Annotated in this window: 31 protein-coding genes and 3 tRNA genes; 13 read left to right on the top strand and 21 right to left on the bottom strand. The window is 72.1% G+C overall.

The genetic code is table 11. The features are described 5' to 3' along the window. Positions 1-69: 69 nt before the first annotated feature. From ACFW9D_RS03095 to htpX, 3 genes are all read right to left on the bottom strand, one after another. The gene (locus tag ACFW9D_RS03095) at positions 70-951 is read right to left on the bottom strand and encodes a calcium-binding protein (RefSeq protein ID WP_384617065.1); all 882 of its coding nucleotides are present in this window, start codon (positions 949-951) and stop codon (positions 70-72) included. 168 nt (positions 952-1,119) lie between these two features. Beyond that, positions 1,120-1,689, bottom strand: coding sequence for a hypothetical protein (locus tag ACFW9D_RS03090; RefSeq protein ID WP_384617062.1), 570 nt, complete (start codon positions 1,687-1,689; stop codon positions 1,120-1,122). 24 nt (positions 1,690-1,713) lie between these two features. After that, complete coding sequence (htpX, locus tag ACFW9D_RS03085) at positions 1,714-2,613, bottom strand: zinc metalloprotease HtpX (protein WP_384617059.1); 900 nt, start codon at positions 2,611-2,613, stop codon at positions 1,714-1,716. A 250-nt stretch (positions 2,614-2,863) separates the two neighbouring features. Here htpX and ACFW9D_RS03080 point away from each other — a divergent pair, with 250 nt between their 5' ends. Further along, positions 2,864-5,542: a SpoIIE family protein phosphatase gene (locus ACFW9D_RS03080; protein ID WP_384617082.1), complete on the top strand. Its 2,679-nt coding sequence runs from the start codon at positions 2,864-2,866 to the stop codon at positions 5,540-5,542. A 136-nt stretch (positions 5,543-5,678) separates the two neighbouring features. On the opposite strand, the gene ACFW9D_RS03075 is transcribed toward ACFW9D_RS03080, so the two are convergent. The 3 genes from ACFW9D_RS03075 to ACFW9D_RS03065 all read right to left on the bottom strand — a co-directional run bounded on the left by ACFW9D_RS03075 (position 5,679) and on the right by ACFW9D_RS03065 (position 6,083). Next, positions 5,679-5,755: transfer RNA gene (locus ACFW9D_RS03075), tRNA-Ile, on the bottom strand. 177 nt (positions 5,756-5,932) lie between these two features. Further along, positions 5,933-6,005 (bottom strand) — tRNA-Asn (locus ACFW9D_RS03070). Positions 6,006-6,010: 5 nt separating this feature from the next. After that, a tRNA-Asn gene (locus tag ACFW9D_RS03065) sits at positions 6,011-6,083 on the bottom strand. Between the two features lie 145 nt (positions 6,084-6,228). On the opposite strand from ACFW9D_RS03065, the gene ACFW9D_RS03060 reads away from it, so the two are divergent. The 4 genes from ACFW9D_RS03060 (at position 6,229) to ACFW9D_RS03045 (ending at position 11,846) form a co-directional block, all read left to right on the top strand. After that, positions 6,229-6,531 carry a YtxH domain-containing protein gene (locus ACFW9D_RS03060; RefSeq protein ID WP_188339082.1) on the top strand — a complete coding sequence of 101 codons (303 nt, stop codon included), beginning with the start codon at positions 6,229-6,231 and terminating at the stop codon, positions 6,529-6,531. A 45-nt stretch (positions 6,532-6,576) separates the two neighbouring features. After that, positions 6,577-8,007: an FGGY family carbohydrate kinase gene (locus tag ACFW9D_RS03055; protein ID WP_384617056.1), complete on the top strand. Its 1,431-nt coding sequence runs from the start codon at positions 6,577-6,579 to the stop codon at positions 8,005-8,007. 171 nt (positions 8,008-8,178) lie between these two features. Then, positions 8,179-9,918 (top strand): ABC transporter ATP-binding protein, encoded by a 1,740-nt coding sequence (locus ACFW9D_RS03050; RefSeq protein WP_384617053.1) that lies wholly within the window; start codon positions 8,179-8,181, stop codon positions 9,916-9,918. Continuing rightward, complete coding sequence (locus ACFW9D_RS03045) at positions 9,918-11,846, top strand: ABC transporter ATP-binding protein (RefSeq protein WP_384617050.1); 1,929 nt, start codon at positions 9,918-9,920, stop codon at positions 11,844-11,846. Before ACFW9D_RS03050 ends, ACFW9D_RS03045 begins: the two co-directional genes overlap by 1 nt. Before the next feature lie 166 nt (positions 11,847-12,012). Here the strand turns inward: ACFW9D_RS03045 and ACFW9D_RS03040 are convergent, their stop codons facing one another. From ACFW9D_RS03040 to ACFW9D_RS03025, 4 genes are all read right to left on the bottom strand, one after another. After that, a complete protein-coding gene (locus tag ACFW9D_RS03040) occupies positions 12,013-13,224 on the bottom strand; it encodes an RNA polymerase sigma factor (protein WP_384617048.1) in 1,212 nt (403 codons plus the stop codon). Positions 13,225-13,377: 153 nt separating this feature from the next. Continuing rightward, positions 13,378-15,282 carry a DNA primase gene (gene dnaG / locus ACFW9D_RS03035; protein WP_384617047.1) on the bottom strand — a complete coding sequence of 635 codons (1,905 nt, stop codon included), beginning with the start codon at positions 15,280-15,282 and terminating at the stop codon, positions 13,378-13,380. Positions 15,283-15,327: 45 nt separating this feature from the next. Beyond that, positions 15,328-16,593 (bottom strand): NAD(P)/FAD-dependent oxidoreductase, encoded by a 1,266-nt coding sequence (locus tag ACFW9D_RS03030; protein WP_188339076.1) that lies wholly within the window; start codon positions 16,591-16,593, stop codon positions 15,328-15,330. A 181-nt stretch (positions 16,594-16,774) separates the two neighbouring features. Beyond that, on the bottom strand, positions 16,775-17,554 hold the full coding sequence (locus ACFW9D_RS03025) for a sulfite exporter TauE/SafE family protein (protein ID WP_384617043.1): 780 nt from the start codon (positions 17,552-17,554) through the stop codon (positions 16,775-16,777). Between the two features lie 112 nt (positions 17,555-17,666). On the opposite strand from ACFW9D_RS03025, the gene ACFW9D_RS03020 reads away from it, so the two are divergent. Continuing rightward, positions 17,667-18,686, top strand: a complete 1,020-nt coding sequence (locus tag ACFW9D_RS03020) for an ArsR/SmtB family transcription factor (protein WP_384617040.1) — start codon at positions 17,667-17,669, stop codon at positions 18,684-18,686. A gap of 10 nt (positions 18,687-18,696) precedes the next feature. Here ACFW9D_RS03020 and ACFW9D_RS03015 read toward each other — a convergent pair whose 3' ends face one another. Both ACFW9D_RS03015 and ACFW9D_RS03010 read right to left on the bottom strand, forming a co-directional pair. Beyond that, positions 18,697-20,004 carry a deoxyguanosinetriphosphate triphosphohydrolase gene (locus tag ACFW9D_RS03015; protein ID WP_384617038.1) on the bottom strand — a complete coding sequence of 436 codons (1,308 nt, stop codon included), beginning with the start codon at positions 20,002-20,004 and terminating at the stop codon, positions 18,697-18,699. Between the two features lie 25 nt (positions 20,005-20,029). Next, the gene (locus tag ACFW9D_RS03010; protein ID WP_384617036.1) at positions 20,030-20,911 is read right to left on the bottom strand and encodes a sirohydrochlorin chelatase; all 882 of its coding nucleotides are present in this window, start codon (positions 20,909-20,911) and stop codon (positions 20,030-20,032) included. A gap of 625 nt (positions 20,912-21,536) precedes the next feature. Between ACFW9D_RS03010 and ACFW9D_RS03005 the strand changes: the two genes are divergently transcribed. Together ACFW9D_RS03005 and ACFW9D_RS03000 are read left to right on the top strand one after the other, a co-directional pair. Further along, positions 21,537-22,142: a vancomycin high temperature exclusion protein gene (locus ACFW9D_RS03005; RefSeq protein ID WP_384617079.1), complete on the top strand. Its 606-nt coding sequence runs from the start codon at positions 21,537-21,539 to the stop codon at positions 22,140-22,142. A 97-nt stretch (positions 22,143-22,239) separates the two neighbouring features. Continuing rightward, positions 22,240-24,327, top strand: a complete 2,088-nt coding sequence (locus ACFW9D_RS03000) for a molybdopterin oxidoreductase family protein (RefSeq protein WP_384617033.1) — start codon at positions 22,240-22,242, stop codon at positions 24,325-24,327. A 142-nt stretch (positions 24,328-24,469) separates the two neighbouring features. Here ACFW9D_RS03000 and cutA read toward each other — a convergent pair whose 3' ends face one another. Beyond that, complete coding sequence (cutA, locus tag ACFW9D_RS02995) at positions 24,470-24,793, bottom strand: divalent-cation tolerance protein CutA (RefSeq protein WP_384617077.1); 324 nt, start codon at positions 24,791-24,793, stop codon at positions 24,470-24,472. A gap of 256 nt (positions 24,794-25,049) precedes the next feature. On the opposite strand from cutA, the gene ACFW9D_RS02990 reads away from it, so the two are divergent. The 5 genes from ACFW9D_RS02990 to nirD all read left to right on the top strand — a co-directional run bounded on the left by ACFW9D_RS02990 (position 25,050) and on the right by nirD (position 30,776). Continuing rightward, on the top strand, positions 25,050-25,568 hold the full coding sequence (locus ACFW9D_RS02990; RefSeq protein WP_384617030.1) for a hypothetical protein: 519 nt from the start codon (positions 25,050-25,052) through the stop codon (positions 25,566-25,568). A gap of 153 nt (positions 25,569-25,721) precedes the next feature. Further along, positions 25,722-26,351 (top strand): class F sortase, encoded by a 630-nt coding sequence (locus tag ACFW9D_RS02985; protein ID WP_384617027.1) that lies wholly within the window; start codon positions 25,722-25,724, stop codon positions 26,349-26,351. Positions 26,352-26,672: 321 nt separating this feature from the next. Beyond that, positions 26,673-27,896, top strand: a complete 1,224-nt coding sequence (locus ACFW9D_RS02980) for an NAD(P)/FAD-dependent oxidoreductase (protein ID WP_384617025.1) — start codon at positions 26,673-26,675, stop codon at positions 27,894-27,896. A 1-nt stretch (position 27,897) separates the two neighbouring features. Further along, entirely contained in the window at positions 27,898-30,429 is a 2,532-nt protein-coding gene (nirB, locus tag ACFW9D_RS02975) for a nitrite reductase large subunit NirB (protein WP_384617022.1), read from the top strand. After that, positions 30,426-30,776, top strand: coding sequence for a nitrite reductase small subunit NirD (nirD, locus tag ACFW9D_RS02970; protein WP_188339066.1), 351 nt, complete (start codon positions 30,426-30,428; stop codon positions 30,774-30,776). The genes nirB and nirD overlap by 4 nt, the downstream gene beginning before the upstream one ends. Positions 30,777-30,813: 37 nt before the next feature. Here nirD and ACFW9D_RS02965 read toward each other — a convergent pair whose 3' ends face one another. The 8 genes from ACFW9D_RS02965 to ppdK all read right to left on the bottom strand — a co-directional run bounded on the left by ACFW9D_RS02965 (position 30,814) and on the right by ppdK (position 41,487). Further along, a complete protein-coding gene (locus ACFW9D_RS02965; RefSeq protein ID WP_188339065.1) occupies positions 30,814-31,677 on the bottom strand; it encodes a carbohydrate ABC transporter permease in 864 nt (287 codons plus the stop codon). Further along, complete coding sequence (locus ACFW9D_RS02960; RefSeq protein ID WP_223206146.1) at positions 31,674-32,546, bottom strand: carbohydrate ABC transporter permease; 873 nt, start codon at positions 32,544-32,546, stop codon at positions 31,674-31,676. The genes ACFW9D_RS02965 and ACFW9D_RS02960 overlap by 4 nt, the downstream gene beginning before the upstream one ends. A gap of 95 nt (positions 32,547-32,641) precedes the next feature. Then, complete coding sequence (locus ACFW9D_RS02955) at positions 32,642-33,901, bottom strand: ABC transporter substrate-binding protein (RefSeq protein ID WP_384617018.1); 1,260 nt, start codon at positions 33,899-33,901, stop codon at positions 32,642-32,644. Positions 33,902-34,036: 135 nt separating this feature from the next. Further along, the gene (locus tag ACFW9D_RS02950) at positions 34,037-34,969 is read right to left on the bottom strand and encodes an oxidoreductase (protein ID WP_384617015.1); all 933 of its coding nucleotides are present in this window, start codon (positions 34,967-34,969) and stop codon (positions 34,037-34,039) included. 61 nt (positions 34,970-35,030) lie between these two features. Further along, positions 35,031-37,322 carry an ABC transporter permease gene (locus ACFW9D_RS02945; protein ID WP_384617013.1) on the bottom strand — a complete coding sequence of 764 codons (2,292 nt, stop codon included), beginning with the start codon at positions 37,320-37,322 and terminating at the stop codon, positions 35,031-35,033. After that, positions 37,319-38,005 carry an ABC transporter ATP-binding protein gene (locus ACFW9D_RS02940; RefSeq protein ID WP_188339060.1) on the bottom strand — a complete coding sequence of 229 codons (687 nt, stop codon included), beginning with the start codon at positions 38,003-38,005 and terminating at the stop codon, positions 37,319-37,321. Before ACFW9D_RS02940 ends, ACFW9D_RS02945 begins: the two co-directional genes overlap by 4 nt. Positions 38,006-38,069: 64 nt before the next feature. Continuing rightward, a complete protein-coding gene (locus tag ACFW9D_RS02935; protein WP_384617010.1) occupies positions 38,070-38,402 on the bottom strand; it encodes a hypothetical protein in 333 nt (110 codons plus the stop codon). Positions 38,403-38,766: 364 nt separating this feature from the next. Then, entirely contained in the window at positions 38,767-41,487 is a 2,721-nt protein-coding gene (ppdK, locus tag ACFW9D_RS02930) for a pyruvate, phosphate dikinase (protein ID WP_188339059.1), read from the bottom strand. Positions 41,488-41,983 lie beyond the last annotated feature (496 nt).

The raw sequence follows: 41,983 nt of genomic DNA, 5'->3' as shown, positions 1-41,983 counted from the left end.
CCCCCCCCCCCCGCGCGCCCCCCCCCCCCCCCGGGGGGGCGCGGCCCCCCTTCGCGTCGGATCGGGCGATCAGCGGACGTCGACGTAGTCGGCGGACGACGTCGCCGTGGACGTCGCGCTGTTGCCCGGGTAGTACAGGCGCCACGTGCCGTCGGTGGAAGCCGTGATGGTGGTCTTCACCTGGCCGGTGGAGGAGCTGTTCACGGTCTTGACCGTGGTGTAGCTGCTGCTGCCGGCCTTCTTGAACTGCACCTGGACCGGCTGGGCGGCGTAGCCGTAGTACTTGAGGTAGGTCCAGCTGATGCGGCTCAGGCCACCGGAGAGCGTGATCGGCTTGCCCTTGGCGACCGGCTCGGGCGAGGCGTTGAACGACGCGAAGTGCGAGGCGCGCTTGACCCAGTGGTTCTTGTAGACGTCGCTCTCGGCGACGTCGAGGTCCTTGCCCACGGCGCCCGCGTACACGTTCCACTTGCCGTTGAGCGAGCTCTTGTAGAGGTCCACGCCCGGCGTGGCGGTCAGGGTCACCTTGCAGGTGGCCGTCGTCTCGCTCCAGTACTCGCAGTCGCGCGAGATGTCCTCGGGCTGGTCCGGGATGATGGCGCCGTCGATGCCGTCCTCGCTCGTGAGGTCGGTGCCGTGCCACAGGAAGGCCTGGACGCCTTCGATGCCCTCGGGGTTGGTGGCGGTGACGTAGATGTTGAACGACTTGGCCAGGGTGCCGCCGACGACGACGTCCTTGTTGCCGTTGACGGTGACCTTGGTGATCTTGATGTCGCCGGCGTCCGCCGTCGAGAAGGTGCTCTTCTGCTCGCCGACCACCAGCGGCGCCACGGCGTCCGCGGCGGACGGGGCGGAGGGGGCGTCGTCCGCCTGTGCGGCGGGAACGACGAAGGCGGTCAGAGCCGCGGCGCCGGACATCGTCGCGGCGACCAGACTGGCACGAATGCGCATGAATGCTTCTCCAGTTGAGAAGTACGGTCCTCGCGCCCCGCAGGCCCTTGTGACCCGCGAGGGTGAAGAAACCGTGTGATTCGAGTGAGCCTTCGGTTGACTCGCGGTGTAGACCCGCGGCAGACCCAAACGGTTGTGCGCATCGAGGCTTTTGTTCGGACGTATTGCTCAGGCCAGTCCGGGGGCGTCCCAGACCGGGAACCAGCGGCCCAGATCGGGCTCCACGCGCAGGTCGTCGCCGAGCGCGGACCGCACCTCCAGCTCCAGCGTGTTGTCCCGCTTCCGCGCCTGGCCGGGCCGGGGCGCGAAGGGGTAGAAGGTGCCGCGCTTGTAGAGGTAGACGAGCGCCACGGAGCGCGCCTCGCGCGGGTCCCGGAAGGCGATCAGGGAGCACAGCAGGTGCGGCCCGAAGCCGCCTTCCTCCAAGGAGGTGTTGACGGCGTGGAGGTCGTTGACCAAGCCGGCCACGTCGTCCGGGGCGTGGCGCACGCGCAGCCAGGTGTAGCCGAGCCCGTCCTCGGTGAACTCGACGGGCCCGTCGAGCAGTTCGGCGAGCTCGTCCCGGATCCGGTCGAAGGCGCCGCCCTCCACGCTCGCGAAGCAGACCGAGCCCTCCCCGGTGGGGAGCAGCCCGGCGGCGGCCTGGAGGGTGACGGCGGCCGAGGGCAGCGCGAAGAGCTGGTCGAGGTCGGGCCGGACGGGCTTGCTCCGGCCGAGGAGGGCGTCGAGGAATCCCATGCGGCGTCCTGTTCTTCCGGAGGGTCACGGGCGGCCGAGCTGGGCCGAGATCCGGCTCAGCTGGTCGAGGCGCTGTTCGAGGGTGGGGTGCGAGGCGAGCAGCCGGGCGGCGCTCTCCTTGCTGAAGGCGGGCGCGAAGAAGAACGCGTTGAACGGCTCGGCCTTGCGCAGGTCCCGGGTCGGGATACGGGCGATCTGCCCGGTGACCTTGGTGAGCGCGGAGGCGAGGGCGGAGGGGCGGCCGGTGAGCAGGGCCGCGGCCCGGTCGGCGGACAGCTCGCGGTAGCGGGACAGCAGCCGGGTGAGCAGGAAGCTGATGGCGTAGACGACAGCGCTGACGGCGGTGACGATCAGGACGGCGACCGCCGTGTTGCTGTCGCGGTTGCTGCGGCCGAAGCCGCTCCAGATCGCCGAGCGGGTGATGAGGCCGGCCAGCACGCCGAGGAAGGAGGCGATGGTCATCACGGCGACGTCGCGGTGCGCGACGTGCGACATCTCGTGCGCGAGCACCCCCTCCAGCTCCTCCGGTTCCAGGCGGCGCAGGAGTCCGGTGGTGGCGCACACCATCGCGTTCTTCCGGTTGCGCCCGGTCGCGAACGCGTTGGGTACGTCCGAGTCGGCGACGGCGACGCGCGGCTTGGGCATGTCGGCGAGCGCGCAGAGCCGGTCGACCGCGGCGTGCAGTTCGGGGGCCTGCTCCGGGGTGACCTCGCGCGCGCCCATGCTGAAGGCGGCGATGCGGTCGCTGAACCAGAACTGGCCGATGAACAGCGCGCCCGAGAACAGGAGCACGAACGCCCACGCCCCCTTGAGGAGCACGACGAGCACGCCGACCACGACCACGTACAGCAGGCCGATGATGAACATCGTGGCGACCATGCGTGAGGTGAGCCCGCGGTCGGGCGCGAACCGGGTCTGTGCCATCGAGGCCTCCCGAGAACGGCGGGGCGGTCCTCCACGGAGTGATCCCCCGCGGAGTGATCCCTCTCCTCTTGGGAACAATTGTCCCTCTGCCGTCCCACTGGCGGGCGGGCGCCGAGGCGGGGCCGGGGAACATGGAGGAACATATGGATATGCATCGGCGTGAGGTTCCGCATCCGGGAACCGGGCCGTGACTCGGGCCGGAGACCGGCGGAAGACGCCGCACCGGTCGCCGGGGCGACGCCTGGGCTCCCTGCTGAGCGCCCGCACCGTCGCCGGCCAGGTGTTCCTCCTCCAGGTCGCGACCGTGCTGCTGCTGGTGGCCGCCGCGGTGGTGGCGATGGTGGTGCAGGTGCGGCACGACACCGAGCAGGACGCCCGCCACCGGTCGCTCGCCGCCGCCGAGTCCTTCGCGCACGCCCCCGGGATCGTGCAGGCGCTCGACAGCCCGCACCCGACGGCGGTGCTGCAGCCGCTCACGGAGGCGGCCCGCAAGGGCGCCGGAGTCGACGCCATCGTCGTGTCGAACAAGGCCGGGACCCGCCTCACCCACCCCGACCCGGCCCTGATCGGCAAGCACGTCATCGGGCCGAAGGACGTCATAGAGGACGTGCTGGCCGGGCAGACCGTCACGGAGACCTTCTCCGGCAGCCAGGGCCCCTCCGTGGTCTCCGCCGTCCCCATCACCCGTGCCGACGGCACCGTCGTCGGCATCGTGTCCGGCGGGGTCAAGATCGAGACGCTGAACGACGCCCTGGGCCGGCATCTGCCGGTTCTGTTCGGCTCCGCCGCCGCCGCGCTGGTCATCGCCACGGTCGGGGCGGGCCTCGTGGGCCGCCGGCTGCGCCGCCAGACCCACGGTCTGGGCCCGGCGGAGATGACACGGATGTACGAGCATCACGCCGCGGTGCTGCACGCGGTGCGGGAGGGCGTCCTGATCGTCGGCGGCGACGGGCTGCTGGTGCTCGCCAACGACGAGGCGCGGCGCCTGCTCGGCCTGCCGGCGGACGCGGAGGGGCGCCGGATCGACGAGCTGGGCCTGGAGCCGGAGACGGCCGAGCTGCTGGGCTCGGGGCGCACGGCCACCGACGAGGTCCACCCGGCCGGGGACCGGCTGCTCGCGGTGAACATCCGGCCCACCGAGCCGCACGGCGGCGGCCCCGGGACCGTGGCGACCCTGCGCGACACCACCGAGCTGCGGGCGCTCGCGGGCCGGGCCGAGGTGGCCCGGGAGCGGCTGCGGCTGCTCTACGACGCCGGGGTGCGGATCGGCACGACGCTGGACGTCACCCGCACCGCCGAGGAGCTGGCGGAGGTGGCGGTCCCCAGGTTCGCGGACTTCGTCACCGTCGAGCTGCTCGACCCGGTGCTGCGGGGCGAGGAGCCGGCCGGGGCGCCCCTGCAGATGCGCCGCGCCGCCTTCCGCGGCATCAGCGAGGACGCGCCGCTCTACCCCGTCGGGGAGCTGATCCACTTCCTGTCCCCCGACCACCCGATCGCGGAGGACGGCGCGGTCCTGGAGGCGGATCTGGCGGCCTCCGAGTGCTGGCGCTCCCAGGATCCGGAGCGCGCGCGGCAGGTCCTCGACTACGGCATCCGTTCCCTGATCTCGGTGCCGCTGCGGGCCCGCGGCGTGGTCCTCGGCATGGCGGACTTCTGGCGTTCGGAGCACGAGCCGTTCGAGCGCGACGACCTGTCGGCCGCGGAGGAGCTGGCGGCGCGGGCGGCGCTGGCGATCGACAACGCCCGCCGCTACACGCGCGAGCACGGCATGGCCGTCACCCTCCAGCGCAGCCTGCTGCCCCGCGCCCTGCCCGAGCAGTCGGCCCTGGAGGTGGCCCACCGCTATCTGCCGGCCCGCGACGGGGTGGGCGGCGACTGGTTCGACATCATTCCGCTGCCGGGCGCGCGGGTGGCGCTGGTCGTCGGCGACGTGGTCGGGCACGGCCTGCACGCCGCCGCCACCATGGGCCGGCTGCGCACGGCGGTGCACAACTTCTCGGCCCTGGACCTGTCCCCCGACGAGCTGCTCGGGCACCTGGACGAGCTGGTCGCCCACATCGACAGCGATCGCACGGTCGCCGACCAGGACGGACCGGCGGTCACCGGCGCCACCTGCCTGTACGCCATCTACGACCCGAGCACCGGGCGCGCCGCCGTCGCGACGGCCGGGCACCTGGGCCCGGCCCTGGTCCACCCGGACGGCACCGTCACGTTCCCGGAGCTGCCCGTCTCGCCGCCGCTGGGTCTGGGCGCCACCACGCCGGTCGAGACGGCCGAGCTGCAACTGCCCGCCGACTCCCGACTGGTGCTGTACACGGACGGCCTCGTCGAGGACCGGGGCCGCGATCTCGACACCGGCCTCGAGCTGCTGCGCACGACGCTGGAGGGGCACCCGGACCGGGGACCGGAGGAGATCTGCCGGGCCGTGGTCGACGCGCTGCTGTCGGAGCGCCCGCGCGACGACGTGGCGCTGCTCGTCGCCCGCACCCGCCTCCTCGACCCGATGCGGGTCGCCGAGTGGGACGTCCCGTCCGACCCGGCGGCGGTCGCCACGGTCCGGGGCGAGGCGGCCCGTCAGCTGGAGGCCTGGGGCCTGGACGAGATCGGCTTCACCACCGAACTGATCATCAGCGAGCTGGTCACCAACTCGATCCGGTACGGCAGCCAGCCCATCCGGCTGCGTCTGCTGCACGACCGGAACCATCTGATCTGCGAGGTCGCGGACGGCTCCAGCACCTCGCCGCACCTGCGGCGCGCGAAGACCACCGACGAGGGCGGCCGCGGACTGTTCCTGGTCGCCCAGTTCGCCCGCCGCTGGGGCACCCGCTACACGACCCGCGGAAAGATCATCTGGACCGAACAGGCCCTCGGCACCACGGAACCCGACACCGACCTGGCGGACGCGCTGCTCGACCAATGGGACGAATGAGAGCGCCTTCGGTGTGATGTGGGGCGCGTCACATGTGAGAGCCGCGGGGTCGCCGTGGAAGCATCTTCACGGCGTCACACCCCTGGGCCCGAACACGCCCGAGCCGCGCGTTCACGCAGCTCAGAACGTTTTTCTTTGGTGGGGCGGGTGGGACTCGAACCCACGGCCGACGGATTATGAGTCCGCTGCTCTAACCGGCTGAGCTACCGCCCCTACACGGCGTGGCGCGTACATGTGTACGCGCCGTCTGCCGCAGCATAGCCGCTCATACGATCTCCTGCCTCGGATGGTTCGGCTCTGCACGACCATGAGGACTCCGGTGCGGCGCACGCGGTTCCACCAGGCACGAAAAAGCCCTCCGAAGTGAACTCCGAAGGGCTTGTCCGACAGCTCTCCCGACTGGACTCGAACCAGTAACCTGCCGGTTAACAGCCGGCTGCTCTGCCAATTGAGCTACAGGAGATCGAGCTCCCCCGACTGGACTCGAACCAGTAACCTGCCGGTTAACAGCCGGCTGCTCTGCCAATTGAGCTACAGGGGAATGTCTCGTCGCCTCGAACGCGTCCCCCTGGGCTAGTGCCAGGCGGCGTGCGCTCGCTGCGACACATACATTAGCGCAAGCAGGGGGGTGCTCCGCCAATCGGTTCCCCCCGGTGATCACCGAGCTACGGAAAGGGTGGCCCCTCATGCGCTACCGGCTCACATTCTTCGCCGGTCTGGCCCTGGGTTACGTACTGGGGACGCGGGCCGGACGCGACCAGTACGAGAAGCTGAAGAAGGCGGCCCGCTCGGTCGCCCAGAACCCGGCCGTGCGGAACACGGCGGAGGCGGGCGCCCAGCAGACCCGCCAGTACGCGGGCAAGGCCCTGCACTCCGTCACCGAGAAGGTCGGCGGCAAGGTGCCCGACTCCGTGGCCGGCCGGGTGCGTTCGCTGCGCGAGCGCGGCGCGGGCGCCGAGGACGACGACTGGGGCACCAGCAACACCTGACGGGCGCGGTCCCGGACGGCCGCGCGGTACGGCAGAATTTCCGTCATGGGGATAGTCGCCGGGCTGGACAGTTCGCCCGATTTCACGCGCATTGTGGTCTGTGACTCCGACACCGGGGCCGTACTGCGGCAGGGGTACGCCCCCCATCCGCTGGAACCGGTGGAGGGCGGCGGACGCCCCACGGACGTCGACCCCCAGGCCTGGCTGCTCTCGCTCGGCGAGGCGGCCGGCGGAGGGCTCCTCGAAGGCGTGCAGGCGATCGGCGTGTCCGCGCAGGCCAACGCGCTGGTCCCGCTGGACCACCAGGGCAACACGGTGCGCCCGGCCCTGGTCGGCAACGACAAGCGGGCCCAGGTCGCGGCCGCCGACCTCGTCGACCGGCTCGGCTCGCGCGAGGCGTGGGCGCAGGCCGTCGGCAGCGTCCCCCAGTCGGCGCAGCCCGTGACGAAGCTGCGCTGGCTGGCCCGCACCGAGCCGGAGAACGCGCAGCGCGTGGCCGCGCTCATGCAGGCCCACGACTGGCTCGTCTGGCAGCTGCTCGGGCGTCCGGCACGCCGTACGACCGACCGCGGCGGCGCGTCCGGCACCGGCTACTGGTCGGCGGCCACCGGTTCCTGGCGGCCCGACCTCGTGGAACTCGCCCTCGGGCAGCAGGCGATGCTTCCGGAGGTGCTCGGTCCCGGCGACGCCGCGGGCACCACTCCGGAGGGCCTGATCATCTCGGCCGGCACCGGGGAGACCATGGCCGCCGCGTTCGGCCTCGGCGTGCAGACCGGGGACGCCGTGGTGTCGCTCGGCGCGTCCGGGTCCGTGATGGCCGTGCACCACGAGGCGCTCGTCGACCCGACCGGCGCCATCACCTCGCTCGCCGACGCCACCGGCATGCACCTGCCGGTCGTCCACACGCTCAACGCGGTACGGGCGCTGCGCGGCACCGCCGAGATGCTCGGGCTCGACGGCGGCCCGGAGGAGCTGTCCGAGCTGGCCGTGAAGTCCACGCCGGGCGCCCACGGGCTGGTCCTCCTGCCGTATCTGGAGGGCGAGAAGACACCGAACCTGCCGCACACCGCGGGCACTCTGAGCGGGCTGCGGCGCGAGTCGATGAAGCCGGAGCACCTGGCGCGGGCCGCGTTCGAGGGCATGCTGTGCGGGCTCGCCGACGCGATGGACGTGCTGCGCGGGCGCGGCGTCGACATCCGCCGGGTGTTCCTGCTCGGCGCCGCCGCCGAGCTGCACGCGGTGCAGGCCGTCGCCCCGATGCTGTTCGGCACGCAGGTCGTGGTGCCGCAGCCCGCGGACTACGCGGCGCTCGGCGCGGCGCGGCAGGCCGCGTGGGCGCTGACCGGGCAGCTGCCGCTGTGGCAGGGCGCGGCCGCGCAGGTCTTCGAGCCGGGCGAGGAGCTGGCCGTGGGGCAGGCGGTGCGGCAGCAGTACCGGGCGGTGCGCGAGCAGATCCACCCGGGCGCCTTCGCGTAGCCCGGACGCCGTTCCGCGGGCGGTCTTTGAACGCTCTTGGCTTATTCGGTTGAGGTAACGCGGGTGGAGTGTCCGACGATAGGGGTCCATGCGTCACCGTTGCGGCGGCGGCGCACCTCCCCACTCCCCAACCGCTCACACTCCTGATCGCCGACCACCGAGAGACCGAGCGTGCTCATAAGACTTCTGCGGGCCCACCTGAGCCCGTACAAGAAACCCATCGGGCTGCTGGTGCTGCTGCAGTTCCTGCAGACCTGCGCCTCGCTGTACCTGCCCACCCTGAACGCGGACATCATCGACAACGGTGTCGTCGAGGGCGACACCGGCTACATCCTGACCTTCGGCGCCCTGATGCTCGGCGTCACAGTCGTCCAGGTCGTGTGCAACACGGGCGCCGTGTTCTACGGCGCCCGGACCTCGGCGGCGCTCGGCCGTGACGTGCGGGCCGCCGTCTTCGACCGGGTGCAGTCCTTCTCGGCCCGCGAGGTCGGCCAGTTCGGCGCGCCGTCGCTGATCACCCGTACGACGAACGACGTGCAGCAGGTCCAGATGCTGGTGCTGCTCGCGTTCACGCTGATGGTGTCGGCGCCGATCATGTGCGTCGGCGGTGTCGTCATGGCGCTCGGCCTCGACGTGCCGCTGTCCGGCGTGCTGCTGGCCGTGCTGCCCGTGATGGCGATCGTCCTCACGCTGATCATCCGCAGGATGCGGCCGCTGTTCCGCTCCATGCAGGTCAAGCTGGACACGGTGAACCGGGTGCTGCGCGAGCAGATCACCGGCAACCGGGTGATCCGCGCCTTCGTCCGCGACGACTTCGAGAAGGGCCGGTTCGGCGAGGCCAACTGGGATCTGACGGAGACCTCGCTGGCCACCGGCCGGATCATGGCGCTGATGTTCCCGTTCGTCATGACGATCGTGAACGTCGCCTCGATCGCCGTCGTCTGGTTCGGCGCCCACCGGATCGACAGCGGCGGCATGCAGATCGGCGACCTGACCGCGTTCCTCGCGTACCTCATGCAGATCGTGATGAGCGTCATGATGGCCACCTTCATGTTCATGCAGGTGCCGCGCGCCGAGGTGTGCGCCGAGCGCATCCAGGAGGTCCTCGCCACCGAGTCCAGCGTGGTGCCGCCGGCGCCCGAGACCTCGGTGCGGGAGCTGCTCCAGCGCGGCCATCTGGAGATCCGGGGCGCCGACTTCGGCTACCCGGGCGCCGAGGAGCCCGTGCTGCGCGCCGTCGACCTGGTCGCCCGGCCCGGTGAGACCACCGCGATCATCGGCTCGACCGGCAGCGGCAAGTCGACGCTGCTCGGCCTCGTGCCCCGCCTGTACGACACCACTTCCGGTGCCGTGCTCGTGGACGGCGAGGATGTGCGGGAGATCGACCCCGAGCTGATGGCCCGCACCGTGGGCCTCGTACCGCAGAAGCCGTACCTGTTCTCCGGGACGGTGGCGTCCAACCTGCGCTACGGGCGGCCGGACGCGACCGACGAGGAGCTGTGGCACGCGCTCGGCGTGGCGCAGGCCCGGGAGTTCGTGGCGGCGCTGGAGGGCGGCCTGAACGCGCCGATCACCCAGGGCGGCACGAACGTGTCGGGTGGCCAGCGGCAGCGGCTCGCGATCGCGCGCACACTCGTGCAGCGGCCGGAGATCTACCTCTTCGACGACTCGTTCTCCGCGCTCGACTACGCGACGGACGCGGCGCTGCGCCGCGCGCTGGGCGACGAGACGGCCGAGTCGACGGTGGTGATCGTCGCGCAGCGGGTCTCCACGATCCGTGACGCCGACCGCATCGTCGTCCTCGACGAGGGCCGCGTCGTCGGCAGCGGGCGCCACCACGAGCTGATGGCCGACAACGAGACGTACCGGGAGATCGTGCTCTCCCAGCTGACGGAAGCGGAGGCGGCCTGATGAGTGGGCCGATGGCGGCGCGGATGGCGGCCGGTGGGCCCGGTTCGCGGTCGATGGACTTCAAGGGGTCCGGGAAGCGGCTCCTCAAGCGGCTGGCGGAGCACCGGGCGGCGGTGGCCGGGGTACTGGTCGCGGTGGTGATCAGCGTGGGGCTCTCGGTCGTCGGGCCGAAGATCCTCGGGCACGCCACCGACCTGCTGTTCGGCGGGATCGTCGGCGGGCAGATGAAGCCCGGGGCGACCAAGGAGCAGGTCATCGAGAGCCTGCGGGCCAAGGGTGACACCGGCATGGCCGACATGCTCGGCGGCGTCGACTTCACCCCCGGCCAGGGCGTCGACTTCGACGCGATCGGGGAGGTGCTGCTGCTCGCGCTCGCCGTGTTCGCGGTGGCCGGCTTCTCGATGATGATCGGCACCCGGCTCGCCAACCGCGCGATCAACCTGGCGGTGGCCAGGCTGCGCGGCGACATGCAGGCCAAGCTGCAGCGGCTGCCGCTGTCGTACTACGACAAGCAGAAGCGCGGCGAGGTGCTGAGCCGGGCGACGAACGACATCGACAACATCGGGCAGACGCTCCAGCAGACGATGGGGCAGATGCTCAACTCGCTGCTGACCATCGTCGGCGTGCTGGTGATGATGTTCTGGATCTCGTGGCTGCTCGCGCTGGTCGCGCTGGTGACGGTGCCGCTCTCGGTGGTCGTCGCGGCGAAGGTCGGCAAGCGGTCGCAGCCGCAGTTCGTGCAGCAGTGGAAGACCACGGGTGTGCTGAACGCGCACATCGAGGAGATGTACACGGGCCACACGCTGGTGAAGGTGTTCGGCCGGCAGAAGGAGTCGGCGGAGCAGTTCGCCGAGCAGAACGAGGCGCTGTACGAGGCCTCGTTCAAGGCGCAGTTCAACAGCGGGATCATGCAGCCGCTGATGTTCTTCGTGTCGAACCTGAACTATGTGCTCGTGGCCGTGGTCGGCGGTCTGCGGGTGGCGTCCGGGTCGCTGTCCATCGGTGACGTGCAGGCGTTCATCCAGTACTCGCGCCAGTTCTCGATGCCGCTGACGCAGGTCGCGTCGATGGCGAACCTGGTGCAGTCGGGCGTCGCCTCCGCCGAGCGGATCTTCGAACTGCTCGACGCCGAGGAGCAGTCGCCGGACCCGCGGACCCCGCGGAAGCCGGAACGGCTGCGCGGGCACGTCGAGTTCGAGCATGTCGCCTTCCGCTACGACCCGGACCGGCCGCTCATCGAGGACCTGTCGCTGACGGCGGAGCCCGGGCACACGGTCGCCATCGTGGGGCCGACGGGTGCGGGCAAGACGACGCTGGTCAATCTGCTGCTGCGGTTCTACGACGTCACCGGCGGACGGATCACGCTCGACGGGGTCGACATCGCGGAGATGTCCCGGGACGAGCTGCGGGCCGGGATCGGCATGGTGCTCCAGGACACGTGGCTGTTCGGCGGGACGATCGCGGACAACATCGCGTACGGCGCGGCGAAGGAGGTCACCCGGGAGGACGTCGAGCGGGCGGCGCGGGCCGCGCACGCGGACCGGTTCATCCGGACGCTGCCCGACGGGTACGACACGGTGATCGACGACGAGGGGACGGGGGTCAGCGCGGGCGAGAAGCAGCTCATCACGATCGCCCGGGCGTTCCTGTCCGACCCCGTGATCCTCGTGCTCGACGAGGCGACCTCCTCCGTCGACACCCGCACCGAGGTGCTCATCCAGAAGGCCATGGCGCGGCTCGCCTCCGGGCGGACCTCGTTCGTCATCGCGCACCGTCTCTCGACGATCCGCGACGCCGACACGATTCTGGTCATGGAGAACGGGTCGATCGTGGAGCAGGGCTCGCACGAGGCACTGGTCGCCTCCGGCGGCGCGTATCAGCGCCTGTACGAGGCCCAGTTCGCGCAGGCGGTCGCGGAGGTCGACTGAGCGCCGCGACAGGGCGCGGGGGGGGGGGCCCGGGCGGGCCCCGCCCCCCCCGCCCCCCGCCCGGGCCCCCCCCCCCCGGACCGCGCGCCGGGGGGGGGGGGGGTGTACCCGGCCCCCCGGCACGGGGGGGGGGCCCCGCCCCCCCCGCCGGCCCCGCGCCCCGGGCTCAGTCCAGGTAACCCCGCAGCTGGTCCGCGAAGGCGTGGTCCCTCAGCTTGTTGAGGGTCTTGGACTCGATCTGGCGGATGCGTTCGCGGGTGACGCCGAAGATGCGGCCTATCTCCTCCAGTGTGCGGGGGCGGCCGTCGGCCAGGCCGTAGCGGAGCTGGACCACCTTGCGTTCGCGTTCGCCGAGGGTCGAGAGGACCGCTTCGAGGTGTTCGCGGAGCAGGAGGAACGCGGCGGACTCGACGGGGCTCGCCGCGTCGCCGTCCTCGATGAGGTCGCCGAGCGCGACGTCGTCCTCCTCGCCGACCGGGGCGTGCAGGGAGACCGGTTCCTGGGCGAGCCGGAGCACCTCGCTGACGCGTTCGTGCGGCAGGTCGAGGTGGGCGGCGACCTCTTCGGGCGTGGGCTCGTAGCCGCGCTCCTGGAGCATCCGGCGCTGGACGCGGACCACGCGGTTGATGAGCTCGACGACGTGGACGGGGACGCGGATGGTGCGGGCCTGGTCGGCGAGGGCACGGCTCATGGCCTGCCGGATCCACCAGGTGGCGTACGTCGAGAACTTGTAGCCCCGGGCGTAGTCGAACTTCTCGACGGCGCGGATGAGGCCCAGGTTCCCCTCCTGGACGAGGTCGAGCATGGTCAGGCCGCGGCCGACGTAGCGCTTGGCGACGGAGACGACCAGGCGCAGGTTGGACTCGATGAGGCGGCGCTTGGCCATGCGGCCCATGACGACCAGTCGGTCGAGGTCCAGGGCGAGCCCGGAGTCGAGGTCGGCGCCCGAGGTCAGGCGTTCCTCGGCGAACAGGCCGGCTTCGACGCGGCGGGCGAGCTCGACCTCCTCGGCGGCGCTCAGCAGCGGGATGCGGCCGATCTCGCGCAGGTACTGGCGGAACAGGTCGGACGAGGGTCCGCCGGTGTCGGCGCGGGCGGCGCGCAGCGGCTCGGGCGGATCGGACGGCACGGTCTCGCCCGGCTCGTCCTGCGGGGCCCCGGCGCCGGCCGCCTCGGGGTGGTGCGCGGAGCGGCTCTGCGCGGGCACCGCGGGGAGCACGTCGTCCGCCGGGGCGGCGGGTGGTTCGGCCTGCGCTGTGCTCTCGCTCGGGGTGAGGGTCTGGGTCTGCACGGGGGCGACCTCCAGGTGATCGCTGCTGAGGCGTGCGGCGGAGGGAGCGTCGTCCGTGCTCCGGCCGCGCTCCGGGGACTCAGGCACCGGACTCAGTGTGGGGTACGACACAGTCCCGCCACGAGGGGTGTGCGATGACTTTTTGAGTCCGGTGCGTGACCGGACGGTTACCGAGCTGTAGGTTCGGCCGGTCTTCCCCGCGGGGCCCGCCGCCAAACGGCGCGTCGGTGCGCGGCCCGGCTACAGCGCTTCGGCGCCGCGCTCCCGCAGGGCCTGGCCGTACTGCTGGAGCACCCACAACTCGTTCTGCACCGCGGCCAGTTGCGCCGGGTCGCCGCCGTTGCCGAGGCGGGTGAGGGTGCCCTGGACGTCGCGGATGCGGCGGTCGACGGCGCGGCGGCGGACCCACACGAGCTGCTCGCCCGCGTAGGCCTCGTCGACGGTCTTGCGGTGGATGGCCTCGACGGCGAGCTCGGTGACCATGGCGCGCACGGCGTCGTCGGGCGCGGCCTCGCGGACGGCGACGAGATAGGCCTGCGGGTCCTGGACGCCCTGCTCGGCGCCGCCCGCCTCCAGGACGGCCTGGCGCACGGCCGCGTAGGGCGCGGCGGTGAACTCGTCGATGCCGTACGCGTCGAAGGCCGGGGAGACGAGGTGCGGGTGCTGGAGGGCGAGCTTGAGGAGTTCGCGCTCGGTGGCGTAGACGGGGTTGCGCAGAGTGAGGGCGGGGCCGCCGAAGCCGGGGGCGGCGGGCGCGGCCGCGGCCATGGACGGGGCGCCGCCGCGGGCCGGGGCGGGGCCCTTGCCGCCGCGGTCGCGGGCCCAGCGGGCGAGCTGGGCGACGCGCTTGACGACGAACTGGGTGTCGAGGATGCCGAGCATCCCGGCGAGCTGGACGGCGACCTCGTGCTGGGAGGCGCTGTTCTTGATCCGGGCGACGACGGGCGCGGCCTCGTCGAGCGCGGCGGCGCGCCCGGCGGGGGTCTCCAGGTCGTAGCGGCTCACGATCTGGCGCAGCGCGAACTCGAAGAGGGGGGTGCGGGGTTCGACCAGGTCGGCGACCGCTTCGTCGCCCTTGACGAGGCGCAGGTCGCACGGGTCCATGTTGTCCGGCGCGATGGCGATGTAGGTCTCGGCGGCGAACTTCTGGTCGTCCTCGAAGGCGCGCAGGGCGGCCTTCTGGCCCGCGGCGTCGCCGTCGAAGGTGAAGATGACGCGCGCCGACCCGTTGTCCATGAGGAGCCGTCGGAGGATCTTGATGTGGTCGCCGCCGAAGGCGGTGCCGCAGGTGGCGATGGCGGTGGTCACCCCGGCGAGGTGGCAGGCCATGACGTCCGTGTAGCCCTCGACGACGACCGCGCGGGAGGACTTGGCGATCTCCTTCTTGGCGAGGTCGATGCCGTAGAGGACCTGGGACTTCTTGTAGATGGGGGTCTCGGGCGTGTTCAGGTACTTCGGCCCGTTGTCGTCCTCGCGCAGGCGGCGGGCGCCGAAGCCGACGACCTCGCCGCCGATGTCGCGGATGGGCCACATGAGGCGGCCGCGGAAGCGGTCGATGGGGCCTCGGCGGCCCTCCTGGGAGAGGCCGGAGAGGGTGAGCTCCTTGTCGGTGAAGCCCTTGCCGCGCAGGAAGCGGGTGAGGTGGTCCCAGCCGGCCGGGCTGTAGCCGACGCCGAAGTGGGCGGCCGCGGCCTGGTCGAAGCCGCGCTCGGCGAGGAACTTCCGTCCGATCTCGGCTTCCGGGGACTCCAGCTGGTCCACGTAGAACTGTGCGGCGATCTTGTGCGCCTCGACCAGGCGGATCCGCTCGCCGCGCTGGTGGGAGGGGTTGTAGCCGCCCTCTTCGTAGCGCAGCGTGATGCCGGCCTGGCCGGCCAGGCGCTCGACCGCCTCGGAGAAGGTGAGGTGGTCGATCTTCATCACGAACGTGATGGTGTCGCCGCCTTCCTGGCAGCCGAAGCAGTGGAAGAACCCCTTGCTCGGACTGACCTGGAAGGACGGTGACTTCTCGTCGTGGAAGGGGCACAGGCCCTTCAGGTTGCCGCCGCCCGCGTTGCGCAGTTGCAGGTACTCGGACACGACGGCGTCGATCGGGACCGCGTCCCGAACCGCTTTCACGTCCTCGTCATTGATCCTGCCTGCCACGCGTGAATTCTACGGGCACGGGAGGGTGACTCAGGGACGCCGGTCTCACTCCTCCAGCAGGGTGGCCAGCGGCACGGACGGGTCGCCGAGGCGCTCGGCGCCGGGCCGGACGCCGGTGCGGATCAGTTTCTGGATCTGCTCCGTGACGTCCCACACATTCACGTTCATCCCCGCGAGGACGCGGCCGTCCTTGAGCCAGAAGGCGATGAACTCGCGCTTGCCCGCGTCGCCGCGCAGCACGACCTGGTCGTACGAGCCCGGGGGCGCCCAGCCCGAGTACTCCAGGCCGAGGTCGTACTGGTCGGAGAAGAAGTACGGCACCCGGTCGTAGACGACGTCCTTGCCCATCATGGCGCGGGCGGCGGCGGGCCCGCCGTTGAGCGCGTTGGCCCAGTGCTCGACGCGGAGCCGGGTGTCGAACAGGGGGTGCTGGACGGCGGCGACGTCGCCCGCGGCGTGGATGTCGGGGTCGGAGGTGCGCAGGGCGATGTCGACGGCGATGCCGCCGCCGTGCTCGCGGGGCGCCATCTCCAGTCCCGCGGCCTCGGCGAGGGCGGTGCGCGGGGCGGCGCCGATGGCGGCGAGCACGTCGTGCGCGGGGTGCTCCTCGCCGTCGTCGGTGAGGGCGGCGAGGACCATGCCGTCCTGGCCGCTGATCTCGGTGAGCCGGGCGCCGAAGTGGAAGCGGACTCCGTGGTCGCTGTGCAGTTCGGTGAAGATCTGGCCGAGCTCGGGGCCGAGGACCGCGTGCAGCGGGGTGGCCTCCGGCTCGACGATCGTGACCTCGGCGCCGTACTGGCGGGCGGCGGCGGCGACCTCCAGGCCGATCCAGCCGGCGCCGGCGATCACCAGGTGCCCGTTGTCCCGGCCGAGGGAGGCGAGGACGTGCTTGAGGCGCTCGGCGTGGGAGAGCCTGCGCAGATGGTGGACGCCGGCGAGGTGGGTGCCGGGGATGTCGAGGCGGCGGGGCTCGGCGCCGGTGGCGAGCAGCAGCTTGTCGTAGCGCACGGCGGTGCCCTCGCCGAGCTGCACGGTCTTGGCGGTGCGGTCGATGGCGGTGACCGTCTGGCCGAGGTGGAGCTCGATGTCGTTGCTCGCGTACCAGGCCGGTTCGTGGACGAAGACGCTGTCGCGCTCCTCCTTGCCCTGGAGGTAGCCCTTGGACAGGGGTGGGCGTTCGTACGGGTGGTCCCGTTCGTCACCGATCAGGATGACCCGGCCGGTGAAGCCCTCCGAGCGGAGCGTCTCGGCGGCCTTCGCGCCGGCGAGTCCTCCCCCGACGATGACGAACGTCTGGTCCGCGTCGACCACGTGATTCCTCCTCGTTGCCAAGCCGTCAAGCCCGTCAAGCCGTGCCGTCATATGCGAGCGTCCCGCACGGAGCGTGATGCGGGAAGGGGGCGCGGCCCGATCACAGCACCTTTCTCTCCGTTTTTCAGCGGTTTTCTCCGATTTTTCCTTTGGAGCGGTTTCGGCGTGACCCGCGGGACCGTCACGCCCAGTGGTCGAGTGCGAGCTTCGTGACGAGGGCGACGACCGTGCAGAGCAGCGCGGCGCGCACGAATCCGGCGCCCCCGCGGATGGCCGTACGGGCTCCGATGGCGCCGCCGGTGATGTTGGCGAGGGCCATCGCGGCGCCGGTCGCCCACAGCACGTGGCCGAGGGAGGCGAACAGGACGAGGGCGCCGAGGTCGGTGCCGACGGAGACCGCCTTGGCGGTGGCCGAGCCCTTGAGGAAGCCGGTGCCGAGGGTGGCGGTGAACAGGGCGACGAGGAGGACGCCGGTGCCGGAGCCGATGGCCCCGCTGTAGTAGCCGATGACGGCGACGGCGGTCAGGGCGCGGCGCCCCGGCCTGCGGGGCCGCTCCCCCGGCCCGTCCGGGGCGCGGACCTGCGCGGCGCCCGCGCCGAACAGGCCCCAGACGCCGACGGCGAGCAGCGTCACCAGGACCGCGGGCAGGAACACGCCCTCGGGCAGGTACGCGGCCGTCATCGCGCCCAGCAAGGAGGTCGGGACGCCGATCAGGGCCGCGCGGACGGTGCCCGTGCCGCCCAGGCCCACGCGTCTCGCGTACGTCAGGGCCGCGGACGAGGTGCCGGTGATCGCCACCAGCTTGTTCGTGCCGAGCAGCGTCGCCATCGGGGCGGTGGGCAGCAGCACCATCAGGGCCGGCACCTGCACCAGGCCCCCGCCGCCGACCACCGCGTCCAGCCATCCCGCCGCGAGCGCCACCGCGAGCAGCGCGCACCAGTCCACCGCGTCCACGGCCATCCCCCGATATCCCCGTGTCCCCCGTGCTTCCCCGGGCCCAACCGTGCGGTAATGGCGGGGAGTTGTGGGGTAATTCGTCCACAACGCAAAGGGAGCGGGGGGATCCTGGGCGATGCTGCGCATCGAGGTCACGGGGGAGGATCTGGCGCGGCTGCGGGTCGCGCCGGACACCGATCCGCTGTGGGAGATCGTGCTGAGTCTGCATCTGCTGCAGAACCGTCAGGCGGCCGTGGTGTTCGACCCGTGGCGGCGCGAGGTGCGGGCGGCGCTGGCGCGGAGCGGACTGACGGAGGTGACGGCGGCGCTGACCCGGCTGTCGCCCTGGGCCGCGTACTTCCCGGACTTCCTCACGCCCGGTCAGGGCGGCGGCGGTCTGGAGGAGGGGATCGAGGCGGTGCTGAGCACGCCGCGGCGCCGGCTGTCGGCGGAACTGTCCGAGGTGTACGCGCACGGGCCGGTGCCGCCGGGGGTGCGGCGGCTCGCCGAGGGGGACGTGGCGGCGCTGGAGCGGCTCGGGCGGGCGCTGCGGGCGTACCACGCGGTCGCGGTCGAGCCGTATCTCCCGGCGATGCGGGGCGCGGTCGCCGACGACCGCGCCGTGCGGGCGGACGCGGCGCTGCGCGGGGGCGCGGCCGGGCTCCTGGAGAGTTACGGGCCGTCGGTGGCGCTGGACGCGGGGGCGCTGGTCGCCGCGTACCCGGTGGCGCGGCGGCTGCCGCTGGGCGGGCGGCCGCTGACGATCGTGCCGGGGTTCTTCTGTGTGGTGGCGCCGGTCGTGCTGGCCGACGACGCGCTCGACCCGGTGCTGGTCCATCCGCTGGGCCCGGCCCCCGGCTGGCTGGCCCGCACCCGCGCCCACGGCTCGGCGCCGCCACCGGTCTCCCAACTGATCGGCCCGACACGGGCCCTGGTCCTGGACGCGCTGGAACATCCGCGGACGACGGGCCAGTTGGCGGAGCTGCTCCGGCTGACGGCCTCGACGGCGAGCCGCCACGCGACGGTGCTGCGCGAGGCGGGCCTGGTCACGTCGGAGCGGCGCGGCAACACGGTGCTGCACCGGCGGACGCCCCTCGGGGACGCGGTCATGAACGGGGGACGGCTCGGCGAAGACGTGGCCGGCGGGGGCCGGTGAGCGGGAGGGTTCAGGAGCGGGATGCCGTGAGGGAGGCGTGGAGGGAGCGGGCCGTGGCGTCCGTCAGGGAGGCGATCTGGTCGACCACGACGCGCTTGCGGGCCCGGTCGTCGGGGGCCTCGCCGAACAGGGCGCGGAACTGGGGGTCCAGGCCGTCGGGGGCGCGGGCGGTGAGGGCCTCGGCCAGTTCGGCGACGACGACGCGCTGGTCGGCGCGGAGCGCCTCCTGCTGGGGGCGCTGCATCACATAGCGGTCGGCGACGGCCTTGAGGACGGCGCACTCCATGCGGGCCTCGCGCGGGACGACCAGTTCGGCGCCGTAGCGGGTGAGGCGGCCCGAGCCGTACCGGGCCCGGGTGGCGCCCTCGGCGGCGAGGCAGAAGCGGCCGATGAGCTGGCTGGTGGCGTCCTTGAGGCGGGCCTGCGCGACGGCGGTGCCGTCGTAGCCGTGCGGCCACCACTCCTGGTCGAGGAGCCGGTCGAGGGCGGCGGCCAGCTCGGCCGGGTCGGTGTCCGCCGGCACGTAGCGCCCGACGGCGACCGCGAAGACGTCGGCGCGCTCGGGCTCGGCGTGCAGCACGTTCGGGTCGAGGTGGCCCGCGTGCAGGCCGTCCTCCAGGTCGTGCACCGAGTACGCGACGTCGTCGGACCAGTCCATGACCTGGGCCTCGAAACAGCTGCGCCGGCCGGGCGCTGCCTGGCGCACCCAGTCGAAGACCGGCCGGTCGTCCTCGTACACCCCGAACTTGGGCGAGCCGGGGTCGCTGGGGTGGGCGCCGCGCGGCCACGGGTACTTGGTGGCGGCGTCGAGGGCGGCGCGGGTCAGGTTGAGTCCCACGCTGACGAGTTCGCCGGTGCCGGGGGCGTGCACGAAGCGCTTGGGTTCGATGCGGGTGAGCAGGCGCAGCGACTGGGCGTTGCCCTCGAAGCCGCCGCAGTCCTCGGCGACCTCGTTGAGCGCCTGTTCGCCGTTGTGCCCGAAGGGCGGGTGGCCGAGGTCGTGCGAGAGGCAGGCCGTCTCGACGAGGTCGGGGTCGCAGCCGAGCGCCGCGCCGAGCTCCCGGCCGACCTGGGCGCACTCCAGGGAGTGGGTGAGGCGGGTGCGGGGGCTCGCGTCCCAGTGTCGGCTCCTTGTGCCGGGCGTGACGACCTGGGTCTTGCCGGCGAGACGGCGCAGCGCGGCGGAGTGCAGGACGCGGGCGCGGTCCCGCTGGAACGCGGTGCGGCCGGGGCGCTTGTCGGGCTCGGGGGCCCAGCGCTCGGCCGCGGCGGGGTCGTAACCGGTGTCGTCCAGGCCGTTCTTGTCGCTGCGTTCCATGGGGCGACAGTAGACGGCACCACTGTCAGACGGTCGCCAGATCGGGCAGAGCGGTGTGCGGGGCGGTCTGCGGGGCGGTCTGCGGGGCGCCGGTCAGGGCGGTGTCGTAGCGGTGCAGGACCAGGCGGACGAGGGCCGGGTGGGTGCCGAGCGGGGCCGCCGCGATGCCGGGCGCGGCGGCCGCGGCCTGGGCGGCGAACCGGCCCGGGGCCGTGAAGTACGCGGCGACCGCCGTACGGGTCCTGCCGCGGGCGGCGAGGGCGCGGACCGCCGCCGGCACGTCCTGGGCCTCGGCCGAGCCCGGGTGGGCCGGGACGACGGGGACGCCGAGGCGGTGGGCGAGCAGGTCGGCGGTACGGCGGATGTCGACGGCGGCGTCGGGGTCGCGGGACCCGGCGGCGGCGAGCACGACGCCGGAGCGGCGGCGGGCCCGCTCGGACTGCTGCGCCGGCCAGCCGGCCTCGGTCAGGCGGTCGTGCAGGGCGTCGACGAGGAGGGGGTGCGGGCCGAGGGGGGCGGCGACGCGGGTACGGAGGTGCTCCGCGGCGCCGGCCGCGCCGGGAATGTCGTGCTTGACGTGGTGGCCGCGGGAGAGGAGCAGCGGGACGAGGACGGCTCGGCCGGGGCGGAGTGCGGTGAGGGTGTCGGTGAGCAGGGGCTCGTTGAGTTCTATGTGACCCAGGTGGACGGGGAGGGCGGGGCGGAGTTCCCGGATGCGGTGGGTCAGGGCGGTCACCGTGGCGAGGGCGCGGGGGTCCCGGCTGCCGTGGGCCACGAGGACGAGGGCGGGCGCCTTCTTGCGGCTCCGCAGGGAGACGTGGCTGAGCTGGTCGCCGAGCTGGTCACTGATCATGGTGAGGAGTCCTGCCGTGCTGGTCGTGCCCGTGCTTGCGAACTCGTCCGTCATGGAGTGATCGTGCCGGGTGGGGGTTGCCGTGTTGTTGCGGGGCGGTGACGAGTGGTTGCCGCGGGTTCACTGTGTGGCGGGGGGATCGGTGAGCGGGGCCTCTGCCCGGGGCGGCCCCGGTCCCGCCGTGGTGCGGCCCGCTCTCTTCCGGGCCGCGGCCCGGTGGGGCTTCTCGCGCAGTTCCCCGCGCCCCTGACGGGGCGCACCTGCCCGGTCCTGCTCCCGCCCGTCCACCCGGCCCACCGCCGCGGTGTGCTCGCCATCGTCCCCGGCCGCCGCCCCGTGGGGCTTCTCGCGCAGTTCCCCGCGCCCCTGACGGGGCGCACCTGCCCGGTCCTGCTCCCGCCCGTCCACCCGGCCCACCGCCGCGGTGTGCTCGCCATCGTCCCCGGCCGCGGCCCGGTGGGGCTTCTCGCGCAGTTCCCCGCGCCCCTGGCGGGGCGCACCTGCCCGGTCCTGCTCCCGGCCGCCGTGCGGCGAAACCTTCTTTGGGGGTGGGGCGTCTGGGTCGGTGACAGGGAAGTACCGTCGCCTCGACTGAGGAGAGCCACCCTTGAAGCTGCCCGGAACCAGGCCGCGGCTGCCCCGGACCACGCGGGGGCGGCGTATCGCCGTGCAGGCCCTCATGGGGCTGTGCGTGCTCGCGCTGCTGCCGGCGACGTGGCTGTTCGCGTCGACCGGTGACCGGGTCAAGGCGCTCGGCGACGTGCCCCGTACCGACGTGGCCGTCGTGTTCGGCGCGGGGCTGTGGGACGGGGAGCCCTCCCCCTATCTGGCCCACCGGCTGGACGCCGCGGCGGAGCTGTACCGCACGGGCCGGGTCCGGGCCGTCCTGGTCACCGGCGACAACAGCACCGAGGACTACGACGAGCCCGACGCCATGCGGGACTACCTGACCCGGCACGGCGTGCCGGGACGCGCCGTCGTGAGCGACTACGCCGGGTTCGACACCTGGGACTCCTGCGTGCGGGCCCGCAAGATCTTCGGGGTGCACCGCGCGGTCCTGGTCAGCCAGGGCTTCCACATCCGGCGGGCGGTCGCCCTGTGCGAGGCCGCCGGCGTGTCCTCGTACGGCGTCGGGGTGGACGAACCGCACGACGTGACCTGGTACGCGGGCGGCGCCCGGGAGGTCCTCGCGGCGGGCAAGGCGGCCCTGGACGCGGTCGTCCGCCCCGACCCGCACTTCCTCGGCCCGCGCGAGAGCGGCATCGCGGACGCCCTGCGCCGCTGACCTCACGGCCTGGCCCCGGGCGCGGGGAGGACCGCGTACCCCGTGCGTAACCGCCGCGCCCCTCACCGCGTAACAACGGGCCCGCACGCTGGCCCGTATGCACACGGTCACCGCCTCCGAGCCGCCCGCCCCCACCGCCACGCACTGCCCGTACTGCGCCCTGCAGTGCGGGATGCGGGTCGCCCCGGACGCCACGGTGAGCGGCCGGGAGGACTTCCCGGTGAACCGGGGCGCCCTGTGCGGCAAAGGCCAGAGCGCCGGCGAGGTGCTGTCGTCCCGGGTGCGGCTGACCGGCCCGCTCGTGCGCAGCGCCACCACGGGCCGCCTCGAACCGGCCGGCTGGGACGAGGCCCTGGACACGATCGCCGCGGCGCTCGACCGGGCCCGCACCGCGCACGGCCCCGACGCGAACGCCGTGTTCGGCGGCGGCGGCCTCACGAACGAGAAGGCGTACGCGCTGGGCAAGTTCGCCCGCACGGTGCTGCGGACCTCGCAGATCGACTACAACGGCCGGTTCTGCATGTCGTCGGCGGCGGCCGCCGGTCAGCTCGCGTTCGGGCTCGACCGGGGGCTGCCGTTCCCGCTGGAGGACATTCCGCGCACCGGCTGCGTGCTGCTGGTCGGCTCGAACCCGGCCGAGACGATGCCGCCCGCGCTGCGCTATCTGACCGAACTCAAGGCCAACGGCGGCACGTTGATCGTCGTGGACCCGCGCCGCACCCGGACCGCCGAACTCGCCGACCTGCACCTGGCCCCGCGCCCCGGCACGGACCTCGCGCTCGCCCTCGGCATGCTGCACCTCGTGGTGGCGCAGGGCCGCGCCGACGAGGCGTACATCCAGGAGCGGACCTCGGGCTGGGAGGGGGCGCGGGCCGCGGCGATGGCGCACTGGCCGGAGTACGTGGAGCGGGTCACCGGGGTGCCGGTGCCGCGGCTGCGCGAGGCGGTCGACCTGTTCGCGGGGGCCGGTGAGGCCATGGTGCTGACCGCGCGCGGGCCCGAGCAGCAGGCCAAGGGCACGGACACGGTCTCCGCGTGGATCAATCTGGCCCTCGCCACCGGCCGCCCGGGCCGCCCGCACTCCGGCTACGGCTGTCTCACCGGCCAGGGCAACGGGCAGGGCGGCCGCGAACACGGCCAGAAGGCCGACCAGTTGCCCGGCTACCGCAAGCTCGCCGACCCCGCCGCCCGCGCCCACGTCGCCGGGGTCTGGGGCGTGGACCCGGATTCGCTGCCCGGCCCCGGCCGCTCCGCGTACGAGCTGCTCGACGCGCTCGGCGGCGACATCCGCGCGCTGCTCCTGATGGGCTCGAACCCGGTCGTGTCGGCGCCCCGCGCGGCCCACGTCGAGCAGCGGCTGCGCTCCCTCGACTTCCTCGCCGTGGCCGATGTCGTCCTGTCCGAGACCGCCGAACTCGCGGACGTCGTGCTGCCGGTGACGCAGTGGGCGGAGGAGACCGGCACGGTCACGAACCTGGAGGGCCGGGTGCTGCTGCGCCGCCGCGCCCTCACCCCGCCCGACGGCGTCCGCTCCGACCTCGAAGTGCTCCGCGAACTCGCCGCGCGCCTCGCCCCCGACCTGGAGAAGGGCTTCCCGGCCGACCCCGAGGAGGTCTTCGGCGAGCTGCGCCGCGCCTCCGCGGGCGGTCCGGCCGACTACGCGGGCATCTCCTACGAGCGTCTCGCCCAGGGCGACGGCGTCTTCTGGCCCTGCCCGCAACCGGACGACGCGGGCACGCCCCGCCTCTTCCTCGACCGGTTCGCGCACGAGGACGGCCGGGCCCGGTTCGTGCCGGTGACGCACCGTCCGGCCGCCGAGGAGCCGGACGCGGCGTACCCGGTGCACCTGACGACGGGGCGGGTCGTCGCCCAGTACCAGTCGGGCGCCCAGACCCGCCGCGTCGACGAGCTCAACCGGGCGGCCCCGGGCCCCTTCGTCGAACTGCACCCCCGGCTCGCGGCGCGGCTCGGCGTGGTCGAGGGCGAGGACGTGGCGGTGGTGTCACGGCGCGGCCGCGCGGTCGCGCCGGCCCGCCTGACCCCGGGCATCCGCCCCGACACGGTCTTCATGCCCTTCCACTGGCCGGGCCCGGGCCGCGCCAACACCCTCACGAACCCTGCCCTCGACCCGACCTCCCGCATGCCGGAGTTCAAGGTGTGCGCGGTACGGGTCGAACGGGTGTAGCGACGTCGCCGGGTGCGGGCCGGTGGGAGCCGGAGCATCGGGGAAATGCGCCCGAAGGGCATGCATTTCAGGGGCGCGGGGAACTGCGCGACCAGCCCCCACCAGCCCGCACCCGGCGACGCGACCCCGCCGGAGCTACGGTTCAGGTCGTCTCGCCGCGCACCCAGCCCAGATAGCCGGAGGCACCCCGCACGACCGGCACGGCCACGATCTCGGGCGTGTCGTAGTCGTGGTGGTCCGTCAGCCACCGCTCCAGCTCCGGGTACCGCGCGGCGGTCGTCTTCAGCAGGATCTGGTACTCCCGGGCCGTCTCGACCGCCCCCTTCCACCGGTACACGGACGTCACCGCCGCGGACACCTGCGCACACGCCGCGAGGCGGGCCTCGACGGCGCCGCGGGCCAGGGTGTCCGCCCGGTCCGGGGCGTCCGTCGTCGTCAGTACGGTCAGCACGGTCTCGTCGGTGATCTCCACTCCCCCATTGTGACCTCCGGGCCCCGCGCCGCCGCCTGACGGAGTGTCCGGTCACCCGGTCGTACGCCCGCACCGCTCCCCGCACCCCGCGCTCCCTGACACGCCGATGACCTGCGACGACGCACCCGTCACCCCGTCAGAACCCCTGCCGAACCCCCGTATCTGACGCAACATCAGCAGGCGTGCGGCGGCGACTGGTACTTACCTCGGACTTGCAGGGCGCGTCCGACGCCCGCGAAGGAGCTCCACGATGCGCACAGGCCGACCGCTGACCGCCGCCGCGTTCGCCGTCGCCCTCGCCGGTCTCGGCGCCGTCCCGGCCGCCGCCGCGCAGGGCGGGCTCGAGGTCTATCCCGCGACGGCCGCCCCGGGCACCACGGTCACCGTGGACACCACCGCGTGCGGCACGCGGGGCACGGCGGCCGGTGACGCCCGCACGGTCGGCGCGGGCGCGTTCACGCTCGCTCCGGCCTCGGACGGCGACAACGCGGCGGGGCACTTCGCGGTGCCCGCGTCCGCGCAGCCCGGCACGTACGAGATCGTCGCGCAGTGTGCCGGCGGCACGCGTGTCACCGGCGACCTCATCGTGTCGCTCGCCCAGGCCGGCGCTTCGGGCGCGCAGATGCCGAAGGGCCATGTGAAGACGGGGGTCGGCGGCGCGCTCGGACCCGACCCCGTGCAGACCGCGGCGGGCGTGGCGGCTCTGGCCGTCGCCGCCGCGGGCGGTACCTGGCTCCTGCATCGCCGGGCGAGAGGCGAGGGGATCTGAAGGGATCCGCAGGAGCCACCACGGACGGACCGGGTCGCGGACATCCTCCGCCGTCCGTGACCCGTCCGCCCACCGGTACCGCCAGTCCCCACCCCTCCGGCCGCAGCCCCTCGCGGACCGGAGGGGCGGGCGACGTTCGTCCCAGGAGGTCCCGTGCGATCGGGCAAGGCAGTCAACTCCGCGATAGCGGTCGTCACCGTGCTCTCCCTCGGCACGGGTGCCTGGCTGCTGTCCACCAACTCCGGCGGGCATCCGCCGCCGCAGCCGTCCGCGGCGCAGGCCCGTCCGGGCACCGACCGGTACGCCCCGCCCGGCGCGTCCCCGTTGTCCCCGTCCCCGCCGGACCGCATCCGCATCCCGTCCATCCGGGTCGACGCGCCGCTCATGGGGCTGCGGCTGACCCGCGGCGGCAGCCTCGACGTGCCGCCGCCGCAGAAGAAGAACCTGGCCGGCTGGTACGAGGCCGGGACGACACCGGGTGAGCGGGGTACGGCGGTGGTCGCCGGGCACGTCGACAACGCCGACGGGCCCGCCGTCTTCTACGACCTCGGGGCGCTCACGCGGGGCCGCACGATCGAGATCGACCGGCGGGACGGTTCCGTGGCCGTCTTCACGGTGGACTCCGTCGAGGTGTACGACGCGAAGTCCTTCCCCGACGAGAAGGTCTACGGGCCGCGCTCCCGCGCGGAGCTCCGGGTCATCACGTGCGGGGGCCCCTATTCACGCGGCACCGGGTACGAGGGCAACGTAGTGGTGTTCGCCCACCTGACCTCCAGCCGATAGTCGTACGTCGACTACGGCCCGGTGGGGGCTGGTCGCGCAGTTCCCCGCGCCCCTGGAAGGCATGCGGCTTCGCCGCGCCTTCCCCAGATGAAAGGCGCCCCGCACCTCGATCGGGGAAATGCGACCCGGAGGGTCTGCATTTCAGGGGCGCGGGGAACTGCGCGACCAGCCACGACGGTGGGAGAGCCGCCCGCGAAGAGGTACCCGGCAGCCGAGGAGGCGCCGCCTCACACAGCCCCGAACCACCCGCGGAGCACCCCGTACCGCGGGAGAAACCGACGGGACGCCCCCGAGAAACACCCACCCCGCACGCTGAACAGCATGCCCGCACCGACCCCCCGCCCAGTGATCATCGGCACCGGCCTGGCCGGCACCCGCCTGGCCCAGCGCCTGGGCGAGGACGCCGTGCTCATCGGAGAGGAACCGCACGCCCCGTACAACCGCGTGCTCCTCGCCGAGGTCCTGGCCGGCACGTACGCCCCCGACGTCATCGCCCTCCCCCGCACCCCCGCCTCCCCCCTGCGCACCCGCGCGGTCCGGATCGACCGTGAGCGCCGCGTGGTCCAGTGCGAGAACGGCACCGAGGTCCCGTACGAGACCCTGGTCCTGGCCACCGGCTCGAACCCGGTGCTGCCTCCGCTGCGCGGCCTCTTCGCCCCCGGCGCCACCGAACTGCCCCTCGGCGTGCACGCGTTCCGCACGATGGACGACTGCCTCGCCCTGTCGCGGGCCGTCACCGAGGGGACCCGCGCGGTCGTCATCGGCGGCGGGCTGCTGGGTGTGTCGGCGGCCCGCGCGCTGGCCCGGCGCGGCGCCCAGGTGGTGCTCACGCAGCAGGCGGAGCGGCTGATGGAGCGGCAGCTGGACCCCCGGTCGAGCGCGCTGGTCCACCGGCACCTCGCCGAGCTGGGCGTCGAGATCCACACCGAGTGCCGGGTGCGCGGCGTCCGCGTCGAGGACGGGCACGTCCGCCGCGTCGAGCTGCACGACGGCTTCATGCTCGACACCGACGTCACCGTGCTGGCCTGCGGGGTCCGCCCCCGCACCGGCCTCGCGCAGGCCGCGGGGCTCGACGTGCGCAAGGGGATCGTCGTCGACGACGAGCTCCGCACCAGCGACCCGCACATCCGCGCGGTCGGCGACTGCGCCCAGCACGCCGGCACGGTGTACGGCCTCGCGACGCCCGCGCTCGAACAGGCGGACGCACTCGCGGCGCTGCTCACCGGCGCCGAGGCCGCGTACACCGGCACCCGCACCCTGACCCGGCTCACGCTCCCGCACGAGGCCGGCCCCCTGGACCTCGCCGCGTTCGGCGAGCCCGACCCGCTGCCCGGCGACGACGTCGTGCAGCTCACCGACGCCACCCGCGGCACGTACCGCAAGGTCGTGGTCCGCGGCGACCGGCTGGTCGGCGGTGTCCTGGTCGGGGAGCTCGCCAGCGTCGGCGCGCTCGCCCTCGCCTGGGAGGCGAACGAATCCCTGGCCGCCGACGACGCCGTCGGCGCGCCGCTGCTCCATCTGCTCACCCACGACGGAGGCCTCTGACATGCCCACCCTCGTTCTCATCGGCCACGGCATGGTCGGCCAGCGCTTCCTCGAAGCGGCCGCCGAACGCGGCCTGACCCGCAGCCACCGCGTCGTCGTGCTCTGCGAGGAGCCGCGCCCCGCCTACGACCGGGTCCAGCTCACCTCGTACTTCTCGGGCACGACGCCCGAGGAACTGTCCATCACGGACCCGGAGTTCATCACCGCGCACAACATCGAGCTGCACGTCGGCGACCCTGCCGAGTCCGTCGACCGGGCGGCCCGCACCGTGCGCTCCCGCTCCGGCCTGGAGTTCACGTACGACACCCTGGTCCTGGCCACCGGCTCGTACCCGTTCGTGCCGCCGGTCCCCGGCAAGGACGCGACCGGCTGTTTCGTGTACCGCACGATCGAGGACCTGTACGCGATCGAGGAGTACGCGAAGAACCACGCGACGGTCGGTGCCGTCGTCGGCGGCGGGCTGCTCGGCCTGGAGGCCGCGGGCGCGCTGAAGGGTCTCGGACTGACCACGCACATCGTGGAGTTCGCGCCGCGCCTGATGCCGGTGCAGGTCGACGAGGGCGGCGGCGCGGCCCTGCTCAGGACGATCGGCGACATGGGGCTGAGCGTCCACACGGGCGTCGGCACCCAGGAGATCGTCACCGGCGACCGGGACGCCGTACGGGCGATGAAGCTGTCGGACGGCTCGGAGCTGGCGACCGACCTCGTCGTGTTCTCCGCCGGGGTCCGGCCGCGCGACCAGCTGGCCCGCGACATGGGTCTGACGGTCGGCGAGCGCGGCGGGATCGCGGTCGACGCGGAGTGCCGCACGAGCGACCCGGCGGTGTTCGCGATCGGCGAGTGCGCCCTGGCCGTGGACGGCCGGGTGTACGGGCTCGTGGCGCCGGGCTACGAGATGGCGCAGACGGCCGCCGACGCGATCCTCGGCACGGCGGGCGACGGCTTCACCGGCGCCGACCTGTCCACCAAGCTGAAGCTGCTCGGCGTGGACGTGGCCTCGTTCGGCGACGCGCACGGGGCGGCGGAGGGCTGTCTCGACGTCGTCTACTCGGACTCGCGCTCGGGCACGTACAAGAAGCTCGTGATCGGCTCCGGCGGCGAGCTGCTCGGCGGGATCCTGGTCGGGGACGCGGAGGCGTACGGGACGCTGCGGGCGCTGACCGGCACGGTGCCGCCCGTCGCGCCGGAGGCCCTGGTGCTGCCGGCCGGTGCGGGCGCCCCCGCGCAGCTCGGCCCGGAGGCGCTGCCGGACGACGCGGTGATCTGCTCCTGCCACAACGTCACCAAGGGCGAGATCTGCGCCCACACCACGCTGCCCGAGGTGAAGAAGTGCACCAAGGCCGGTACGGGGTGCGGGAGTTGCGTCAAGCTCATCGGGCAGCTGCTGCCGAAGTCCGGCGACGACGGCCTGTGCGGCTGCTTCGCGCTGACCCGCCAGGAGCTGTACGAGATCGTGCGGGTCAAGCGGATCACGACATTCGCCGAGGTCCTCGACGGGCACGGGCGTGAGACGGCGCGCGGCGGCGAGGGCTGCGAGGTGTGCAAGCCGACGGTCGGTTCGATCATCGCCTCGCTCGCCCCGTCGATCGGCGCGGACGGCTACGTCCTGGACGGCGAGCAGGCGGCCCTCCAGGACACGAACGACCACTTCCTCGCCAACCTCCAGAAGAACGGCTCCTACTCGGTCGTGCCCCGGGTGCCCGGCGGCGAGATCACCCCGGAGAAGCTCATCGTGATCGGCGAGGTGGCCCGCGACTTCGGGCTCTACACGAAGATCACGGGCGGCCAGCGCATCGACCTCTTCGGCGCGCGGGTGGATCAACTCCCGGCGATCTGGGGCCGGCTGGTCGACGCGGGCTTCGAGTCGGGGCACGCGTACGGCAAGGCGCTGCGCACGGTGAAGTCCTGTGTCGGCCAGACCTGGTGCCGCTACGGCGTGCAGGACTCGGTCCGCATGGCGATCGACCTGGAGCTGCGCTACCGGGGCCTGCGCTCCCCGCACAAGCTGAAGTCGGCGGTCTCCGGCTGTGCCCGCGAGTGCGCGGAGGCCCAGTCGAAGGACTTCGGCGTGATCGCCACGGCCAACGGCTGGAACCTGTACGTGGGCGGCAACGGCGGCATGACCCCGCGCCACGCCGACCTGCTCGCGCAGGACCTGAGCGACGCCGAGCTGATCCGTCTGATCGACCGCTTCCTGATGTTCTACATCCGCACCGCCGACCGCCTGGAGCGGACCTCGACCTGGCTGGACCGGATCGAGGGCGGGCTCGACCACGTACGGGACGTCGTCGTGCACGACAGCCTCGGCATCTGCGACGAGCTGGAGGCGCTGATGCGTGCCCATGTCGCGAACTACCGCGACGAGTGGGCCGAGACCCTCGACGACCCGGAGCGCCTGGCCCGCTTCGTCTCCTTCGTGAACGCGCCCGGCACCCCGGACCCGACGGTCCGCTTCGTCCCGGAGCGCGACCAGATCAAGCCCGAACTGCCGCTGATCTCGCTGGCCTCCCTGGAAGGAACCGCAGCCCGATGACCCTGACGACGATCGCCCCCGCGACCACCGTGCAGCTCGCTCTGGACGAGGAGTGGCTGGAGGTGTGCGACCTCGACCGGCTCGTCCCCGGCCGCGGGGTCGCCGCCCTCCTGCCCGACGGTCGGCAGGCCGCCCTGTTCCGGGACCGCTCCGGGCGGGTCTACGCCATCGACAACACCGACCCGTTCACCGGTGCGGCCGTCCTCTCGCGCGGACTGCTCGGCACCGCCGAGGGCCGCCCGTTCGTCGCCTCGCCGCTCCTGAAGCAGCGCTTCGACCTGGAGACGGGCCGCTGCCTCGACGACGAGGGGATCGCCGTCGAGGCGTACGAGGTGCGGGCGGCCTGACCCGCCGCCGGACCGTGGCGGGCCGGCCCCGGCGTCCTCAGTCGATGCCGGAGCGCTCGACGCCCGCCACGATCCACCGCTGGAACAGCAGGAACACGAGCAGCAGCGGCAGGATCGACACGGCGGCCGCGACGAACAGCTCGTGCAGCCGCACCACCTGCGCCGTCGTGAACGAGGACAGGGCCACCTGCACCGTCCAGGAGTTCTGGTCCTGTCCGATGACCAGCGGCCACAGGAACGAGTTCCACGCGCCGATGAACACGATCGTGCCGACCGCCGCGAAGACGGGCCGGGAGTTCGGCACGACCACCCGCCAGTACGTGCGCCAGTAGCCGAGCCCGTCGACCCGCGCCGCGTCCTCCAGCTCCCCGGGGAACCCGAGGAAGTACTGCCGGAAGACGAAGCAGGCGAACGCCGAGAACAGCGTCGGCACGATCAGTCCGCGCAGCGTCGACACCCAGCCGAGCGAGGACACCAGCACGAAGCTCGGCACGAACGTGACGGCCGCCGGGACCATCAGCGTGCCGAGGATCGCGTAGAAGACCTTGTTCGCGTGCCGGTACGGGATGCGGGCCAGGCCGTATCCCGCGAGGGAGGCGAGGACGAGCGTGCCGAGGGTCGTGGCGACGGCGATGAGCGCCGAGTTGAGCAGGGAGCGCGCGAACGGGACCGAGCTGTCCTCGAACAGCTCGGTGACATTGCCCCATTGCAGATCCGTGGGGAAGAACGTCCAGTCCGGAGAGGTGATCTCCTGCTCGGTCGCCAGGCCGTTGCGGACCAGGAGGTAGAAGGGGACGAGGAAGAGCAGGGCGAGGGCGACGAGCAGCGCGAGGCGCAGGGCGCGCCCGGCCCGCACCAGCCCGTCGTCCCTGAGCCCGCTGTTTCCGGTTCTGGAGCTCACGCGTCGGCCTCCTTCCTGCCGAGACCGAACCAGCGGGCCTGCCCGATCGTCACCACGGCGACGATCAGCGCGAGCAGGACGGCGCCGGCGCTGCCCAGGCCGAGGTTCTGCCCCTGCCCGAGGGCGAGGTAGTAGAGGTAGACGAGGGGCGGGCGGGCGTAGGGCGGGTACCCGCGGGCGTCGGACAGCAGGTTGTAGAACTCGTCGAAGGCCTGGAAGGCGTTGATGACGAGCAGCAGGACGACGGCGACGGACGTCGTGCGCAGCTGCGGGAACGTGATGTGCCGGAACACCTGCCAGCCCGGCCGCGCCCCGTCGACGGCCGCCGCCTCGTACAGCGTCGGGCTGATCCGCTGGAGCCCGGCCAGGAACAGGATCATGTAGAAACCGGCCTGGAGCCAGAGCCGTACGGTGACGATGACCAGCCAGTACCAGGGTGGGTCCGTGGTGGACAGCCAGGCGATCTGGTCGGCGTCGACATAGCCGAGCAGGGTGTTGGCGAGGCCGAAGCGCACACCGTTGAAGAGCGACATCTTCCAGATGAGCGCGGCGACGACGTAGCTGCACGCGGCGGGGAGGAAGAAGACGGACCGGAAGAAGGCCTGGGCGCGCCGCAGCCGGTTCACCATGAGGGCGAGGGCGAGCGAGGCGGCGTAGGTCGTCGGCACGATGAACAGCGTGAACAGGCAGAACGTCCACAGGCTGCTGGTGAACGCGTCGTCCCGCAGCAGCGCCGTGTAGTTGCCGAGGCCGACGAACTCGGTGGGTGTCACGGTGTTGTGGGCGTCGAAGAAGCTGAGGTAGACGCTCCAGCCGAGCGGGACGTACGTGAAGACGACCAGCCCGAGCAGGAACGGCCCGACGAACACCCAGAACCACCGGGTCCGATGGCTCTCCTGCTTCTCCCGCTTCTCCTGTTTCTGTTGCTCCTGTTGCTCCTGTTGCTCCTCTTGTTTCTCCCGGCTCACTTGCTCTTCACGCGGTCGAGCTCGGCCGACACCTTCCGCACGACGGTCTTCAGCTCGCTGTCCGGGTTCGCGCCGTCCTTGATGATCCGGTTGAGCGCGTCCTGGTACGCGGTCTGCGCGGCCGGGGTCCACAGCAGCGGCTGGGCGAAGCCGTGGTCGGTGGTGAACCGGACGGCGTCGGCGGCCGCACCCGTGCGCAGCTTGGCGGCCTTCTTCGCGAGGGAGATCCGGGCGGGGATGTGGAAGCCGTAGGAGAGCGCGAAGTCCTCCTGGTAGTCGGTGCGTTCGATCCACAGCCACTTCAGGTAGTCCTTGGCCGCCTGCTCGTGCGCGGTGCGGGTGGAGACGGCCGCGGCGTAGGCGCCGACCGGGACGGCGGGGCGGCCCCGCGCGCCGTCCTTCGGGAACGGCAGGACGCCGAAGTCGTCGCCGAGGGCCTTCTGGACGGCGGGCAGCGCCCACAGCCCGGACCACTGCATGGCGGTGAGGCCCTGGAGGAACGCGGACGGGTCCGACCAGTCCGCGGGCGCCCCGAGCAGCAGGGCCTTGTCGGCGTAGAGCCGGTGGAGCTTGCCGAGGGTGCGGGCGGCGGCGGGATCGTCGAAGCCGACCCCGCCGTCCTCGGTGACGAGTTCGAGTCCGGCGGCGAGCAGCGGCGTCCCGCCGAGCACTCCGGCCCCGGCGTCGTTCCCCAGGAAGAGCCCCTTGACCTTCTTGTCAGTCAACTTCTGCGCAGCATCGACGAGTTCGTCCATCGTCCGCGGCGGCTCGACCCCCGCGTCCTCCAGCAGACTCTTCCGGTAGTAGAGCATCTGCATGTCGACGACCTGCGGGATCCCCCAGATCTTCCCGTCGTACGTCTTCGGCGCGAGGACCGCCTGGTTGAAGTCGTCCTTGACGCCCTCGAACAGGTCGGTGAGGTCCACGACCTGCTTGCCCTGAATCTGGTCCAGGGTCGGCCCGTTGACCTCGAAGACGTCCGGGCCGGATTTCGTGAGCAGCGCGGCGGCGGTCTGCTGGTCGTAGTTCCCGGGCCGCCACTGGACACTCACCCGCGCCTTGTCGTAGGCCGCCGCGTACTTCTTCACGGCCTGCTCGGTGCCCTGTTCGCCGTACTGGTGGTACCAGTGCGAGAGCTTCGGGCCGCTGCCGCCGCCCCCGTCGTCGCCGCCGTCCCGGCCGGTGTTCGAACCGCACGCGGTGAGCAGGCCGAGCGCGGCGGCGCTCCCGAGCATTCCTCTACGGCTGATGGTCATGCTGTCGCCCCCAGTTGTCCGTCCCTGGCCCGTACACATGAATCCATACACACGAATCCGCACACATGAACTCGTCGGCCCAACGATCAACCATGCAAGGGAATTACGACAGACCCACTAAGGCCGTGTGACGTCTCATCCCTTGAGCACACTGCCGTACGTGACGCCCGTGAGCTGCTCGGAAGCGGCCCAGAGCCGCTCGCCCGCAGTGTCGTCGAGCGTCCAGGGAGCCCGCCAGGACTTCGCCGGGGCGCCGCGGGTCATCAGCACGCGGGGCCCGTAGAAGTCGTCGGGGCGGACATCGGGGGCGGTCGCCGCGCGGAGCGTGGGCAGGGCGCCGTCCTCGGCGGGCTGGGCGACGATCCGGTTGGCCAGCTCGAAGATCCGCTCGGCGCCCTTGCGGCCCTCCATGCGCGCGCCGCGCGTCTGGAGCGACGTGGCGGCGTACCCGGGGTGGGCGGCGGCCGCGACGAGCGCGGTGCCGGCGCCGGTCGCCCGCCGGGCCAGCTCGTGCGTGAACAGCAGATTGGCCGTCTTGGACCGCCCGTACGCGATCCACTTGCTGTACTTCTTCTCGCTGTTGAGGTCGCCGATGTCGATGTTGGCGAGGGCGTGCATCGCGCTGGAGACGGTGACGACGCGGGGCGCCGGGGCGGCGAGCAGGCTGGGGAGCAGCAGGCCCGTCAGCGCGAAGTGCGCGAGGTGGTTGACCCCGAACTGGGTCTCGAAGCCGTCGGTGGTGCGGGTGCGGGGCAGGGCCATGACCCCTGCGTTGTTGACGAGCAGGTCGAGGGTGCGGCCCTGCCACGCCTCGGCGAACTCCCGCACGGACGCGAGGTCCCCGAGGTCGAGCGGCGCGAACTCGGCCTCCGCGCCGGGCACTTCCTTCTGGGCCTGCTCCACGGCGGCGCTCCCCCGCGCCTCGCTCCGGCACGCGAACACGACCCGCGCGCCGGCCCGGGCGAGCTCCCGCGCGGTGACGTACCCGATCCCGCTGTTGGCCCCGGTCACGATGGCCGTGCGCCCGCGCTGATCAGGAATCCGGCTCGCGTTCCATGCGGCGCTCATCTTGGGGGCCTCTCTCTGTGCGGCGGGTGGGTTACCGCAGGGTACGCCCCGCGCTCGCCGCTCAGTCCCGGCGAATCAGCTCCGGGTCGATCCTTCGCCCGACCAGCGGCAGCGACCCGAGGGCCGCGATCCCGACCACCCCGAGCGCGCTCGCGAGCAGCAGCGGCACCCCGTCCCCGTCCCAGAACACGTCGCCGCCGCCGCTCACCAGATAGCTCGACTCGACGAGCTTCCCGGTGACCAGGGCGAGGACGAGCCCGATCCCCAGCGGCATGACGACCTGAGCGACCTGCACGGCCCGCAGCGTCCGCCGCCGCGTCCCGAGCAAGGTCAGCGCGGTGACCTGCCCCCGCCGCTCCACGGCCCGGTCCCCGGCGGCGACGAGGTAGGCGGCGACCCCGATGATCAGGCCGAGGACCATGCCGACGCCCAGGAGGGATTTGATGAGGGCGACTTGGCGGATGCCGTCGATGTTGAGGACGCCGGGGATGATTTCCACCGTGGGGGCGACAGCGCCGATGCCGTCGAGCACGGAGCGAACGGTGTCCGTGTCCGAGGCCGAAGCGAGAACGACCTCCGCACCCTCGAAACGCGCACCTGCGGGGATCGCCGAGGGCGGGACGATGATTCCGGAGTTGCCGTCGACGATCGATGAACCATCACTGGGCACCTTCACCACGCCGTGCGGCACAGTCAGCTTCCACATGCGCTCGCGCCCGGCCCCCTTCAGGCGCAGCAGGGCCGGTTCGCCTGGCAGCAGTTGCTGATCGTCATTGGGATCGAGGCTGCGGAGCCGCTGGGCCTTACCGTCCACGCACCCTGTCGAGCCAGGAGCGAGAAATTCGAGTTGCCGACATGTGCCGATGAGCAAGGACGCGCTGGGAACGTAGCGTTCCTCCTCCGGATCCGTCCACGACGAGGCCTCCACGACTTGCGCTCCGACGCCCGGGATCCGGCCCAGTTCACGCACCTGCCGCTCGGACACCGCGCTGCGAGCAATGCGGTACTCCTGCACCGGCGAGTCCGGCCGGTAGACCTGATCGAGCTCGATCAGTACGCCTTGCGTCAGGGAGCCGGCGAAGACGACCAGCACCAGCCCCGTCGCCACGCGCAGGGCGCTCCCGGACTCCACTTCGTTGCGCCGCATGGCGAGGTTCAGCGTGAACGAGCGAGTGGACGCGGCCACGCGTCGGGAGAGGAACTGAGCGAGAACCGGCAGGGTGAGAGCAAGACCGGCACCGACAAGAAGAACGGCGGACGGGATCAGGACCGCAGACAGGGCCGTGTCCCGTGGTGCGTGGCCCGTGGCTCCTGCTACGCAGTATCCGACGCCGATGCCTGCCCCTGCGAGGAGCGGGATGAAGCCCCACCTCGAAGGGCGACGCTGAACCGCTGTGCGGCGCACGGCCAGTGGGCTTCTGGCAGCTTCCCGCACGCTCACTCGTCCCACCAGCCAGGCGAGGAGGGGACAGCCGATCAGGCACACCGCAATCGTTGTCCCGTCCGGTGTGGCGTCTTCCGGGTACCACTTCAGGCCGGGCAGCCCGATCTTCGCCCCCACCTGGTTGAGCACCGTGTACAGCCCCAGCCCGAGCAGCCCCGCGAACAGCGCTGCGACGACTGTCTCCACCGCGTTGACACGCTGGATCCCCTTGGTGCTCAGGCCGAGCAGTCTCAGCGCGGCGAGACGGCGGGCCCGGCTAGCCGCTGACAGCCGCGCGCAGACGGCGAGGAACACGCCCAGGGGCAGCAGGACGACGCCGATCATCGTGAAGCGGACGATCTCCAGCGCGCTTGCTTCGACGGTCGGTCCGACGCCATAGGGATCTCCGTAAGTGTTGAACCGATGTCCCTCCTCCGGGATCATCGCGCGGCTGACTCCCACGTACGCGAACAGTTCGTCCGGGTCGGCCACCCCTTCACGGCCGATGACACCGGCCTGGCGGCCGGGCAACCGTTGCTTGAGGCCGGAATATTCAGCCAGCGCCTCGGCCAGACGCGGCGAGACGAAGAACTCCCCGGGTCGGGGAAACCGGTTCACCCCTGGCGGCGCCGGTGGCACCCGGTCGGTACCCGGAGCGAGAAAGACCCGGGTGAACTGTCGGGACCCGAAGGGGTCGTCCCGCTGGATCGTGAACCCGTACGCACCGCTCCCGCCCGGAGCCGACTTCGAGAACTCCGGCTCTCGAGCAGCGGTACGGGCGTCACGGGCCTCGAGGATTCCGGAGATCGACAGCACGATGGTCAGGCAGCACACCCCGACAGCCCCGCCTGCGGCCATGAGTGCGAACCGGACCCGGTTGCCCCGGCCAGACCCGACCAGCAGGCGCAGGCCGAGCAGAAACTCCCTCACTGGTCGCCCTCCGGAGTGAGGGTCCCGTCGGCCATGACATACCGGGTGTCGGCACGGGCCGCGACCGCCGCGTCATGCGTCACCAGAACCACAGCTGTCCCTTGCGCCTTGGCGAGCAGCAGGAACTCCTCCAGCACGGTGTTCGCGTTGGCACTGTCCAGGGAGCCGGTCGGTTCGTCGGCGAAGACGACCGCCGGCTTGTGGATCAACGCCCTCGCCACCGCGACCCGTTGGCTCTGCCCTCCGGAAACCTGGGAAGGCCGCCGGTCCCGTACGGAATCGAGCCCGAGCCGACCGAGGACCTGGCCCGCGAGTTCGAGCGCCTCCCCCTTGCGCTGCCCTGCGAGCCGCAACGGCAGGGCCGTGTTCTCCTCGACGGTCAGCTCCGGCAACAACTCCCCGTACTGGAAGACGAATCCGAACCGCTCGCGCCGCAGCGCGCTGAGCTCCTCGTCGTCCAGCTCACCCAACACGTTCCCCTCGAACCACACCTCCCCCGCCGACACGGGGAGCACGCCTGCCAGGCAGTACAACAGGGACGACTTACCTGACCCGCTTTGTCCCGTGACCGCGACGACTTCACCACGCCGCACGGACAGGGACACCTCCTTGACGGCCACTGCAGCCCCGTACCGAAGCTCCACCTTGCTCGCCACCAGCACTTCCGGCGCCTGCGCAGACATCTGTATCGGACCCTCCTGGGAAAGGGCCCGGGGTGCCGTCCAGCACCCCGGGCCTACGTGTCTGCTAGTCGGCGGCCGGGTTCTTGCGGTGCATGGTGGACGAGCAGTTGTCCGGGTGCAGCGATCCCCGGTCCCGGCAGACCCTCATGTATGCGTCCCTGGTGTACGCCTGCGCGCCGTCCCAGTGAGAGCGATGCAGATTCACGGCCTTGCCCTGCTTGCCGTAGGTCCGGGTCCAGTCGTGGCCCTCGATCTTGGTCTCGATGTACGCGTTGTGCCCGTCGGTACGGTCCTGGTCTTTGAGCGTGCCCTTCCACTCGAACGCACCGTGATTGACGCCTCGCTTGTTGAACAGGTACCAGCCAGAGAAGCTCGCTCCTGCGCTCTTGAGCTGCATGCCATGCCAAGAACCCGCCACCGCCACCCCCGCCCCACCCACGAACACCCCGGCCGCGACCAGCCCCACCACACCGTTCTTCACACTCCGCAAACGCACGACGCGCACACCCTCCGAGTAACCCCGGCCGCTCCAGCGGCGACCCGGGGATCACAGACAGTAGTCGTACGCAAAGCGCTGAACCGATTACTCAAAGTGACGATCACTTGATGGGGTGATCCTCGCGCGGTCCACGGACGCCGGGGAAACGAAAAAGCGGCACCCCCCGCACAAGGGGTGCCGCTCTCTCGTAGGTGACCGGGGCCGCCGAAGGATCGGTGAGGGTCAGGGACCGACGGCGGCTCCGGGGTTCACGGGGACGGGATCAGCGGTGGTCGCTGCCCTCCGACGTGGAGGCCGCACGGCCCGCCTCGAGGCGCGCGACGGGGATGCGGAACGGGGAGCAGGAGACGTAGTCCAGGCCGACCTCGTGGAAGAAGTGGACCGACTCCGGGTCACCACCGTGCTCGCCGCAGACGCCGAGCTTGAGGTCGGGGCGCGTGGCGCGGCCGGCCTCGGCGGCGTTGCGGACCAGGGAGCCCACGCCGTCCTTGTCGATCGTCTCGAAGGGGCTGACGCCGAAGATGCCCTTCTCCAGGTACGCCGTGAAGAAGGAGGCCTCCACGTCGTCGCGGGAGAAGCCCCACACGGTCTGCGTCAGGTCGTTCGTGCCGAAGGAGAAGAACTCCGCGGCCTCGGCGATCTGGCCGGCGGTGAGCGCGGCGCGCGGCAGCTCGATCATCGTGCCGATGGCCAGCTTGAGCTTGACGCCGGTCGCGGCCTCGACCTCCGCGATCACCTGGTCGGCCTCCTCGCGGACGATCTCGAGCTCCTGGACGGTGCCGACGAGCGGGATCATGATCTCGGCGCGCGGGTCGCCCTTGGCGTTCTTGCGCTCGGCCGCGGCCTCGGCGATCGCGCGGACCTGCATGGTGAACAGGCCGGGGATGACCAGGCCGAGGCGGACGCCGCGCAGACCCAGCATCGGGTTCTGCTCGTGCAGGCGGTGCACGGCCTGGAGGAGCCGCAGGTCGTTCTCGTTCGGGTCCTTGCGGGACTCGGCGAGGGCGACGCGCACCGACAGCTCGGTGATGTCGGGCAGGAACTCGTGCAGCGGCGGGTCGAGGAGACGGACGGTGACCGGAAGGCCGTCCATGGCCTCGAAGAGCTCGATGAAGTCCTTCTTCTGGAGCGGGAGCAGCGCCTGGAGGGACTCCTCGCGCTCACTCTCCGTGTCCGCCAGGATGAGGCGCTCGACGAGCTCGCGGCGGTCACCGAGGAACATGTGCTCGGTGCGGCACAGGCCGATGCCCTGGGCGCCGAAGCGGCGGGCGCGCAGCGCGTCCTCGGCGTTGTCCGCGTTGGCGCGGACCCGCAGGCGGCGGACCCGGTCCGCGTACGCCATGATCCGGTGCACGGCGCCGACGAGCTCGTCGGCATCGTCGGCGCCGGCGTGCATGCGGCCCTCGAAGTACTCGACGACCGGGGACGGGACGACCGGTACCTCACCGAGGTAGACCTTGCCGGTGGAACCGTCGATGGAGACGACGTCGCCCTCTTCGACGACCACGCCGGAGGAGGTGGTCATCCGGCGGCGCTTGGTGTCGACCTCGAGCTCCTCGGCGCCGCAGACACAGGTCTTGCCCATGCCGCGGGCGACGACGGCCGCGTGGGAGGTCTTGCCGCCGCGCGAGGTCAGGATGCCCTCGGCGGCGATCATGCCGTCCAGGTCGTCGGGGTTGGTCTCGCGGCGGATCAGGATGACCTTCTCGCCGGAGCGCGACCACTTGACGGCCGTGTAGGAGTCGAAGACGGCCTTGCCGACGGCCGCGCCCGGGGAGGCGGCGATGCCGCGGCCGATCTGGTCGACCTTCGCGTCCTCGTCGAACTTGGGGAACATCAGCTGGGCGAGCTGCGCGCCGGTGACGCGCTGCAGGGCCTCGGCCTCGTCGATCAGGCCCTGGTCGACGAGCTGCGTGGCGATGCGGAAGGCGGCGCCGGCGGTGCGCTTGCCGACGCGGGTCTGCAGCATCCACAGCTGGCCGCGCTCGATGGTGAACTCGATGTCGCAGAGGTCCTTGTAGTGGTTCTCAAGGGTCTGCATGATCTGCATGAGCTGGTCGTACGACTTCTTGTCGATCTGCTCCAGCTCGGCCAGGGGGACCGTGTTGCGGATGCCCGCCACGACGTCCTCGCCCTGCGCGTTCTGCAGGTAGTCGCCGTAGACGCCGGCGTGGCCGGAGGCGGGGTCGCGGGTGAAGGCGACGCCGGTGCCCGAGTCGGGGCCGAGGTTGCCGAAGACCATCGAGCAGATGTTGACCGCGGTGCCGAGGTCGCCGGGGATGCGCTCCTGGCGGCGGTACAGCTTGGCGCGGTCGGTGTTCCAGGAGTCGAAGACCGCGTGGATCGCGAGGTCGAGCTGCTCGCGGGCGTCCTGCGGGAAGTCGCGGCCGGCCTCGGTCTTGACGATCTTCTTGAACTTGGTGACGAGCTTCTTGAGGTCGGCCGCCTCGAGGTCGGTGTCGACCGTGACCTTCTTGGCGTGCTTGGCCTTCTCCAGCTCCTCCTCGAAGAGGTCGCCGTCGACGTCGAGCACCGTCTTGCCGAACATCTGGATGAGGCGGCGGTACGAGTCCCACGCGAAGCGGTCGTCGCCGGCCTGCTTGGCGAGGCCCTGCACGGACTTGTCGGAGAGACCGATGTTCAGGACCGTGTCCATCATGCCGGGCATGGAGAACTTGGCGCCCGAGCGGACGGAGACGAGCAGCGGGTCGTCGGCCTGGCCGAGCTTCTTGCCCATCTGCTGCTCGAGGGCGTCCAGGTGGGCGGACACCTCGTCACGCAGTGCCACCGGCTCCTCGCCACTGTCGAGGTAGACCTTGCAGGCCTCGGTGGTGATGGTGAAGCCGGGAGGAACCGGGAGACCCAGGTTGGTCATCTCGGCGAGGTTGGCACCCTTGCCGCCGAGGAGGTCCTTGAGGTCCTTGTTTCCCTCGGTGAAGTCGTAGACGAACTTCGCTACCTGGGGAGTGTTGTTTTCCGACACGGGTCTCGACCCCTTGAGGCTCGGTGGCTGCCCTGACGGCCAGGAACATACCCAGATCCAAGGCTGATGGGTACGTCCACTCAGCCGTCCTGGGGCCCCAACCACCCGTCCGCCAGCAGATTGAAAGTAATGGGTTGGCAAGGTCGCCCGAGGCTGTTCGTTCACTTCTTGAATCCACAACCCCCGTAGACCCGCAATAACGCTCATGTGAGCGGGTCTCTGGCTCACTTGCGTTCACATCATAAATGATCGCGCAGTGGCACTCAGTGCCAGGCATTGAAGAAGCGCAGTCAGCGAATGAGCGCTCATCTGAGCGCAACCCCTATCAGGGGTGGCGAGGATCACGCGCCGGAAGAGGCCCTTCGGACACCCGGATTTCAGCATCCGGACAACGCGGAGGGGGCCCCCCGGGCGTGGGACGCAGGGGGCCCCGACCCCAATAATTGGGGGCGCATCGGTGGGGGGGGGGGGGGCGAGCCCCCCCGGGAGTGCGCGA

The organism is Streptomyces sp. NPDC059524 (assembly GCF_042749255.1).
Lineage (GTDB): Bacteria > Actinomycetota > Actinomycetes > Streptomycetales > Streptomycetaceae > Streptomyces > Streptomyces xanthii.
Note: the sequence above shows the minus strand (reverse complement) of the source record. Positions and strands in the feature narration are given on the sequence as shown.

Excerpts from the sequence above, each read along its gene's own strand:
- ACFW9D_RS03095 (WP_384617065.1), bottom strand. The coding sequence starts at position 951 with ATGCGCATTCGTGCCAGTCTGGTCGCCGCGACGATGTCCGGCGCCGCG.
- ACFW9D_RS03045 (WP_384617050.1), top strand. The coding sequence starts at position 9,918 with ATGAGTGGGCCGATGGCGGCGCGGATGGCGGCCGGTGGGCCCGGTTCG.
- ACFW9D_RS03020 (WP_384617040.1), top strand. The coding sequence starts at position 17,667 with ATGCTGCGCATCGAGGTCACGGGGGAGGATCTGGCGCGGCTGCGGGTC.
- ACFW9D_RS02955 (WP_384617018.1), bottom strand. The coding sequence starts at position 33,901 with ATGACCATCAGCCGTAGAGGAATGCTCGGGAGCGCCGCCGCGCTCGGC.
- ACFW9D_RS03055 (WP_384617056.1), top strand. The coding sequence starts at position 6,577 with ATGGGGATAGTCGCCGGGCTGGACAGTTCGCCCGATTTCACGCGCATT.
- ACFW9D_RS03060 (WP_188339082.1), top strand. The coding sequence starts at position 6,229 with ATGCGCTACCGGCTCACATTCTTCGCCGGTCTGGCCCTGGGTTACGTA.
- ACFW9D_RS03015 (WP_384617038.1), bottom strand. The coding sequence starts at position 20,004 with ATGGAACGCAGCGACAAGAACGGCCTGGACGACACCGGTTACGACCCC.
- ACFW9D_RS03025 (WP_384617043.1), bottom strand. The coding sequence starts at position 17,554 with ATGGCCGTGGACGCGGTGGACTGGTGCGCGCTGCTCGCGGTGGCGCTC.
- ACFW9D_RS03090 (WP_384617062.1), bottom strand. The coding sequence starts at position 1,689 with ATGGGATTCCTCGACGCCCTCCTCGGCCGGAGCAAGCCCGTCCGGCCC.
- nirD (WP_188339066.1), top strand. The coding sequence starts at position 30,426 with ATGACCCTGACGACGATCGCCCCCGCGACCACCGTGCAGCTCGCTCTG.
- ACFW9D_RS03005 (WP_384617079.1), top strand. The coding sequence starts at position 21,537 with ATGGGGCTGTGCGTGCTCGCGCTGCTGCCGGCGACGTGGCTGTTCGCG.
- ACFW9D_RS02940 (WP_188339060.1), bottom strand. The coding sequence starts at position 38,005 with ATGTCTGCGCAGGCGCCGGAAGTGCTGGTGGCGAGCAAGGTGGAGCTT.
- ACFW9D_RS02950 (WP_384617015.1), bottom strand. The coding sequence starts at position 34,969 with ATGAGCGCCGCATGGAACGCGAGCCGGATTCCTGATCAGCGCGGGCGC.
- nirB (WP_384617022.1), top strand. The coding sequence starts at position 27,898 with ATGCCCACCCTCGTTCTCATCGGCCACGGCATGGTCGGCCAGCGCTTC.
- htpX (WP_384617059.1), bottom strand. The coding sequence starts at position 2,613 with ATGGCACAGACCCGGTTCGCGCCCGACCGCGGGCTCACCTCACGCATG.
- ACFW9D_RS02990 (WP_384617030.1), top strand. The coding sequence starts at position 25,050 with ATGCGCACAGGCCGACCGCTGACCGCCGCCGCGTTCGCCGTCGCCCTC.
- ACFW9D_RS03010 (WP_384617036.1), bottom strand. The coding sequence starts at position 20,911 with ATGACGGACGAGTTCGCAAGCACGGGCACGACCAGCACGGCAGGACTC.
- ACFW9D_RS03000 (WP_384617033.1), top strand. The coding sequence starts at position 22,240 with ATGCACACGGTCACCGCCTCCGAGCCGCCCGCCCCCACCGCCACGCAC.
- ACFW9D_RS02935 (WP_384617010.1), bottom strand. The coding sequence starts at position 38,402 with ATGCAGCTCAAGAGCGCAGGAGCGAGCTTCTCTGGCTGGTACCTGTTC.
- ACFW9D_RS02980 (WP_384617025.1), top strand. The coding sequence starts at position 26,673 with ATGCCCGCACCGACCCCCCGCCCAGTGATCATCGGCACCGGCCTGGCC.